Below are 57,671 nucleotides of genomic sequence, written 5' to 3'. Positions count from 1 at the left end.
ATTCCTGACAAATCTCTAACCCCGTTTTTCCCGGTAACATCCAGTCTAAAATCAGTAAATCATAACTGCCTATTGCCGCTAAATTACTGCCACTTATTCCATCATCAGTAGCATCAACACTGTAACCTTCACGGGTTAACAGACGACTTAAAGGGTCAGTTAGTTCGACTTCATCATCAACTAATAAAATTTTCATATGTTAGTAGTGAGTAATATAGATATATTCTCAATATAGTGAACTGCAAACACATCAAGAATACCAAAAAAAAGAATGTTAACTGTTGCCATACCAAAAGGGGAACTACTTAAACCTAGTCTCCGCATATTACAATCTGTAGGATTAGATTTTAGTGCTTTTTTAGAATCAGGCAACCGCCAATTGCAAATTCCTGATGCCAGTGGACAAGCAAAAGCGTTGTTAGTCCGAGCGCAAGATGTACCTGTTTATGTAGAATATGGTCAGGCACAATTGGGAATTGTCGGCTACGATGTCCTGAGAGAAAAACAGCCTCAAGTTGCCCAATTAGTGGATTTAAAATTTGGATATTGTCGGATGTCTGTGGCTGTAAAAGCTACCAGTTCCTACAAATCTCCTTTAGATTTACCTGCTCATGGTCGAGTTGCTTCTAAATATGTAAATTGTGCGCGAGAATATTTCCAAGGTTTGGATTTACCAATAGAAATTGTCCCCTTATACGGTTCTGTGGAATTAGGTCCAATTACCGGAATGTCGGAAGCAATTGTTGATATAGTTTCCACAGGAAAGACTTTAAAGGAAAATGGTTTAATTGAAATTGCGACTTTGTATGAAAGTACAGCCCGGTTAATTGTCCACCCTTTAAGTTATCGGTTGAATACAGGTAATTTAGATCAATTAATTGAACAAATGCGATTAGGACTTCTCACAGCAGTTTAATTTAGTTTCTCAGATCCCCGACTTATCCAAGAAGTCGGGGATCTTAAATTTAGGATTTTTTGACGTTATTGACAGCACTAAGTTGATCTAAAATTGCGAGAACCTCTTGTTCAAATGCAACTTGAGCGCGGTTAGTTTTTCCGCCAATATACAAAGTTTCGCCCTTTTGTAAAGCCCAAATTTGAGAATGGGAGAAATAACTCATAACTACACCTAACATCAACAAACCAAAACCTGTATAAACAATAGGAATACCAGGATCAAATTTGATTTGTAAACCCGTGCTACCCATGATATCAAGAATTTGTAAATTTACCCCATTTACAGGGATAGACATTCCTGCACGCACAGTATTAATTAATTTACCTTGGGCATCATAAATTAATACCATACCTTGCAAATCCTTGGCTAATAGGGAAACACCTTCACTTAAATCAGGTTTAGTCGGAATCCAAGTTCCCCAAATTCTCCCTCTACCTTTGGTGTCTAACTGTACCATTGGTAATTGAAAAATTGGACTTTTATTTAATCTCACCCGAATATTAGAAATTCCCCAATCTGTTTGATAGAAAACGACACCATGATAACGGAGAGGTTTGTTAACATAAATTTTCTCATGGTTAACTTCTTGACCATCATTATTCAACACAGACATATCTGAATAAAATTGGTCAATCCCCCCCGTTGGTGTGTAATCAATCCAAAAGCGATTGACACGCACAGACCAATCTTTTAACACATCTTTAGATGACCAAGCACCAGCATCAACAATATTTTTTACCTGGAATGTATCACCGCTAGTAATCATTTCTTGAGCCATGAATCCCGTCATTGCTCCCCAAATTCCTCCCAGCAAAATAGCAACAATACCGATGTGAACAATGATCGGACCAATGCGCCCAACTATACCTTTACGGGCATAGAGAATATCATCTTTTTTTTGATTTGTTCCTTGAAATATTCGATAACTTTTTTGCTGCAAAATTGACGGAATTGATGACAAACAAACACCCTCCAATTCAGCGCTCAAAGCTAACTTTGTAAAGTTACGAGGTTCTTCGTAATATTTCCACTTCTGAGCAGCTTTGAGGGCTGGTAATTGCCGAGTAAAGGTACAAGCTGTTAAACTAGTTCCAAATAAAACTAATAAACTCAAAAACCACCAAGTTCTATATACATGATCTAATCCAACTACTTGAATAACTTTCCAAGAAAGAAAACCAAATAAAGCAGGATGTTCTGGATAATTAGATTGGTAAAAATCAGGCAATTGTCCCTGTTCAATTACTGTACCACTAACACTAAATAAGGCAATAACCAGTAATAGGATAATTGCCAACCGTAAATCAGTTAATACAGGTAAAATTTGCCGACGGATAAACCTGCCAGGGATTAACCACCAACTTAATTCTGTGGATGTTGTCTGATCTGAAGTCATTGCTTAGAAACTACCAATAGGAATGCGAGAAAGTAAAGAAAAAACACCAAAGCCGACTAATAACCCACCACTAACAGGATTGATCCAACCAGACCAACGGCGCAATTCTAATAAGTTTTTAATTGCAGCAGTAAATGTACCTGCTAGAATTAATGGAGTCACATATCCGGCTGTGTAAGAAAGTAGTAAAACAGCACCTAAAACTAAATCTTGAGTATTAGCAACCCAACCTAATAAACTAGCTAAAACTGGTGTGCTACAAGGGGAAGCGACTAACCCAAATGTTAAACCAATCAAGTATGAACGGACTCCGGCAGGTAAATCTTGAGAAATCCAATTTGTTTCATTCAAAGAAGGAAATTGTATGGGTAATGCTTCTAATAAGTTTAGTCCCATAATAATAGCGATAATGCTGACAATAATTGGTAAACCAATTCCTATCTGTCCATAGACTTTACCAACTAAACCTGCAAGGATTCCCATACCTGCTAATGTAGTTGCTAATCCCAACGCGAACCAAGTTGATTGGGCTGCTGCTTGCAAACGACTTTTAGCCTCATAACCACCAATATAGCCAATGGTAATGGGCAGCATAGATAGCATACAAGGCGTGAGGCTGGTCAGCAAGCCAGCCAGAAAAATAATGCCAATGCTGACGAAACTCAAGTGGGTGAGTTGGTTCGCAACAAGGGTGTTGGCAAATTGTTCAAGTTCATAAATGCGTGTTTCCAGAGTTTCTAGCATGGGTATATTTACGTGATAAATGCTTACTCTGCTTGAATTTTAACGTATTTTAGGTGATGAAGTCATAAAAGCAAGTATCATACTGCAAATTATACTTCCGGATTTTTGTGAAAAATTAAGGAATTTATAGTAAAGATTACCCGAAATTGGATTAATTGTCCTGACAGTTGCCTTAATGGCACATTATCATCAAATACACATTTAAAATCAAAAAGACTCATTCAGAAGGAATCTACCACCATGACTCGCAAAGCCAACAAAGTCTTACAACAATCTGGAGTTATTCCCTATCGAATTATAGATGGAAAAGTTGAAGTTTTATTGATTACCACTCGTAGCCGTCAAGGTTGGGTAATTCCTAAAGGGGGACTTTGTAAAGGTATGAGTCCCCATGATTCAGCAGCTAAGGAGGCATGGGAAGAAGCAGGAGTTGTTGGTAGAGTCACAACTGAAGAGTTAGGTAATTATAAATATCGAAAACGCGGGAATACCTATCAAGTAAATTTATTTTTACTACCTGTAGAAATAATTTTAGAAGATTGGCCAGAAGCTACCGCCAGAGAAAGAAAATGGTTAGAGGTGAATCAAGCCGCCGAATTAGTCAAGGAAACTTCACTCAAAAAAATTATTCAAAATTCATGGATATAGACACCTATCCAGAATATCCAGATCCCCGACTTCTTTAAGAAGTCGGGGATCTTATTTTAAATCATCTCAAAAGCTAAATTATGACTTTTAAGAAAATTATGAGTAAAATGATCTACTACATTTGTATCACTCAATTCTAAATTATAAAAATCTACAAACTCATGATCAAAATATGGTCCTGCGTGCCAAGTTCCTACACTTAATTTAATAAAACAATTTCCCGGAATCCGAAAAGCCGCAAGTTTTGATAATAGAGGTTCATTTGTCTCATTATCAGGTGGACAAACTGCCATTAACCAATCTTTACCCTCCAAAGAACCTAAACATTGAGTACATTTGATATGACGAGTAATTTGGTGAAATTTCCGTCCTTTTTTTTGCAATCGCATAATATAAAAACGGGGAATACCATTTTGTAAATTTAACTGTGCATCTTCTTGATCAAAATTTTTCCCATCTTTACTTGCGTATATTACCTGTCCATAAGGTTGAAAATTTTCTGGTGTAATTAATTGAGATGGCAGTTCTTGTATTGTTGATAATGCACTCATAACTTTTTTACTTGATAGTTTAGCTACAATCTAACAACGCCTGTTTAAATTCTGCTGCTGTTTGAAAATAAATTTGCGGTTTTTCCTGCAAAGCTAAATCTATCACCTTTGCTAACTTTTGGGGAATACCATGATGACGCTGAAGAATAGGAACAGGGCTATTTTGTAAAACTGATAACCAAGGATCACCTGTAAAATTACGGGGGAAATATCCCGTTAGCATATTATATAAACAAGCTGCTGTTGCCCAGATATCAATTTCCGGTAATTCGTCTTTAAAATTTAGCACCTGTTGACGCGGCATAAATGCAGGTGTTCCCATCTTTGTGCCGGTTAAAGTTTGTCCACTTAACCCAGCTAAGTCAAATGCTTTGGATAAACCGTAATCGCCTATTTTTACAACTATTTTATCGTTAATTTTACTGATGAAAATATTATTGGGTTTTAAATTTTGATGAACTAAACCCTTATCTTTTGTCATTATTCCATCAACTGATTTAATATAGGGAATTTCGACTTCATGGGCATATATTAAACCATCAAGAACTTGTAAGGTTATATCTACGGCAATATCAACAGGTAAGCGCCATCCTGATCTTTGCATGAAGTCCCAAACATTACCTCCTGGAAAATATTCCATTGTGAAAAAGAAAGTATTTTCTACAAAGCCATAATCTAACAATTGCACAATATTAGGATGTTGTAAAATCTTGATGTTTTCTGTTTCTCTCAAAAACATTTCTATCCCATTTTTTTGATTCGCAACCGCAGGTAACATAATCTTAAGAGCGATGGATTTCTTGGTTTGAATATCCTTGGCTGCAAATACTTCTGCAAAGTCACCTTTACCTAATGATTTGGTTAAACTATAGCCAGAGATACTTTGCAGACTAGCATGACCACTTTGAGATAAATTTATGAGTTTTTCAGCAACGGTTAAAAAATTCCGTTGTTCGTTTTCTTCTGGGACAGGTAAATCTGGTATTTGGTTTAATTGATCTTCTACTTGTACGCTAATTTTAAAAAGAATATCACCCAACTTAATTTCATCACCGTCCTGTAAATTGTATTCGGGAAAACTTAATTTTACAGCTTCTTGGGCTGGTTGTTGCCTTTGTCTTTGTCCAATTTTTTTACCGTTTACAAAAGTACCATTTAAACTTCCTAAATCTCGCACACGAATATCTGGGGGGTTAATATCAAGTAAACAGTGATAGCGGGAAATAGTCATATCAACCTTGTCAGCTATTTGCAAGTTACAATCATCGTTTCTGCCAACAATACAAGTGCTGCGAGATTCAAAAACATATTGTTTTCTAGAAAGTTTACCCTGTGTGATGGTAAGTGTAATTTTAGATGGCATTTTTAATAATTAATAATTCAAACTTGAACTAGTAGTCTGTCAATCCAAAAATGACGGGTAAAGGCAAGCAGGGGGAGAAGAGGGGCAGGGGGAGTAGGGGAGGGAAAAACAGAAGTTTCTTCCTATCATTACCCGTCAAAATAAATTTGACGAACTACTAGTGCTTATGCGAAGTTAATTTATATAGCATAACAGATTCATGAATGCTTAGATTATTATTAAAACAAGTTATGAATTATACTCAGAAATTACTTCCATATATTTAGCTTAAACTTAAGGTATCCACTTTTCAAACATCCTCTGATAAAAAAGGGAGAAAATATATATATTTCTCTCCCTTTTTTTAATCAGCAGAACTTAGATTTTACCAATACTGTGTAGTCCTAAAATAATACCTGCTCCTAAAATATGCCCAAAAGAAGCAGTTGCTAATACCGCAGGTAAACCAAAACCACCGAAAAGTTGAGGTGCTGGTAATTCTGGTTTAGCGTTAGGATGCTCAATAGTGAATTTGCCAACAGCAATAGCGAAAATATTGGCAATAATCATAATTATGCCAATATTAGGACTCCATTCTAGAGATGTGGTGACTGTAGCCAGTAAGTTTGAAGTCAACATCTAATTTACTCCTGATATTTTCGGATGCTTGACAATATCATCCAAATATTGATTAATAAAAATCTATATAATTGCTTACTTTGTAGTAAATTTTAACATTTGTTTTCAATTCTTAATAAGGATAACTGCTGTACTGAATAACAATTTTTGATATTTGTCGCTGTTTTAATGGTGTATCTGTAATGGCTGGTAATTGCTAAAATAAGGGTAATTATTTCCTGGATTGATCATGTCCTCAACTCTTGATTCTTTACCGCCGGCACTGAATAAAATTGTCCACCGTTTTCAACGTGCTACAGAACCTAAACGACGATATGAGCAGTTGATATGGTATGCTCAAAAGCTACAAGAGTTCCCTGAAGATGGGAAAATTCCCGAAAATAAAGTTCCAGGTTGTGTTTCTCAGGTGTATGTTACGGCATCATTAGAAGATGATAAAGTCATCTTTCAAGGTGATTCTGATTCCCAGTTAACAAAGGGATTGTTAGCATTATTAATAGAAGGATTAAATGGATCAACACCTACGGAAATAGTTCAGCTTACTCCTGATTTTATTCAAGAAACTGGCTTAAATGTGAGTTTGACTCCTTCCCGCGCTAATGGTTTTTACAATATTTTCAAAACAATGCAAAAAAAAGCTTTGGAATGTAAATTAGAAAATTAGGAATTGGCGATTCAACAACTCAAATACTTTTTCAGGGTTTAAATTATTCTTTCTTTGTTCTAAACTTCCCTCGGCTATGGAGACTGGGCAACCACGGGGGCATTGGTGTCAACTTAACGTAAAACATCTATCCCGCAAAGAACTCAAGTCATCTCATTCCCAGTCTCTGACTGGGAATGAATTCTAGAAGGCGCTGCCTTCAATGATAAGCCGTTGTGCATTTAGTTTGTATAATTCTAGCGGGCAAGATGCCCGCACTACAAAGTTCAAGTAAATTATGGTTATCAAATTTAGCTGCGTAACAGCTTATTAGAGGCAGAGCCTCATTAACTGCATTCCTAGTCAGAGACTAGGAACGAGATGTGGTAGGGATTTGAGCTTAAGTTGACACCATTACGCGGGGGGTTGCCCCTACCTATGGAGACTGGGCAACCCCCCGCGGTTGCCCCTACAAATTCTGAATATTAATAATGATAGATTATGCTCCTTCTGAGCGATCGCTTTTTTGACTAGGAGAAGATTCATAAAGAGCATCCAACTGTTCCCGTGCATCCTCAATATTAATTGAACGCATGACTAGCAGTGGTTCTTTAATCATGTTACCTGCGCTGTCTAACAATTCAGGATGGGAAACATACTGCTTTCTACCCGCATAATAACCAAAGCCACCTTGTGATGATTGGTTAGCTGAATATGTCCTTTCTCTATCGAAACTGAACATGATCAGATTCCGAATTAAGTTACCGACAGCTATGAATGCCAAAACGGTGAAAGCTAGAATATAAAGTAGGTGTAGCATTGAATTTTCCTCCAGAACAGTAAAGGTTAAAAATGTTATTTCGTAAAACTTAAAACTCCGCAAATAAATGATTCGCGGTAAAAAAAGAAGAATGTAAAATTTCTTACTTGTGCGCCTATGTTATTTGATGCAATCCTTATATTCAGATTAAGGTAACATGAGACACATTATTTTTTTATGAAAACAATGTTAAGAATTGTCTAATATCTTTACAATTTCCAACTCATTTAGATTTTGCCAGGGATTTATTATTCCTTGGATTGACCTAAACGCATTCCCACACTCCAACATTCTGTAACTAATTGATGCCAAGGCATTACAGTTGCCATATCAATTCCCACTTGTTTTTCAGTTGCTGTAAACAACATCCTCACTGTGTTCAGTTCACATTCTGCATCTTTGACTCGTTTTAGTAAGTTTAGTTGCTCTTGTTCACTCATGAATTGAACTTTCTCATTTTCCAGGATTTGACCATATCGCTCAAACCAATATTGAAAATCCTCTAACAGCGGTTCTAAGACTGATTTCAGTAAATCAGCACTTGGTAAATTTGAGTCCCTCATATATGAGAAGCATATTTCCTAATTCTCTTTTTATATTAACGTTATTTACGATTCTTAACAATCAATTCATAACTTCTCACATCAAAAATCTTGTAAATCTGTAACTTCGTATCTGAAGCACAATTATATAAATTTGGCAATAAATTTGTAAAGCTCCTTGGGAGTAAGCCTGGATACCTCTAAAGGAATAAATCATTCAGGAGTCAGAAAGAAGAAAGAATTAAAACTGCTATAGCGGTATGCAGTGGAAATAAGATCCAACATTTACCTAAAAAACCGTAAACCAAAAGACTTTCAACTATGTTCCCTGCTATATATAGGGTTTGCTGAATAAGTTGTCTGTGAAGCGTAAGCGTACCCCAAGGAGCAAGGGAGTATGTGGAGTATGTCACCAGAAGTCTGTGATTGAGCTAAATTAGGAGAAACCATAGCCAGTGGACTATTATTTATTTTGTAAAGATATTTTTTGTCAAGTTTATTTTTAACACTTCGCCAAAAGTTTAACAGCCAATGTCGCCAAATCAAGAAACCCAAGCAGTCGAAAAAATCTATTTACCCCGTACCAGCGAATCAGAAACTTTAAAAAAGATTCGCCATACAGCTTCCCATATCATGGCAATGGCAGTACAAAAGCTGTTTCCCAAGGCGCAAGTCACAATTGGTCCTTGGATTGAAAACGGGTTCTATTATGATTTTGATAGTCCAGAACCCTTTAGCGATAAGGATTTGAAAACCATTCAAAAAGAAATGGTGAAGATTATTAATCGCAAATTGCCATTAATTCGGGAAGAAGTCAGCCGCGAAGAGGCACAACACCGCATTGAAGCTATTAAAGAGCCTTATAAGCTAGAAATTCTGGCTGATATTAAACAAGAACCCATCACGATTTACCATTTAGGAGATCAATGGTGGGATTTGTGTGCTGGTCCCCATTTGGAAAATACCAGCGAAATAAATCCCAAAGCTATAGAATTAGAAAGCGTTGCTGGTGCTTATTGGCGGGGAGATGAAAACAAAGCCCAGTTACAGCGCATTTATGCTACGGCTTGGGAAACTCCCGAACAATTAGCTGAGTACAAACGCCGCAAGGAAGAAGCTTTACGCCGTGATCATCGTAAACTGGGTAAAGAATTGGGATTATTTATCTTTTCCGATTTAGTCGGACCTGGTTTACCTTTGTGGACTCCGAAAGGAACTTTGTTAAGAACGATTTTAGAGGACTTTCTCAAAAAAGAGCAGTTAAAACGGGGCTATTTATCTGTGGTGACTCCCCACATTGCTAGGGTTGATTTATTTAAGACATCGGGACATTGGCAGAAATATAAGGAAGATATGTTTCCTTTGATGGCTGAAGATGAGGAAGCAAGAGCCATAGAACAGGGTTTTGTCATGAAACCGATGAATTGTCCTTTTCATATCCAAATATACAAGAGTGAATTACGCTCTTATCGGGAATTACCGATGCGGTTGGCGGAATTTGGCACGGTTTACCGTTATGAACAGTCGGGAGAATTGGGGGGTTTAACCAGGGTGCGCGGTTTTACGGTTGATGATTCTCATTTGTTTGTAACTCCTGAACAGTTAGACAGCGAATTTCTGAATGTTGTAGATTTGATTTTGAGCGTTTTCAAAAGTCTGCAATTGAAGAATTTTAAAGCCAGATTGAGTTTCCGTGACCCAGCCAGTGATAAATATATTGGTGGGGATGAAGTTTGGGATAAAGCGGAAGGGGCGATTCGTCGCGCTGTGCAACAATTGGGAATGGAGCATTTTGAAGGCATTGGGGAAGCGGCTTTCTATGGACCCAAGCTAGATTTTATCTTCAGTGATGCTTTGGAACGAGAATGGCAATTGGGAACGGTGCAGGTAGATTATAATTTACCTGAACGGTTTGATTTAGAATATGTGGCTGAAGATGGTTCGCGCAAACGTCCGGTAATGATTCACCGCGCACCATTTGGTTCTTTAGAACGATTAATTGGGATTTTGATTGAAGAGTACGCGGGTGATTTTCCCTTGTGGTTAGCACCTGTGCAAATCAGGTTATTACCTGTAGGTGATCTTCAGTTAGATTTTACCAAAGAAGTGGCAGCAAAGATGGTTGCGTTAGGGATTCGGGCGGAAGTGGATTTGAGTGGCGATCGCCTGGGTAAGTTGATTCGTAACGCCGAAAAGGATAAAATACCTGTCATGGCGGTGGTTGGTGCGAAGGAAGTAGAAGCCAACAGCTTGAGTATCCGCACCCGTGCTTCTGGGGAATTGGGAGTCATAACTGTAGATGAAGTTGTGAATAAGATCACAGAAGCAATTACTAACTTTAGTAACTTCTAAAAAAGTAGGTTGGGTAGAAAGAAGGGAAAGTTTAAAACTCTCTGCGACTCTGCGCCTCTGCGTGCAAAAAAATCACTTTTCTACCCAACAAAATCCCAAAACTTCTCACTCAAAAGCGCATCAACATTCAGACTAAACTCCCACACATCAGGAAATTGAAAACTAGAATAATCTTCCCTCACTTCCATTAGCGCCTCTTCCCAAGCTTGATCTAATACTGCTGTAAAATATCGCTTCAGACTAGGGGATTGTTTGAGAAGAATTCTTAACTGACGACGTTGTTCTCGAATTGTCACTTCCCATCCACGATTATCATATTCACTATTAACATAAATCCGTTTTAATAAATGCACCCATAGCACAATTAGGCGGCTTTCAACCTCAGCCCTGTCCCTACTCGCCAAGATTTCCATCTCATCAATTAAATGTTCCACATCCAAACCGTGAAAATCTCGCGCCTTGAGTTTTAGGATTGTCTCCTCTAACCAGAGGTACTGATCTCGATTATCAAGACCTGTTTTAGCCAATTGAATTTCAGTCATAAGAATACCCGGTAAGTGGGAAACGAGCGCGTCTTTAGACCTGAGAGGGAAACGACACGAGCGGTTTTAACCGCTGTGGATATTAAAATTGAAACCAGATTTTTGATTGGAATCTGGAAACCAACTCCCATTTCTGGGGTAATGTTAGCCGATGCCTACGGCACGCTGCGCGAACGACCTGTTATAAGAGCTTGTTAGGCTTGCAACACTGTTCCAGTGACCTTAGAACTGTTTAATCACAAGCGACAGAGCAGGGAACTGGCAACGCATTCCAGGGTGTCGTGACTCAAATAACGGCTACCATGAGAGTAGACTCAGGGTGGTCTGGTCAGTACGGCTTGCTTGATTATTCTTGCAAGCCCAGTCCCTTTAGGGCTGGGTTACTGACTGATTTAACAGTACGTCTAATACCTTATTTTAAATCATCGGGGAGACAAAGGAAAACGTTTCAATCTACTCAATCCTAAGCATAAGATTTATTTAGGTATATATTCTCTTATGCTAAACTGAGGTAAAAACTTATAAAGAAATTGTTAAAAAGTTTAGTACAATAACATCATTAACCAATAAGTATTTTTTCCTATTGACATGATAGCGGCTCAATTTCCTTGGCTTACCGCAATTGTCCTATTTCCCCTCCTGGCATCTTTTCTCATCCCTGTATTGCCAGATAAAGATGGCAAACTCGTCAGATGGTATGCACTGGGCGTAGGTATTGCCGACTTTATTTTAATGTGTTGTGCCTTTTGGCAACATTACGATGCCAGTAATGCGAATTTTCAACTGGTAGAAAATTATGTCTGGATGCCCCAATTGGGCTTAAACTGGGCTGTTTCTGTGGATGGTATTTCCGCCCCGTTGGTACTTTTAGCGGGCTTTGTTACCACACTGGCGATGTTCTCAGCTTGGCAAGTTGACCGCAGACCAAAGCTTTTCTATTTTCTCATGCTTGTGTTGTATTCTGCACAGGTTGGGGTATTTGTCGCCCAAGACTTGCTGTTATTTTTCATTATGTGGGAAGTCGAACTAATCCCCGTATATTTACTAGTTTGTATTTGGGGTGGACAACGACGACGCTACGCAGCTACAAAATTTTTACTTTATACCGCAGCAGCTTCTATATTTATCTTGGTAGCAGCCCTAGCAATGGGGCTATATGGCGGCGGAAATGTCACTTTTGATATTGCAGAACTCGCACAGAAAGAATATCCCCTCACCCTGCAACTCCTACTATATGCGGGTTTGTTAATTGCCTTTGGTGTAAAATTGGCGATTTTCCCCTTGCATACTTGGCTACCGGATGCTCACGGTGAAGCATCTTCTCCAGTATCCATGATTTTGGCGGGTGTGCTGTTGAAAATGGGCGGATATGGACTAATTCGCCTGAATCTTGACTTACTTGCCGATGCTCACGTTTACTTTGCGCCCGTTCTGGCTATTCTCGGTGTTGTCAACATTATCTATGGTGCTTTAAATTCCTTCGCCCAAACGAATATGAAACGGCGTTTGGCTTATTCGTCAATTTCCCATATGGGTTTTGTATTAATAGGAATTGCTTCTTTCACCGATTTGGGTATCAACGGTGCAATGTTGCAGATGATATCACATGGTTTAATTGCTTCCGTGTTATTCTTCTTGGCTGGTGTAACTTACGATCGCTCCCACACGATGATGATGGCAGAAATGGGCGGTATTGGTCAAGCCATGCCAAAAGTGTTTGCCCTGTTTACAATGGGGGCTATGGCATCTTTGGCTTTACCGGGAATGAGTGGCTTTGTTGGTGAACTTTCGGTTTTCGTGGGAATAGCAACTAGTGATGTTTACACCTCTACATTCTGCACCGTCACAGTTTTCCTAGCGGCTGTGGGAGTTATCCTCACACCTATTTATCTACTTTCTATGCTGCGTGAAGTATTTTATGGTTCTAGTGCAGCCCTGATTTGCGATATTAACAATGCTGATTTAGAAAATCAGGAAGATGAAGGAACGGCTTGTTTTGGTACAGATTGCCTTTTACCAACGGAAACTGTATATAGTGATGCCAGACCCCGTGAAGTGTTTATTGCTGCCTGTTTTCTGGTGTTGATTATTGGTATTGGTTTCTACCCCAAGGTGGCTATGCAAATGTATGATGCAAAAACTGTAGCTGTCAATGCTCATGTTCGCCAATCTTATACGATTATTTCCCAAACCAATCCTCATATTTATGCGAGTGGATTCTTAAATCCGCAGATTCCAGCGACTGAGTTAACACCTGTTTTGGGAACTTTAAAATAGGTAATTGACGACTAACACAAAGTAAGTAGTGAGACAGAATTAATTACACAATGTCATTGCCAATGGAACGAAGTGAAATGAAGCAATCGCCAGGGTTGCGATTGCTTCCCTTCGCTCGCAATGACTGTAAATGTTTTTGTCCAATTACTTATGGAGAATATATCCTCTAGTAGTCTGTCAAATTTATTTTGACGGGTAATGATCGGAAAAAACTTCTGTTCTTCCCTCCCCCACCTCCCCCACCTCCCCTACCTCCCCCACCTCCCCACCTCCCCTACCTCCCCCACCTCCCCCACCTCCCCTACCTCCCCCACCTCCCCACCTCCCCCACCTCCCCCACCTCCCCCACCTCCCCCACCCCCTGTTCCATTCACAATGACATTGTGTAATTAATTCTGTCTCACTACTTAGTTATCAAGTAACTGACTTTATCTCTAGGACAAAGAGAGTTAAGATACCAAGGTTTACCAATTTTTTCTATAGAATTGTTGCCCTAATTAAACTCATGAATGCTGCTACCTTAATTCGCTTAACATCTTTATCACTCATAGTATCTTTGGGACTGCTATCACCTACCTATGCTGAAGGGAAAAAGGTATCCAATCCTATTAGTCAAGCCAAACCAAACCCAATTGATACAGATAAACCTAATACTCTTACTCCCACAGGAACAAGCAATAATCTTTTAAGTATAGAGGGGGGCGATCGCTTGATGAAAGAATCAACCGAAGCGGTTTCTAGTCAAAACTACGCCCTAGCAGCCAAAAAACTCCAAGAAGCCCGCCAAGTTTATAATCAATTATCAAGCTTTTACCAAGACCTCAACTCTAGTTTTGCCGGTATTGACATTCGCGCCGCCGATACCTACCGCAAAAATGCTTTAACAACTGCCCAAAAGCGAGATGAAGCCACCTATCAATTAGCCCTAGTACATCGAGCGCAAAATCAGCCAGAATTAGCCATACCTTTACTAGTACAAATCATCAAAAGTCAAAACCCCACCAGAGAACTAGGCACAAAAGCATACCAACAATTATTTGAACTAGGTTTTGTAGATGTCCCCTTTCCGCGTCAAGGTAAAAAATAATCGGCAAATGCTAACAGGCAACAGCCAACCGCTACATATCTGTTAATAATAGAGAAGTAAGTTTTTCAGGAATTGCGATGATGAGTCCGCAACAGGTAGAGACAATGATCAAGGCACAAATGCCAGATGCCCAAGTGCAAGTACAAGACTTGACAGGTGGTGGTGATCACTATCAGGTAACAGTAGTTTCATCGCAGTTTGCAGATAAGGGACTTGTGCAACAACACCAACTAGTTTATGGCGCATTGCAACAAGCCATGTCCAGCGAAGCTATTCATGCTTTAGCACTTAAAACCTACACTCCCGAAACTTGGCAAGCAACAAACTAATTTTAGATTTGGGATTTTGGATTCAGAAAACAAAATCTAAGATCGGATCAACTCTTGAATTTCAGTAACATAAGGAAATAACTAATCATGACCCCAGAACTTAAAGAAAGAATTGATACTTTGGTAGAAGAAAACAAAATTATGGTTTTCATGAAGGGCAATAAATTAATGCCCCAATGTGGTTTCTCTAATAACGTTGTCCAAATTCTCAATACATTAGGAGTTCCCTTTGAAACCCTTGACATACTTGCAGATCCAGAAATTCGTCAAGGCATCAAAGAGTATTCCAACTGGCCAACAATTCCCCAAGTATACGTTGCTGGTAAATTCATTGGCGGTTCTGATATTTTGATTGAAATGTACAACAAAGGTGAATTACAGGAAGTGGTAGAAGTAGCGATCGCTTCTTAATATCAACACAAGATAAAGATCCCCGACTTCTTAGAGAAGTCGGGGATCTGATTCCTTATTACAAAAACTATGAATAATAAAACGAAGATAGAAGATTGTGGTTATACATTCATAGGTTCAGCAGTTGATAATTTAGTTCGCCATTTTGAAGGTCAATCATCCCTACAATTATATCCTGACTTTCGAGAACGACGAGAACGTGCCAATGAATTATTATTTGATTTAGTTGGTAAACAACCAGGTTTATTTTATATTCGTCGTCAAGGAACAGGAAAAGAATCAGGAGAAGAGATTTGGGAACTAACTATAGCCACAGACCAAGATAACTTTCAACTCCCAAAAAAACTGAAACAGCTAGGAAAGACCCTAGCATTTAAAGCTGCTATTCGTCAAGATGGACATGGCGGATTTAAAATTTTATCAGCTTACTTACTACATGAATTGCGAGGAAATATTGATGGCTATGCCTTACCCTATTGGTTGCGACTAAGCCCAAATCATCAACATCGGTTGGATATTCCTAAACCATTATTGGCAAAAATAAAAAATATGCCAATTTGTGGAAATCATGTCCCCACCGAAGATCAACTTAAAGCCTGGAAAGCCTTTTTAAAAGTAGAAGAACGTATTGCTAAATCACGCCAATTTTGTGTATCTTTTCTGATTGCTAACAATAGCTCAAATTCTCGACAAATCGCTTTAGAGATTAAAGTTAATTCAGCTACGCTTAACGGTTCTGAAGAGAATATTTTAGGTGTGGAGAATTTCTGGGAACGGGTCAAAAAAGCCAAAAATCAGGAAGTCAACTTTCTCGATTCCGTACCGACAGATAAAAATCGTCGCCACAGTCGTCAATTAGGAACTATTGAAAAAATTGATCAAAAACATAATCTTATTCATATTCGCCTAGAACGAGAACTAATCGAATATATAGCCAAAGGTAATTATCAACTTCCCAATAAAGGCTACTTATTTTTTGATGCTGCTGGAGACATCAAACAAATCGAACGTAAAGAAAAAGCTCTAGAACAATTAAGACAAGGACGCACTCAAAATCCCTATTTAGGTAACTTTTTATTCGACGCTTCCCAAGCCAGACCAATTATCAAAAGGATTAAACTTAACTCAAAAGACTTATTATTATCCTCCGCAAATGCTGGACAAAAAGCCGCAGTTGAAAAAGTCCTGTCCGCAGAGGACTTAGTGCTAATTCAAGGACCACCAGGTACAGGGAAAACTACCGTAATTGCGGAAATTTGCTATCAGGTAGCTTTGCGTGGAGGACGGACATTAATTACCTCTCAAGCCAATTTAGCCGTTGATAACGCCCTCAGTCGCTTAGTACATAATCCCGTTATTCGCGCTATTAGGAAGGGACGAGCCGAAAAAGTTGGCGAAGAAGGACAGCCATTTTTAGAAGATCAAGTAATTGGTACATGGCTACAAAATACCGCCACTGACTGTGAAAATAATCTCAGTCAACGTCACGAAAATATCAGAATTATCAATCAATTATTACTATTATTACCACGATTCACAGACTATTTTCTGGCAGAAGCAGAAATAAATCAGCAACAGCATGAACTCAAAACCGAAAAACAAAATTTAGAAGCAGCTTATCAAAATCAACAGCTTGAATATCAGCAAACTTTAGTCAAGAAAAAAGAAATTGAATATTTAATTACTGGTTTAGAAAATATTCTCAAAAATTCCACAAATATAGACTGGGAATCTTCAGAAATTAACAATTTTTTACCACAAATTAAACCTTATACAGAAAATAACCAACAAGTAGAAGATTTTCGAGAAAATGTGCGTCAATCTATCAAATTTATTGAAGAACTTGGTTTTGTCCGTCCAGGTTTTGGCGCATTTGGGTTAGCAGTTTGGTTACAGGAAAATATCACAACTCATCTTTCTAGATTTAAACCAGGATTAAAAAATGCTAATGATGTAGGTTTAGCTATTTCCGAAGTAGCAAAATTAGTTTATATTTTCCAACAGCATTCTTTATCCTTGGAGAAATTAGAAACAGATTATCAAAAATTTAATAACCAAAACGATTTACAGCCAACAATCCAAATTTGGGAAAATCGCAAACGGGAAATTGATTATATTATTGAAGCTGTTGTTGAATGGAAATCTACAGCTAACAACAACTTGTATCAAGTCTTAAAAGAATGTCAACAATCTAATTTAGTTTTAACAGAAAATATGGTAGATTTACCATTAGGTCTATTGATGTTTGCTAAGACATTAAAATTAACTATTGTTCCTAAAAACTATCAAATCAGTTTACCAGATTGGGGAGTATTAACAAAAGCCATAGCTTATGAAATAGAAGGTAATTTTATAGATAGAAAAGGTAAAAAACATGATTTTAGTTATTTTTTGCAGCAAAGTTTTAGTCAAATTCCGATAGTATTATCAAAACCCGATCAAATTCAATGGCAAACAACCTATCAAAAACTCCAAAATTATCAACTCCTCAATCCTAAACAGCGAAAATTGCTAGTTGAAAATACTCAAGTCTTTTTAATTAGATTGGAAAAAACATACAGTAATTCCTTTGAATGGAACAATGTTGAAGCTACTCTTACCCGCATTACCCAAGAATTACTAGATATTATCTTAGTTCATGCCCGTCAATGTGTTTTAAGAGTTAAAACTGAAGCTGAACAACAATTACAAATTTTAAACCAGCAATTTCAAGAACTTCCGCAAAATGCAATTTCTTCAGAACAAATATCTGAAGCTAAATCTCAGGTAAGAAAAAGCAAAGAAGCTGCTAATTTAAACCTGGCAGAAGTTATTCATAACTTACAATTACTTCATAAACAGCAAAATATCCCTGCGCCATTAAGGATTATAGCAGAAAAATATCTGACTAGACAAGCAAATATTTGGGAACAACCGCAGGAGTTTTCCCAGCAAGTCAAATTTTGGGAAAATCGCGTCAATGAAATGGAAACTCTGATTTCCTCATTAGCACCTTTTACTATTTTAGCAACAATTAAAGACTCTTTAAATCAGGAGTTCATAAATTTGCAAGCAGAAGCTGATATTTATCAACAAGAAATTGCAGAATTACACATAAAAATAGCTGATTTAGAACAGAAATCACAATTACAGTTATCAGATAGTTTAATTAGCGAACGGAATTGGTGGCAGTCAATTTGGCAAACAATCCCAGATAAACTCAAACCAGAATTATCTAATGATAATTTATTTGACTCAGACTCTTTATGCAGTATTCAAAATAAATTTAAGTCATGGAAACGACAGCTAAAAAGTGAAGAAAATTATCTGCAAAAATATCAAAACTTTGTGCAAGATTGGGTTGCAAAACTTCGTAAACCTTCAGAACAAGATAGTAAAGATTTAAGGGGAATCTATTTAGATAATGCTAACGTTGTTGGTATTACTTGCGTTCAAGCGGCAAATTATAATTTCTCAGAAGAATTTCAATCTTTTGATGTTGTGATTATTGATGAAGTTAGTAAATGCACTCCTCCAGAATTGCTAATTCCGGCTTTGAAAGGTAAAAAATTAGTCATGGTAGGAGATCATCGGCAATTACCACCTATGCTTGATACTAGCACTGTGGAAGAAGTGGCGAAAACAATGGGTAATACCAGAGAAGAATTGCAATTTTTAGAAGAGTCATTATTTAAAAGTCAGTTTGAAACCGCCGATAAAAGCATTAAAAAAATGCTGAATACTCAATATCGAATGCACCCGATGATTATGGGCGCAATTAATCAATTTTATCATGGTAAATTGGAATGTGGGATTTTAGAACCTGATACAAAACGCGCTCATAATTTAGCAGGGGAAATTATTCAACCTGACAATCATTTATGTTGGGTAAAAATGCCCAGAGAAAATGAATTTCAAGAAGAACGAAGTGGAACTTCATTTTTGAATACTAAAGAAATTGATGTGATTGAAAGTATCTGTCATCAATTTGAGCAGGTTTGGGTGAATAAAGTTGCAAATGGAGAACCAAGAAAAGAAATAGCTGTAATTACATTTTATGGCGCTCAATTACGAAAAATTGATGAACGGTTGCAATCTGAACTTTTCCCTTCTTTACAAATCAGAACAGGTACAGTTGATAGATTTCAAGGTATGGAAAGACCAGTAGTAATTGTCAGTATGGTGCGGAATAATCCTCAAGGAGATGTGGGATTTGCAAATAAACCAGAACGGGTAAACGTAGCTTTTTCTCGCGCTCAGGAATTATTGGTAATTGTCGGTTGTCACGATTTATTTACCGCTAAACCCGGTACAGTGGGTAATATGTATTCTGAAGTTGCCAACACTGTTAATTATCATGGAGGTTTTATTGATGTTTCCTGCTTCTGTAGTTAAACAGATTGATGAAAATCTAAAATATATAGTTGAGAAAATTGAAACTGAAAATTCTGGTTTGTTAGTTTTAGCTGCGCGTAAATTTGGCTATACAGTAACTCAAAATTTCTTAGAATTAACTATTAAAGAATCTCGCAAATTTAACGTCTTAGAAGAGTTTATTATTCGTGCTGGTATGGAGTTTAATCCCCCACCTACCGCTAATGATTTAGCCTCTATCTTAGGACTAGATTCTGTATTTGTTAAAAGCACTATTGCTAATCTGCAATCTTTACAAACTCTAGCAGATACATCTCAAATTACTGTCACAGCAGAGGGGAGTTTATTCTATGCACAGGGTTCTGTACCTAAACCTCCATACTCTATGCAAATTTATGCAATTACTGATAATTTAGCCGGGAAAATTACATTTCAATATGAGTCATTAGAAGATATTGTAATTAAGCAACCAGACTTAGCAGAATTTGTGAATATAGAAGCGAAAATTACCGCAATTTCCAGGCTAAAACTTGCAGAGATGCAGGACATTATTCAATCTTGCCATTTACCTCTTCATGTCCCCACAGAAGGTAAATTTGTGACTGATTTTAAGGTGAAAGGTAGTACACAAACTATTGGGAGAAATATATCGCTATTTGTGGTTTTTGATGAAAATCTAAATAAATTAAACATCGAAATCAGAAGTGGTCAGGAAATTTTAGAAGCTGCTACCAAGAAGATTGAAGAATTATACAATGACAAAAAGATATCCCTAGAAGAATTGTGTCAATTATCTGAGGAAACCATCCATTTAAAATCCAATCCAGATTAGTGACTTCTTAAATAAGTAGGTTGGCGTTGAAAATTGTCGTTGGGGTAAGGGAACAGGATTTGGGCGATTTTACGTTTCTTTACACAGTTTGGTTTTATTGTGTTCACCTACTTATCTAGATCAGAAATGAGTTTTTTCATTGATACTCGCTTTTGTTCAATCCACCATAAATAAATTGCAAATACTGTAGAAATAACTAAGAGAATAGTAATGAAGCGAAAAGTAACTTGTGTACCTAAAATTAATGATGCAACAGGTGCATTAGTGATATTAATATTTGTGTTTAGTTGAGTATTGTTAAGAGTCACAAATGAAAATATAGCTCCCACTAATGGCACACTTATAGTTTGTCCTAATATTCGTGACAAGGATAATAAACCCGAAGCAATCCCTAAACTATCTTGTGGTGCTGCTCCCATAATGGCGCTATTGTTGGGAGATTGAAACATTCCTATACCCAACCCATAGGGAATAATTGCAATTATATAATTGATTATCGTTAATTCTGCGTTAAATGTGCTGATTAAAAAGCAGCCAATAGCCATTAATAATAATCCTGTTATGCTAATAATCCGTGAGCCAAATTTATCAGAAAGCGTCCCAGCCATAGGTGCGGTTAAAACAATAATAATCGGTGGAATTGCTAATAGAAAACCAGCTTTACTAGTAGGATATTGTTTGACTAGTTTGAAAAAGAAAGGGAGGATAAAGATTGATCCGGCAATCACGAAGTTACCTATAAACCGCAATCCTAAACCTAAGCTTAAGTCTAAAGATTTAAAAATTTTCCAATCTAAAATAGGGGTGACAGTCCGCATTTCTATGAAGATGAAAAAAGCTAAACTAATCATAGATAAAAATAGTAAAGCTAGAATGATATTTAAGTCATGATTCTGTTCTTCTAATAAGGTTATTGCCAATATAAAGCAAGTTAATATAAATGTGATAACTATAGTTCCTATGATATCAAACTGTTGTTTTTCTCCATTAACAACAGAAGGAGGGACAAAATAAGCCATAATTAAAATCCCTATAATCCCAATTGGCACATTAATAAAGAAAATTAAAGGCCAATCTCCGATACTAACTAATAAACCTCCTATTGTTGGTCCTAACATCATTCCTAAACCAAATACTCCAGCGCGAATACCTAAACCCAACCCTCGTTCTTCCACTGGGAAAGCTTCTACAATCATCGCTGTTCCTAGTCCTGAGATAAATGCAGCCCCTACTCCTTGAATGGCACGAAAAGCTATTAAAAAGCCTATATTTGGGGCAAGTCCACATAGCAAAGAACTAATTGTAAACACTATCATACCGATAATGTACAATTTCTTTTTACTCCATATATCGCCTAATTTAGAAGCACTCAAAACAAAAATAGATATTGCTAATAGGTAACTCAATACTACCCATTGACTATTTGCAAAGGTTGTATGTAGTGATTCTAGCATTATTGGTAGAGCTAGATTAACTATATAAACATCTAAGGAAAAGATAAATACACCAATACTAACGCTCAGTATAGTCCACCATTTTGTAGATGGGTTGATTTCAGTTCTGAGACAATTAAATTCAGGTTCTTGAGTTTTTAACATTATTATATATCAGGAGTCAAAAAGAAGAGAAAAGAAGCAGCAGGAATAATTAAGACAAAATAAGCAAGGGTGAACTTAATTCCTAAACTCAAACAGACAAATTACAAATATCGTTCCCAAATGGATGTGTTGCTACACTAAATTTTTCTATAATTTTCGGTAGTTCTGCTTCGATATCAATGGGAGTTCCTCTTTTGGCAATTACTTTAATCTCTTGGAGAATTTTATCTACAAGGTCTTTATTTTCAGCTAGTTCTCCTTGACCAATTTGCTTCAAAGCCAGTTGTACAGCAGTATATCCTGATTGCATCCCTAATGCCAAGCTGCTTTTTTTGCCAAGAATATGCGGATTTAAACTTTGATAAAGTTCCTCATTTTTGGCTACAGCTTTAACATGAACTCCAGCATAGTGGGTAAAGGCATTTTTTCCGGTGATAGCTTGATGGGGAGGAATGGGAATATGAGAATGCTGACTCACGAATTTATATAACTCTTCTAGACAGTTGAGTTGCCATTTTTTTTCTTTTTCACCCATATCTATTAAATTGATTAATAGTTCAGCTAAATCAACAATTCCTGCTCTTTCTCCTAATCCCATTGTGGCTACATCAATAATGTCTGCGCCTCCTCTATAGGCATCTAAGGCATTGGCTAAAGCTAAACCTTTATCATTATGACAATGCACCTCTATCTGTGGATATAAACCACGATTTCCTAATTCTTCTTTTAGGGTTTTGACATAAAAATACATACTACGCTGGGGATGGAAAGGTGTGGAGTAGCCAGTTGTATCTGCTATACTAATGATATTCACTCCTGCTTTGACTGCGGCAGTGGCTGCGGCAATGACATTTTCTATAGGCGATCGCACTGTATCTTCTGCTGTATATCTAATTAATAAGTCATGCTTCTGTTCTTTGGCAAAAGTAACTACTTCAATAATCTTTTCAATTGCTACATCTAAATCAATATTATAATCTTGTTCTAATCGCTTTTTAGAAACACTAAAAAATATCCCTAAAAAATCAATACCACAATCTAAAGCTTTTTGCACATGATCTATTTTACAAAGGGAATGAGCGCCTATTTTCGCCTTAAGTCCTGCTTGAGAAATGCGCGTGATAGCTAAAGCTATTTCTCGATCTACTGCGGGATTACCCACTTCAATAATATCAACTCCTATCTGATCTAAAAACTGGGCAATTATCATTTTTTTGTCTGGAGAAAAATAAACTCCAGGAGTTTGTTCTCCTTCTCTTAAAGTAGAGTCAAGAATTTGCAACATATTTACCCTAAGTTTCAACCTATTCAATGTCAATTTTACTCAAGAATATTCGTAAAGTGTAGTCTATTAATGCTCATATAAGTAGTGGGACAGAATTGATTACACAATGTCATGGCATGAGCGTTGCGTGGCGTTAGCCATATGGAACGAAGTGAAATGAAACAATCGCCAGGGTTGTGATTGCTTCCCTTCCCTCCCAATGACTGTAAGTAGGTGAACACAATAAAACCAAACTGTGTAAAGAAATGTAAAATCGCCCAAACCCTCTTCACTCTTGCCTCTTGCATGAGTGCCTTTTGCCTTGCCATAACGACAATTTTCAACGCCAACCTACTTAATGTATGGTTAATAATCTTCTAAATTGACAAATAAACAAAAAAATTCCCCTTAGTGATGTACAACTAAGGGGGCTTGATTTCATATTAATTGCAGTATTTCCCAAATTTAATCCCCTATACCCCATCGACCAAGGCAAAAATCGTGCTATGATCATCGGCGGTAGTAGGCTAGTTAGCAAAATCGGATAGTACCTTTAATAGTAGCCATGTTGTTTTTCGGGTTCTGGTTGAACCATTGCGAAGTTAGATACATCATGCAAATAACGGCTGGCTTCTTCTTCTAAGCGATGAATCCAATATGGTTCGATAATGTTACTATGTCGAAGTGCGGCTAGGTATCCATCCAAATACATCCGCATATCATTCATACGATAACCGCGATTCCATAATTCGACGAAGGCGTCGGTAAGTCTTTGGTAACAGCGGATGGTTTGTGTGTCTTGGAGCATAACTGCTGTATTAATCTCTTTGCGATGAGAATTGTAGATGATGATTCACGCTTAATGAAGTATCACTTCCCTCTTCTGTATTAACTTATAAGTTAATATTTTCACCTTGGGTGAGACCCCCCAGCAGCTAAAAACTTAATTAGATCCTACGCCAAAAAATTGGAAATATGCTGATTTTGTAAGGTATTTTTACGATTTTTTGTCAGGATTTTGATCTGATAGCTTGAGTTTAGCTATCTATTTGTAACCACAAGGGTAATTTATTTTTATCCAATTTTTTAGACGTTGTTCACTGGGAATACAAATCTAGCCATTAGTGGATAAATCTGTAAAATCAAGTTTTAGAATTTACTAGTAGTTTCCGAGCTAAATAACAACCTGTCTCTACCTTTGGTTATAATCGGGTGTGATTTTTGTGCTACTCCCTTTGGTAAATGATTGTCCTATTGAGTTTACCATATCTCTTAAGGAGTAGGACAGATTGCTAAAAATAAACTTTAATGATATGGGGTAGGAGTCAGGAATTACTCGATTTGGGATTTTGGATTGATTCCGCCCTCAAGTGTAGAGCTTGAAAATTTGGGATTAACGTTAGCGAAGCCTCCGCAGCGCAGCGAGGATTTTTCCGTCCTCAGGGACGGGGATTTGTACCAAATTTTTTTCATCTAAAATCCAAAATTCCCGGTCAGAAGTCAGAGGTCAGCACTTCGACTTCGCTCAGTGACCAGTAGTTCGTCAAATTTATTTTGACGGGCAATGATCGGAAAAAACTTCTGTTCTTCCCTCCCCCACCTCCCCTACCTCCCCTACCTCCCCTACCTCCCCCACCTCCCCCACCTCCCCCACCTCCCCACCTCCCCCACCTCCCCCACCTCCCCCACCTCCCCTGCCCCTGCCCCCTGCCCCCTGCCCCTGCCCCCTGCCCCCTGCCCCTGCCCCCTGCCCCTGCCCCCTGCCCCCTGCCCCCGTCATTTTCGGCTTGACAGACTACTAGTGGTCTATCGCTACAATTAATAGAAAAGTAATTTTATTTACCTATTACCGTTGTCAAATGGATATAATGTAAACGTAATAAAAATTTAATAAAGCTACTAGCTTGGCTGTAAATAACGTAAAAAATAAATTTTCTGCAAGGTTTTTGAGGAAAATGTGAAGAATATGTCTATTGAAGTAACAAAAACTACAAAACCTTAACCATGAGATTGTTAATTTGAGATTCATCAACGCTAAGGGGTCTTACCACTGTGGGTTCGGTTTGTATAGAAATTGTTGAGGGGAATCCCCATCTGAGGTCGTTGTTGGGTTGGCACTTGCAACAACTAGAATACCGAGTTCATCAAGCTGCCAGTATTTATCAAGCAAAAGAAGTGTTTATCAGCCATCAACCCACTCTAGTCATTCTAGATGCGGATTTATCGGATGGTGATGGGGTCGAGTTTTGCCGCTGGTTACATCGTCAACAACAGCCTTTAATTCTTATGCTATCTGCTCGTACAAATGAAGCCGATATTGTGACGGGATTAAAAGCGGGGGCGGATGATTATTTAAGCAAACCTTTTGGAATGCAGGAATTTTTGGCTAGGGTTGAGGCAATTATCCGCCGTAACCGGACACCTACTGCACCAGCCTATTTAGATTATGGCAGTTTGCAAATTGATTTAGTTCAGCGTCGGGTGCGGTTTCAAGGGGAGTTTATTGATTTAACGCCCCAGGAGTTCAGCTTATTATACGTTTTAGCACAAGCTGGAGGAGTGCCTTTAAGTAGATCGGAATTATTACGTCGTGCTTGGCCTGATGCTATTGATAATCCACGCACCATTGATACTCATGTTTTATCGTTGCGGAAAAAGGTGGAACTTGATCCACGTCAACCCAGTTTAATTCAAACTATCCGCAATGTGGGATACAGATTTAACATGGAAATCTTGAATGTTAATGTTCCACAAACACAAACAAAATTACCAAGAGAAAGATTTACTAATCAAATTCCTGTACTAACTAAGTAATTGGACAAAAATATTTACAGTCATTGCGAAGGAAGGGAAGCAATCACAGCCCTTGGAATTGCTTCATTTCACTTTGTTCCATATGGCTAACGCCAGGCAACGCTTACGCAATGACATTGTGTAATTAATTCTGTCTCACTACTTACTCAAAGTTCATGAGTTACAGCAATTCTCGTTCTTATGAAATACAACGGAGGGCGCAGACCCTGCGCCCCTACGAGTTCTGCGATAAAAAACTGTACCTCATAACATCAGAATGTGCTTTAAGTCCATTCTGCTAGTGCTTGAGTTTCGGCTTGAATTAAGCTGGTTGCTAAGTTACTCCAATCTATCTCAGCAGCAGGTTGATTGACTACTAATTGACCTTGTTGAAGATGTAAGAGGTGGGTACAAAATGCTTGAGCTAAATCTATTTGGCGATTTACCATCAGAATTGCCGAGGAATGGGGTTGATTTAGGTGAGTTAGTATATTGATTAAGTGAGTGGATGTGGGAGTATCTAAGGCTGATGTAGGCTCATCTAGAAGTAAAATCTGGGGTTCGGTAACTAGGGCGCGAGCGATCGCAATTAACTGTCTTTGTCCAGCAGCAAGTTGCACCTCAGTTCGTCCTAACCATTGTTCAGGAATTTGCAGTTGTTCTTGCCAATAACTGACTTGTTCCTGAATCTTTTGCTTTGGTAGACCGCGCAGAACTAAAGGATAAGCCAAGGCTTCGCCAACTGTCATCCCCAATAACTTAGATTCTTGTTGGACAAGCATTACCTGTTGACGGAGTTGGATAACGGGTATTTGCCGATATTCCTGATTTTGAAGATAAATTTTGCCGCTCGTGGGTTCATTTAAACGGTTGATGAGGCGTAATAAAGAAGTTTTCCCAGCGCCGGATGTACCGACAATGGCTAGGCGATCGCCCGGTGATATCCTGAAGGAAATATCCTGTAAAATTGGGTATTGGTGTTGATGCTGTAACCGCCGATAAAAATTAACAGATTCTAGCCTCAGCATAGGGAATAGGTAACAATTAACAATTATTTTGATACAGCAGATTGGGTAGTTAGAAGTTACAAAATCTGGTGCTGCTGATTAAGGGTATGAATTTTAGTCTCATACAAAGGCGCAATCACGCTTCGTGATCTCGAAGAGTAGACGCACTGAGGTTTGAGTTTTAAAGGTTCAATTTGGGAATTTCATACCTCAATTCAGCAACACCCAAAATCTAAAACCCTTGCCATAATAGATGGGAATGATATAACCCAATTAATTATCTGCTTATTTAAGACTGAAAAAACCCTATGTTAGCAGGAACAATTTTGCAGAATGGAAAATATACCATCCTCCAGGAAATAGGGCGGGGCGGATTTGGTGTTACCTTCAAAGCTATGCACCACTATTTAAATCAAGAAGTGGTGATGAAAACTATCAATGAAAGGTTGCGGCAACATCCCGATTTTCCCAAATTTCAGCGCCAATTTCAAGATGAAGCCAGGAGATTAGCCGCTTGTATTCATCCTCATATTGTCCGAGTCAGCGACTTTTTTGAAGAAAACAGTTTACCTTACATGGTAATGGAATACATTCGCGGAGACACTTTAGGTGCAGCATTTGTTTTACCAGGAATCCCCTTACCAGAAGCTACAGCCATTCATTATATCCGCCAAATAGGCGCAGCCTTGCAGGTAGTGCATGATAACGGGTTGCTACACAGAGACATTAAACCAGATAATATTATCTTGCGTCAAGGAACTCAGGAAGTAGTGCTAATTGATTTTGGCATTGCCAGAGAATTTAATAATGGGGCAAAACAGACACATACAGGCTTAGTCAGCGAGGGATATGCACCCATTGAACAGTATTTAACTCAAGCACGGCGCACCGCAGCCACAGATGTTTATGGGTTAGCAGCAACCCTCTATGCACTCTTGACAGCACAAGTTCCCATACCTGCATTATTGCGTGACCGAGAACAAATGCCTTCTCCTCGTGAATTACAACCTCATCTGAGTGCGGCTGTTAATCAAGCAGTTAGCCGAGGAATGGCTGTAGAACCACAATTTCGCCCCACCACAGTAGCAGAATGGCTGCAACTTTTACCAGGAAATAGGTTGGCTGTCACATCACCAAGTTTACCTACCCAAGCAATCCCCACCATTAATTTATCGCATTTAAAATCAGAATATTCACCTAAAAAAGCTACTTTTCATCCTCTGTCCACACCATCAAAAATCGCTAACATTGGCAAAAAAACAGGTATACCCAAGGGAGTTATTAGCATTAGTATTGCCTTGGTTGCAGCTACAGCAGGTTTTAGCATGACGCGGATATTATCAAAACCCAATTTACAATCATCACCTAAACCATCTTTTGCACAATCTACTTATCAACCTATTCTACCTAAACCTGTTGTGGAAATATCACCATCATCTGCAAATCAAAAACTTCAAAATTCCTCATTCAATCAATCTGTACCATTACCTCGTTTGCGGAGAAAACGTAAGAATATTCGCGTTTCTCCAGAACCAATTCCTACTAGCGATTCTCAAGAAACAACGGCTGAGAATCAGAACTCTCAACCCACACCAAATCCCGACAATACCACCAAGAAATCAACACCGGTTGTGACTTCCTCACCATCCTTAATGGATACCCTGCGCGATTCTAAAGAATCCCAAAAAGCTTCTCCACCTCCAGAAAATACAGCACCAGAACCTCGTCCCGTAGTGACTCCACCCCAGGAATCTCAACCAGAAAATTCTTCGGGTGTGGTAGTTCCCATTGTGGAAACCAAGCAAAACCCAGCACCGGAAATTCAGCAACGAAAGGAAGAAAAGCCGCAGTTATAACTTGAAGAAGGAGTCAGGAGTCAGGAGTCAGAATCAATCAGTCGGGGATTGGGACTCGCAAATGAATTGTTGCACCACAAAATCTACGATTTAGTGGTAGTCTTAAACCCGGTTATTTATTCGCCACTCTTACAGAACCCATTCAGCAGTTCTGACTCCTGAATTCTGTTCGATAAATTCAACGGAGAGGGGGGGATTTGAACCCCCGTTGAGTTTCCCCAAAACGCATTTCGAGTGCGTCACCATCAACCACTCGGACACCTCTCCAACATAAACTATGAAGTTTTGCTTCACTAGTAGCGTCTACTATTATAACACAACCTATGGAAAATTCCTGGATGGATCTGAATTTAATCTTCCATAACGTGCTGTCATCACAGTTTCGGGATGAGATTGATTATATAACCAAGCCCACATTTGATCACCAAAGGAGAAATGCCACCATTCTCTAGGATTGCGTTGAAATCCAGCTTTTAACATGATATCCCGTAAGAGTTGACGGTTAGCATCATATTCTTGATGACTATGAGTATAATATTCTGGATGGGAGCGATCGGACATTTCATCAATAGGTGAACCCATATCTAGAACTTCCCCAAGATCATTGACTAGAGTAATATCTACCGCAGCCCCCGTACTGTGGGGAGGAGGGGTTTTCATATCCAAACTGGGTACAGCCCAAATTTCATAAACCACCTTCCATACATCTTCCCGTTGCTGGGGTGATAATTCCTTTTCTGTCAAACCCCGTTCTCGCAACGCTTCCCCAAAGCTGTAATCTACCATAAACTGCTGCACAGCCACAGGACGATAAGCATCAAATATTTGAATATACCAATTAGGACATAGTAACTGTAAATTATTTTGCGCCTGAATCAAATTTTCGACAACACTTTGGCGCAAATAATAAGGTGAATGTCCGCCGTAGTTAGCACCTAACTTTTGATAAGGGTGAGGAGATTCCACCGCAAACAATTCTAGAGGAATCTTAACTAAAGGTTCACCACATTCAATAATGGGGATTTGGTAATAAGGTCGCATTTTAAGTAGGTTAGCAGTACTGTTAAAAAGCTGGATTTTTTTATTTATTTTAAATGACTATAAAGTATTATACAACTAGCGATAAGATCCCTGACTTCTTTTATTTATTGTGTCCACAAATTATAAATCAATGTCAGAAGTCGGGGATCTTGCTATAGCTAAATACTTACTTGGTTTCAACAAAGCATCCGTGTAATCCAGTAATCCCTTAAATCCGTGATCACTCTTCATGTTCACAACAAGATTTTGCTTTCGCATCTGGAACAGGATCATAACCTCCTGGATGAAAAGGGTGACAGCGTAAAATCCGCATGATAGCCATCCAACCACCCCGAAATACCCCAAACCGTTCAATAGCTTGAATCGCATACATAGAACAAGTAGGTTGAAAGCGACAAGTAGGGGGAAATAGGGGAGAAATAAATAAGCGATAACCCTGAATTAGCCAAATCAATAATATTTCCATATCCAAATCCCATAAAGTAGAATTAAAGTTAAAAATACCCCTATTCCCTCATTGTTTAACACATTCATCAGCTTAGAAACTCTTTCCCCATTGTCGCTGTCAATTGCCACCGCTGCGGCTTGGGTAGGATTAATTATCTGCATTGCTTGGGTAGTTAGCCGTTTTACTGATAGCGAACCAGAAATCATTCGTAAAATCGTGCATATTGGCACAGGTAATGTGATTTTAATTGCTTGGTGGTTAGATATTCCTGCTTATGTGGGAATTATAGCGGCAGTTTTTGCGAGTATCATCACCTTATTATCTTATCAATTCCCCATTCTTCCTGGTATTAATAGTGTTGGTCGTCAAAGTTTGGGAACATTTTTCTATGCTGTGAGTATTGGTGTTTTAGTAGGTGTTTTTTGGCATTTACACCAACCGCAATATGCTGTTTTAGGAATTATGACTATGGCTTGGGGAGATGGATTAGCTGCTTTAATTGGGAAACGGTTTGGCAAACATAAATATATAGTTTTCGGTTCTCAAAAAAGCTGGGAAGGTTCTTTAACAGTGACTTTAATCAGTTATTTGATTTGTGTAACCATTTTACTTGTTACCCAAGGTAGTATTTGGCAAACCTGGATAGTTTCTTTAATTGTTGCCTCAATCGCTACGATTTTAGAAGCTTTTTCTTTTCTGGGAATAGATAATTTAACAGTTCCTATCGGTAGTGCCACCTGTGCCTATTTATTGAATCAGTTACTAATTAATTCCTGATATAGCCAAAATGATATTTATAAAATTAGAGATAAGTAGGTTGGTGTTGAAAATTGTCGTTATGGCAAGGCAAAAGGCAAGAGGCAAGAGGCAAGAGTGAAGAGGGTTTGGGCGATTTTACATTTCTTTACACAGTTTGGTTCTATTGTGTTCACCTACTTATCTAAAAATATAGATATTTAATTTTTTGTTGATTGTCAAACTTAACGAATATATATATATTCAGAGTTCTCTGGAAAAACAAAAAATAAATACTATGCAGAATCATGCAGGTTTTATTGAACTAGAATTTATCTTTATTATTAATAATACTATTTTAATAATTAAAACCTATTTTGTCTCTACTTTTAGAGGTAAATTTGCAAACTTTACTTTCTACCCGTAGGTTTATGAATTATTAGGCAACAATGCTTATAGTTGAGTTGTTAGGTGATGAAACACCTAATTTTGTAAGTGAGGCTAATAATTGTGTTAAATCAAATGGACGCATCCGATTTGATTGTTGCTTTATCTGATCAGCAGCAAGAAATAGTGACTGGTGGGGCTGACTTTGAACTAGCTTCTAGTAACTATGCTAACAAGGGATCGCTTTTAATGGGATCAAGCGTCTCCGGTCCTCAAGGTAGCAGTGCTACTTCCGCAGGTAAGTCTAATACCATTCTAACTGCGGGACAAGATTTCTTAGGCTTAGGTGCAGAACCCCCCAGCACCGTCGGGGCTTTAGGTCCAGCGGTGCTACCAGGTGATGGAACAGCAACAACGACTGTACCCGCAGTTCCCATTCCTCCAGTTGCTAGTGGAGTTGGATCTCTAGGGATTCTTGCGTAGATATGGGCTAGTCAGCCTATAAATTACCTAATCTTGAACCAGGAGTGAACTAGTGCGGCGGAGTGGGATGGAAAATTGAAACATAAAAACTTAAAAAGCAACTTGCACCAGCTTTTTGTGAGTTTTTAATGGTTAGTTATTCCCACCACTCTGCACGGCTAGTACCGCAAGGCGGAAGTCAAAAGTCAAAAGTCAAAAGTCAAAATGAAGACAGTATAGGCTTTTGGAGGATTTAAGTAGGTGAACACAATAAAACCAAACTGTGTAAAGAAACGTAAAATCGTCTAAACCCTCTTCACTCTTGCCTCTTGCCTCTTGCCTTTTGCCTTGCCATAACGACAATTTTCAACACCCACCTACTTAGAATGGTTGGTTTATTTACGCCAACCTGTACTAGTCAACACTTTTTGCGAGAACAAAAGGGGGTAAGGGAAATGATAAAAGCTTGCTCAATGTAAGTGAGGACTTTGAGAAAGTTTGAGCTTTTCCCTACTTCTTCTTAATGCTTGATCTGCGTTAAAGATTTGAGAAAGCAATTTCCACAGCTATGGAAGAACTATCTCTACCCCCTTCACTAGATTATAACCTATCATCCAATTATTTTTCACGATGTGAACACAGAAATTTGCTTGTTTTTATTCCTAATAATTTATTACCTGAGATAGTTGATGTTTGATTGCATCATATTAGCAATTTCTATCTTAGATCAGACTATTTTAGCCCTCATAGAAGGTGTAATACCGTGAATTCCTTACAGAGTCAAGATAATAATTCTTGGTATAACTTCAATAATCCAACTACAGAAGATTTGCATATACTAGAAACTAATGAGTTTCTCCCCCATATTGGTAAATGGATTCATCTTGGTGGGGGAGTGATGATTGCGATGTTTGTAGTTGCTGTGAGTCTCACATCTGTTCTCTATTACAACATCACAGTTAAAGTTCCTGCAACTATCCGACCATTGGGAGAATTACGGTTAGTTGAATCTGCAATGACGGGAACTATTAAAAAAATTGTAGCTAAAGAAGATCAGGTAGTAAGCAAGGGAGAAATAATTGCTTATCTTGATGACTCCCAACTCCAATCTCAGAAAAAACAACTGCAAAATACTATTCAGCAAAGTCAATTACAACTTCTTCAAATTGATGCTCAAATTAATCAAATCAATACTCAAATAATTGCTCAGACTAACTTAAATGACCGTACCATTATGGCTGCACAGGCCGAATTAACTGGCACTGAACGCAACTATAAAGATCAGCAAATTAAAACCGGTGCGGAAATGACACAAGCTAAAGTAGCTATAAATTTAGCAAAGGAGCAACTAGCAAGATTACAAAAAGAAAAGGTATTAATAGCCACTGTGGAAGAAGCAGAAGCAGGTTTAAAGTTGGCTATATTACAGCGCGATCGCTTGCAGAATATAGCTCAATCGGGAGCAATAGCTCAGAATTTAGTCGAGGAAAAAGAACAGGCTGTTAAGTCTGCTCAAGCCAAATTAGAACAAGCCAAATCTAGTTCTAAAAATCTCCAAGAAGAAAAAGAACAAGCTGTTAAATTAGCACAAATAAACATACAAAAAGCAAAAATTGGCATTAATCCCAGTAATGCAAGTGTAACAGTAGCTTTGGAAAGAATTAGGCAAGAAAAAGCCAGGGGTGAGGGCAATTTAGCAGCTTTAAAAAAAGAACGGGAACTATTAATCCAGCAACGTCTAGAACTGCAAAAACAACAAATTCGCACTCGTCAAGAATTACTACAACTAGAAAATGAGTTGAATAAAAGTGTAATTCGCTCCCCAACAAATGGCACCCTAATGCAACTCAAACTCCGCAACTCTGGACAGGTTGTACAACTTAGTGAGGCTCTTGCTCAAATTGCTCCTGTGGATGCCCCTTTAATCATCAAAGCTCACGTTTGGGCTAAAGATATTGACAAAATAAAAACCGGTCAAGCAGTACAAATGCAGGTTTCATCTTGTCCCTATCCAGACTATGGAACTCTTAAAGGAACTGTAAAAACAATTGCACCAGATGTTCTAGCAACTACACAAAATAACTCTATTATCAGCACCCCCCAGGTAGCTACTTACGAAATCAATATTGAACCACAAAGTCTATTTTTAGGAAAAGGTAATCATTTATGTTATCTCAAATCTGGCATGGAAGGACGTGCTGATATTATTTCTCGTCAAGAAACTGTACTACAATTCATCCTCAGAAAAAGCAAATTAATCACCAATTCATAAATTAAATTGTAGACAGAATTAAGCAATAATTCAAGCCAATACAAGCGTTAATCAACCTAAGTTCTTCTGGATAATTATGTTTAATATCTTCAAACCTCATGAGAATTATCAATGTGTTTTACAGTTAAGTGAAGAAGACTGTGGAGCAGCTTGTTTAGTTTCTATTACCAAACACTATGGACGCTTTTTAAGTATGATTAAAAGTCGAGAAGCTGTTGGTACTGGACAATTAGGAACAACATTATTAGGGTTAAAAAGAGGTTCAGAAAATCTTGGTTTTAATGCTAGAGCCGTCAAAGCTTCTCCAGAAATTGTAGACAGAATTACAGAAATTACATTACCTGCAATTATCCATTGGCAAGGCTATCATTGGGTTGTTTTATATGGTAAAAAGGGAAAAAAATACGTTATTGCTGATCCGGCTGTGGGAATTCGTTATCTGACAAAAGAAGAATTAATCAATGCTTGGGATGGGGTAATGCTCTTATTAGAGCCAGATCCAGACCGCTTTTTTGAACAACCCCAAGAAGAATCAAAAGGTGGAATAACGCGCTTTTTTCGCCGGCTTTTACCCTATCGTGGCTTACTAGCTCAGGTTTTAATGATTAATATTGTCCTGGGTTTACTAGCTTTAGGAACTCCGGTTTTGATTCAATTATTAACAGATGATGTTCTCGTGCGTGGAGATGTACAATTACTTACTGTTGTCGTTTCCGCTGTTGTTGTTATGAGTTTATTTGGCGGAGGATTGCAAGTATTTCAAGCCTTAATGATTTCTCATTTTGGACAAAGATTACAACTAGGTTTAGTTCTAGAATTTGGTCGTAAACTTCTCCAATTACCATTAAATTATTATGAATCCCGTCGAAGTGGAGAAATTACTAGCCGACTGCGAGATATCGGCGAAATTAATCAATTAGTATCACAGATTGTGATTGTTTTACCTAGCCAATTTTTTATCGCTGTAATTTCTTTTGGCTTAATGTTATTTTATAGTTGGCAATTAACAATAGCCGTTTTATTTGTTGCTGGTTGCATGACTTTATCTACCTTACCTTTCTTACCCATTCTCCAACAAAAAACCCGCAGTCTTTTAGTCTTAGGAGCAGAAAATCAAGGTGTTTTAGTAGAAACATTTAAAGGCGCACAGGTAATTAAAACTACAAATGCTGCTCCTCAATTTTGGGATGAATTTCAAAGTCGGTTTGGTCGTTTAGCTAATCTGGCTTTTAGCACGGTGCAAATAGCAATTATTAACGGGACTATTGCTAAAATTATCTCTACAATTGGTGGTGTTATCTTACTAGGCTTTGGAAGTATGTTAGTAATTCAAGGCAATTTAAGCATCGGTCAAATGTTAGCTTTTAATGCTTTACAAGTAAATGTTGTAGGTCTAATTAACTCATTAGTTGGCTTTGTTGATGAATATTTTCGTTCCCAAACAGCAGTTTCTCGATTGTTAGAAGTTATTGATGCCACACCAGAAGTAGTTGGAGGAAGTCAAAAACCAACTGCACAAATTTCTAGTGTGGCAGATATTAATTGTTCTCATCTCCAATTTCATCACGCAGGTAGAGTTGACTTATTAGATGATTTTTCTCTTCAGCTTCCTGGGGGAAAAGTCATTGCCTTAATTGGTAAATCTGGTTGTGGTAAAAGCACCTTAGCTAAATTATTAGCTGGGTTATATGTACCAGATTCTGGGAATATCCGCATCGGCTTTTTTAATATCCAAGATATTGCTTTAGATTGTTACCGACAACAAGTAGTTTATGTTCCCCAAGAACCTCATTTTTGGAGTCGGACAATTTTGGAGAACTTCCGTTTAGGTACACCTAATATTTCTTTTGAAGACATAGTTCAAGCTTGTGATATTGCTGATGCTGATGGTTTTATTAGTCAATTACCTAATAAATATCAAACCGTATTAGGGGAGTTTGGGGCGAATCTTTCTGGGGGACAAAGACAAAGATTAGCGATCGCTCGCGGAATTCTCACAAATCCACCTATACTAATTTTAGATGAAGCTACCGCCGGATTAGACCCTATGAGTGAAGCTAATGTTTTAGATCGGCTTTTGAAATATCGCAGAGGTAAAACCACAATTTTAATTACCCATCGTCCCAGCGTTATCCACCGGGCTGATTGGATTGTTCTCATAGAAAAAGGTCAAGTCCAAATTCAAGGAACTCCTGATACTTTCTTATCAAAACCCGGAGAGCATTTACAGTTTTTAACCGTATAAATAAATATTTTTAAAGTTCTTATTTCCCTATCACTCAACTTAAACTAGTTACTTATCTAAGGAGTAATAATATGCTGAAAAATACTCAATTAAATCACCATCAATTATTTAGATATCTTGATGATACAGAGCAAGAATCTCTTGTTGGTGGGCAAATTTTACCCATGTTAGGTTTATTCACTGATGGTAAATTATTCTTCCAAAAAACCGATCTGGAAACTGAGGGACAAAATGATTTAACTCTCGCTTCAGGTGATTCTACTTCACAAACTACTAAATATAAATTATCCCAAATAACCATAGCACTTTCTTTCACATTTGGATTGCTAAGTAGGTGGATGTGAAATAACCAAAATGTGTAACGATATGTAAATTCACCTCAATGGGTTATTGTCGTTGAGTTTTAGCCATTTCAAAAAACGAAATATATTTTGATTTTCCTCCGCCCACCTACTTAACAATTAGTTCTAGCGGTGATAAATTGAGTAACTTATTACCAGATTTTCTCCATAACTTCCTTTGACAAAATAGATTAAGAGAACTCCACAAAAAAGATGATTCAATTTTGTGGGATAGGCATCTTGCCTGTCCTTGTATTATTGGCAGGCAAGATGCCTATCCCACAAGAAAAGTTTCTCAATATAATTTTGGTTGCAAATCAAAATTATGTATTATCAGGTATGTTACTCTGTCGCCAACGCAGCCTAAGTAGTTTTTTGAGAACCAAACTAGATTGCTATATTTTGTCTAAATAGAACTATAACTCAAGAGTAATTTAAGCTATATAAACCTATGACTAAGGGGGCATTTTTTTCTAATTATTAATAGTTATAAAAGAAGTATAGGCAACATTCACTTATTCATAAATTGAGGCTAATAATCATGTTGAATAAAAAACATGAAATCTGATTTTATCGTGAAGTTGTCAGCAAATTAAAACCGGAAATAATTCAACTAAGTGAGGCTTATAATGTTAAATCAAGATAATAAATCTACGTTGCTTGTAGAACTATCAGCAGAAGAACAACAACTTTTATCTGGGGGATGTTACCAGTCACTCCCTCCCTGTTGTTGTAAACCTAAAAAATGTGGTAAAGACTATCCAAAATATGATCGACCTACACCTTATTTCAGAGAAGATAGCTATCCTGAGCGTAACGACTAGTGTGATAGTTCATACTCTTCCTAAATAGGCAAAATATCTAACTGGACTATTTTTGATAGTCTTAGGGTTTCAATTTTGTAATTATAGGGTGAGGAGAAATTTTCAGATAGATTGCTTGATATCAAACATTAGCAGTATCTTATGCCAAAATTCTGGCTTAATTTTCTCCTCCTTCCTTTTTTATCATCAGGCTTTAAATAAAATTGCATGAGTCTATCTCTAGTTATATAATAAGTTGATTTATTGGCATCAAATGATATAAGTTATCAAATAATATTTCTAACCATAGAATCATTAAATTGATCAGAAATATCTTTATAAAAGTAAACATGGTTGTACAAAACCTAGCAAAAAATTAATTGAGGTTAACAATTATTATGTCAAACCAAAATATTCCATCTCAAAATATCCCATTTGATTTAGTTGTAGAACTATCCGTAGAAGAACAGCAACTTCTATCTGGTGGTCATGGTGGCTGGCATGGTGGCTGGCATGGTGGCCGGCGTGGTGGTCGGCATGGTGGCTGGCGTGGTCATCGTCGCCACGGATGGTGGTAAGTTAGCCTAGGCTACAAAATCAGTCTTAATAGTTTAAAGTTAATTTCTCTGAATTTGCTTTTTTTCTGTACTAGTGCCGCTGGGCGTAAATCAATCAACCATTAAAAATTTCTGAAAAGCTTGTGTAATCAGCTTTTTTTTATTTTTAATAGTTGATTTTTAATTCCGCCCTACGGTACTAGTAGTTCACCAATCCAATCAAGTAAAATTGGATTTACCAACTCAGGAGCTTCATCTTGAGGACAATGTCCTACACCTTCTAAAGGAATAAACTTTTGAACTTGGGGGAAATTGGCTAACTCTCTACCTAAATTAATAGGTTCCCAAGGGTCAGCCGTTCCCCATAAAATAATGACTGGACAAGATATTATAGGTAATAAGTCTTCCGCTAAAGGACCACTAGAATAAGCAGTAAAAGCTAAAAATACAGCCGCAGCCCCAGGATCTTTTGCCGGTGTCATCAAAATATCTACTAACTCATCTGTCACCGTTTCGCCCTTAGCATAGGCTTGTAAAAGAATATTTTTAACTGTTGGTGGTTGAGCTAGACGATTAAAAAAGAAATTACCTACTGGTTTAATTGCTAGAAAGTTTTGTAAAATTGGTGTACCAAATCGCTTAATCCAAGGTAAGCTTGGACGTTTACGATCATGTAATAACCGCAAAGAACAGTTAAGCAAAGCAGTTCCCAACGCCATATCCGGGTTAATTACCGCCGCTTGCATAGCGACAATACAACCAATAGAATTACCTACCAAAAATGCAGGTTCACCCACCACTTCCCGACAAAAATCTGCTACTTGTTGTCCCCAAGTTTCTAAGGTATAGGTAATTTCTCCTGGCTTGGGTTTAGCTGAACCCCCAAAACCAATTAAATCAATTGCATAAACTCGGCAATTTGCGGCTAAAGCTGGAATATTTTTGCGCCAGTGTCCCCAGGATGCACCAAATCCATGTATCAGAATTACAGCGGGTCCTGTCTTCCCTTGAGTTTGGTAACAAATAGGAAAATCTTGCCAAGTCCAGATTTTTGTAGAGGTAAATGCCTTTGTATCAGCTTGCATGGTAAATATTATAATGATACAGTAGAATTCAGGAGTCAGGAGTAAAACTGGCTTTAATAATCATCAACCAAAACTCAACCAACCAAAAATTTCTTTAACTGTCAATTCCAAATTTATATTTGCCAAAATTGGTAACTTATCATCACCTTCATATATTTCTATTTTTTGTCCAGGAAATACAGCTAATACACTTTCTTCTTCGGGATTTAATAACCAACCTAATTCAGTTCCATGTCGAGAACAATGTAATAATTTAGTTAATATTTTTTTCTGTGGTTGTTCAGGAGAAAGAATTTCTATTACCCAATCAGGATGAATTTCAAAGCGGTTAGCAATTCTCCCTGATTCAGTTTTAGGAATTCTTTCCCACCGGAACACCGCAATATCAGGCACAATGGTACTACCACCAAAAGTACAGCGTAGTTCTGGGAAGGCATAAGCAATCTTGGGTGTTTCCGCTACTTGATTGATATTAGTACAAAATTTAATCTGTAAACGACTGTGTTCACCTTGTGGCATGGCTTTTTGCAGGATTTCCCCATTAATAAATTCTGATGCTGGTTTAGTTTCTGGTAACTTGAGAAAATCTTCTAGTGTAATTTGGCGTTCAGTGGCTATAGTCATAATTGGTAACTAGAAAGCATAGTTTTATTATATTGTCGGAAATTTGGGTCACGATTTTATTGATTTTGGTTATAGCGGTATGCACTTGAATGAGATACAGAATTTACCTAAAAAACCATACACCGAAGGACTTTTAACTCTGTTCCCTGTTCCCTGCTCCCTGCTATATTGCTTTGGGGATGATATAGAGTAAAGTCAAGATACGCACAAGATTTATCACGATATAAATACTTATTTTTATATTTTCTCAAAAATACCGCTTTCATACGTATATCATACAACTCATATTTCGCTAAAGTAAATCTAGGAAGATAAAATTTCCGTCGTTCAAAATATTCAAGCCCCAAACTTTAATCGGGTGCATATCATGAATAGTAAGCGGTCTACCAAAAAATCTCCAGCCAATGATGCCACTGCTCAACCATCTCCACAACAGCCAGGAAAAGAAAAAGAATTATTTCCCATTGTCGGGATTGGTGCTTCTGCGGGTGGCTTAGAGGCATTTACCCAACTATTGAGCCATTTAGCAATAGATACGGGTATGGGATTTGTGCTGATACAGCATTTAAGTCCCAACCAAAAAAGTATGTTACCCGATATTCTTTCCCGCACCACCCAAATGCCTGTAACTGAGGCGCAGGAAGGGATAAAAGTACAACCGAATCATGTTTATGTGATTCCGGCTAATGTCACCATGACCATAGCTCAAGGAGTGCTGCAACTCAGCCCCCGTGAGAAAACTCGCGGTTTGGCAATGACTATTGATAGTTTCCTGTTGTCTTTAGCAGATGATTTAGGCAGTAAAGCCATTGGCGTGGTACTGTCGGGGGGGAATGAAGATGGTACAAGGGGTTTAGAAAGTATCAAAGGTGCAGGAGGTATTACCTTTGCCCAAGCTGAAGAACCGGGAATGGTTAGTACCATGCCGAATACTGCTGTTGCTTCTGGTTATGTAGACTTTATCCTCACTCCCCAACAAATCGCTGATAAACTAGCGAACATAAGCTCTCATCCCTACATTACAGAATCAGAATCAGTTCCAGCCACTGAAGTCACCACCGAACCAGCAGATCCTTTATTAAATATTTTCCAAATTCTCCGGGCAGCTACTGGTGTTGATTTTACCTATTATAAACATACTACTTTGAAGCGGCGAATTCAGCGCCGGATGATGTTGTATAGATTAGATAAACTAGAAGATTATATTTGTTTTCTCCAAACTCACCCAGTTGAAGTTAACGCATTATATCAAGATGTATTAATTACTGTCACCAGTTTTTTCCGAGATCCAGAGGCATTTGAAGCTTTAAGAACTAAAGTATTTCCACTTATTACTAAGGAACGTCAAACTGATGATCCTATCCGTATATGGATAGCAGGATGTTCAACTGGTGAAGAAGCTTACTCTATAGCCATCTGCTTAATAGAATTCTTAATGCATCAGGGAATGAATATCCCTATCCAAATTTTTGCTACAGATGTGAATGAGATAGCTATAGAAAAAGCGAGAAGTGGTATTTACAAACCCAACCAAGTGGCAGATATTTCTCCCGAACGATTGCAGCGTTTCTTTGTGCCTATAGAGAATGGCTACCAAATTAGCAAGTTAATCCGAGAAATGTGTGTTTTTGCTAAACAAAACCTGATTAGTGATCCGCCTTTTTCTCGATTGGATCTCATTAGTTGCCGCAATGTCTTAATTTATTTGGCTTCTCCTGTCCAGAAGAAAATTGTGCCAATCTTCCATTACAGTCTTAAACCTACAGGCTTTTTGATGTTAGGTACATCAGAAAGTGTGGGAGATTTTGCTGATTTATTTGCTGTGGTGGATAAAAAGTACAAAATATATGCTCGAAAAGTTATATTTGTCCCATTAGCGATTGAAATCATCCCCAGTCACAAACCTGTGGAAAGTCCCAAACGGCAACTACCAGCACCTGATATTTCCTGGAATGATATAGAAATACAGAAACAAGCTGACAGGATTGTATTAAATCAATTTTCTCCTGTGGGTGTGGTTATTGATAAGAATTTAGAAATTTTGCAATTTCGAGGTCAGACAAGTCTGTATTTAGAACCAGCACCGGGCAAACCCAGTTTTAATTTGCTGAAAATGGCCAAGGAAGAATTCCGGTTAGATCTACGTACCTGTATTCATCAAGCTAAACGGCAGCGGGTAGCAGTTAAAAAAGAAGGGATAAAAATCATCAAAAATGAGTTAGTTAGACTGGTGAATATTGAGATAATTCCTTTTCAAATGCCTAGTCAAGAGGCAGAGGATTTGTTTTTAGTTTTGTTTATGGAATTATTGCCAGCAGTTACTTCTGTAGAAGCATTATTAAATAGCGATGTTGAATCTGTGCAGAAGCAAAACAACATTTATATCCAAGAAATTGCTGATTTGCGACAGGAATTAAAAAATAATAAAGAGTATTTGCAATCAATTATTGAAGAACAGCAAGCTTCTAATCAAGATTTGAAAGCAGCGAATGAGGAAATTCTTTCTAGTAATGAAGAGTTGCAAAGTACCAATGAGGAATTACAAACGGCAAAGGAAGAAATTCAGGCGACTAATGAAGAATTAAATACTATTAATGATGAGCTACAACGGCGGAATCTCGAATCTAATCAGGTCAGCAGTGATTTACAAAATCTCCTGAGTAGTATTAATATTTCTATTCTTATGTTAGGTGGTAATTTAGAGATTCGCCGCTTTACTCCAGTGGCGGGATTAATATTTAATTTGATTCCTTCCGATGTCGGCAGACCATTAAGTGATATTAAACATAGGTTAAGTATACCGGATTTAGAAGCACAAATTTTAGAAGTAATTAGCTCTCTGAATTTTAAAACTCAGGAAGTGCAAGACCAGGACGGTCATTGGTATGATTTACGCATTAGACCCTATCGGACAATAGATAATAAAATTGATGGTGCTGTGGTAGTTTTAGTGGATATTGATGAACTGAAACATAGTACGGATCAACTCACAGCAGCCCGTAATTATTCAGAGGCGATTGTAGATACTGTCCGCCAATCTTTAGTGGTTTTGGATGCAGATTTACGGGTGGTTACGGCTAATCAATTTTTCTACGACACATTTAGGGTGGTGCGAGAAGAAACAGAAGATCACCTGATTTATGAAATCGGTAATGGACAGTGGGATATTTCTCAATTGCGATCGCTCTTAGAAGATGTTATCACCTACCAAACCCAGTTTCAAGATGTGGAAGTTGAGCATATTTTTGAGCAAATTGGACACAAGGTTATGCGCCTCAATGCCCGACAAATGCCGCATATAGGCGATGACCTACTGATCTTGCTAGTGATCGAGGATATTACTAAACAGAAGCAGTTTGAAGCAGAACGGATTCAACTCCTAGAACAGGAACAATCAGCGCGGACAGCCGCAGAAACAGCTAACCGCGCCAAGGATGATTTTTTATCCATTCTCTCTCACGAGTTGCGAAACCCCCTCAATTCCCTACTAGGTTGGTCAACTTTGTTGCGTCATAAGAAGCTGGATGAAGCTAGGACTGAACAAGCATTAGCAGCAATTGAACGCGCCGCCCAAGCTCAAAACCTGTTAATTATGGATTTATTGGATGTTTCCCGAATTAGCAGTGGTAGTATGCGTCTCGATGTCCAGCCCATTAAGCTGATTCCTGTGATTTCAGCGGCTATAGAAGTAGTGAATTTATCCGCAGAATCGAAAAACATTCAAATTCAATCAAGACTAGATTCTAGTTCCTACACTATAGTCGGAGATCCAATCCGCTTGCAACAGGTAATTTGGAATTTACTTTCTAACTCGATTAAATTTACTCCCCCAGGTGGAAGAATTGATATCAGTTTAAATTACAGTGATTTTCAAGCTGAAATTCAAGTTAAGGACACAGGAAAAGGTATTAGTTCTGACTTTCTCCCTTATGTATTTGACCGTTTCCGCCAATCTGATGGCACTAAAACCAAGTCAAATCCAGGTTTGGGACTAGGGCTTGCCATCGTGCGTCATTTGGTAGAACTTCACGGTGGTACAATCTCAGCCACCAGTCCAGGTGAGGATCAAGGCTCAACTTTTACAGTTAGGCTACCTCTGCAAACTAACCTCAAACCGACCGATATAGCCATAGAACCCGTTGCTCCCCCCACCTCCCCCACCTCCCCTACCTCCCCCACCTCCCCCACCTCCCCCACCTCCCCCACCTCCCCTACCTCCCCCACCTCCCCCACCTCCCCCACCTCCCCCACCCCCCCATCTTTAGCCGGTGTGCGGGTGCTAATTGTAGATGATGAACCAGATATCCGCCAATTATTCCGAATAGTCTTGGAGGAATACGGTGCTGAAGTCACAGATACTGGATCTGTAAGGGAGACTTTATCAATATTCAGGAATAATCCTGGTGGCTACGACGTACTCGTATCTGATATTGGTCTACCAGAAGAAGATGGTTATATGCTAATTCGTCAGATTCGGGAGCTAAGTCCCGAAGCAGGTGGGCAGATTCCCGCTGTTGCCCTGACTGCTTATACCGGAGAAGCGGAGGAAACAGCCGCTTTGGCAGCAGGATTTCAAATCCATATTGCCAAACCAATAGAACCGGATCAATTAGTATCTGTGGTTGGTTCTTTAGCCGGAAGGTAGGGGCTGATTTGAACTTTTAAAAATACCTACTCCCTGCCCCCTGCCCCCGCTCTCTCCTCACAGATAACTTTTTCAGCCAGCCCTAAATAGACACAGATAGTCACTCTACTGCTATCTTAAATTGGAGGCAATTGCAACTTTTTTGATAAAGCGGAACTTCATGGGAACGAATTACCGACGGGTTTTACTTAAACTGAGCGGTGAAGCCTTAATGGGCAACTTAGGCTATGGCATTGACCCAGAAGTGGTCGAGGAAATAGCCAAGGAAATAGGAGAGGTGATAGCCACTGGTGTGCAGGTGGCTATCGTGGTTGGTGGTGGCAATATTTTTCGAGGCATTAAAGCAGCATCAGCAGGTATGGATCGGGCAACCGCTGACTATATCGGGATGATTGCCACGGTAATGAATGCCATGACCTTACAAGATTCTCTAGAACGGATGGGAATTCAGACAAGGGTGCAAACTGCGATCGCTATGCAAGAATTAGCAGAACCATATATTCGCCGTCGTGCCATTCGTCATCTTGAAAAAGGACGGGTGGTAATTTTTGGCGCAGGTTCAGGGAATCCCTTCTTTACTACAGATACTACTGCGGCATTAAGAGCGGCAGAAATTGAAGCAGAAGTGATTTTCAAAGCTACTAAAGTAGACGGCATTTACGATGCTGACCCCAAACTTTATCCTGATGCCAAGCGTTTTACCACCCTTACCTACGCCCACGTATTGGCTAAAGATTTGCGAGTTATGGATAGTACCGCAATTGCTCTATGTAAAGAAAATAATCTCCCCATTTTAGTATTTGACCTCACGGTGCGAGGTAACATCCACCGGGCAGTCATGGGAGAATCTATTGGCACTCTTGTGGGAGGTTCTTGTGAAATTAGCTGAAGCTGAAAGTACGATGCAAAAAACCGTTGAGTCTACTCAACGAGCTTTTAATACAATTCGTACTGGTCGCGCCAATTCGAGTTTATTAGATAAAGTCCAAGTGGAGTATTACGGTACACCAACATCCTTGAAATCTCTGGCAAACATTACCACGCCAGACTCTTCAACCATCCTGATTCAGCCCTACGATAAGGGCAGCTTAAATATCATTGAAAAAGCTATTTCTCTGTCGGACGTGGGCTTAACTCCCAGTAACGACGGTGTTGTGATTCGGTTGAATATTCCCCCACTAACCAGCGATCGCCGGAAAGAATTTGTTAAGCTTGCGTCCAAGTATGCTGAAGAAGGTCGTGTAGCAATTCGCAATATCCGCCGAGACGCTATTGATTCCATTCGCAAACAGGAAAAAAGTGCGGAAATCTCCGAAGATGAATCACGAGATCAGCAAGACAAACTCCAAAGACTGACCAACAAGCACACAGAAAAAATAGACCACTTGTTTGTAGAAAAGGAAAAAGAGATCACCACTGTGTAAGGTGACAGGTGACAGGTGATAGGTGACAGGTGACAGGTGACAGGTGACAGGTAAGAATTTTACCAATCACCAATCACCAATCACCAAACTCCATTTACTAAAAATTAATAAAAAAATCATCACCCCTTATATATACTGGACATCTCCAGAAATTAAATATGCGTATCCTAGAACCCTTGTAGAGACGTTCCATGGGTAGGGATTCTCGGCTCTACATTCTTTTCTGGAGATGTCTACTGAAAAATCAACTAAGTTAAGATAAGTAATTGGACAAAAATATTTACAGTCATTGCGAGGGAAGGGAAGTAATCACAACCCTTGGAATTGCTTCATTTCACTTCGTTCCATATGGCTAACGCCACGCTGCGCTAACGCAATGACATTGTGTAATTAATTCTGTCTCACTACTTAGAACGCAAAAAATTAGCCATTATGTACGACTGCATTATTGTTGGCGCAGGTCCTGCCGGGGGAACAGCAGCATATCATCTAGCCAAAAAAGGACGCTCAGTCTTAGTCTTAGAAAAAGAATCCCTACCCAGATATAAGCCCTGTGGCGGTGGCGTGTCACCTAGCGTAGCTCAATGGTTCGACTTTGACTTTAGCCCTGCTATCTCTACCAAAGCTGACTCTTTGCGCTTTACCTGGGAATTGGGCGATCCTGTAGAAGCAAAAATTGACACCAGAGAACCCGTTTGGATGGTGCGGCGGGATATTTTTGATCATTTCCTGATCCAACAAGCTCAAAATCAAGGGGCTGAACTACGAGACAAAACAGAAGTTAGAGGAATAGAATTTAAAACCGATGCTTGGCAAGTTACCACAGCCACAGGCATAGTCACTGGTCGTTATCTCATCGCTGCTGATGGTGCAAAAGGTCTCATGGCTAAATGGCTAGGGTTTAAAGACCGTAAACGCCGATTAGCCGGGGCATTAGAAGCAGAAATTCCGGCAATTGTCGAGAAAAAAACCACAATTCACTTTGAGTTTGGCTTGGTCAAAAACGGCTATATCTGGAACTTCCCCAAAACTGACTGTCATTCTATCGGAGTCGGCACTTTTATGGGTGGCGAACCCCAAGACTTTAAGAAAATTTTAGATGAATATGCCAAATCTTTTAATTTAGATATCAAAACTAGTAAACAATACGGTCATCCTCTATGTATTTGGGATGGAAACCAAAAACTCCATACCCAAAATGCAGTTTTAGCTGGAGAAGCAGCCTGTCTAGTTGATCCCTTTACCGCCGAAGGTATTCGTCCCTCGATTTTTAGCGCCGTTCTTGCCGCAGGATTTATTCACGATGCTTTAAATGGTGATATTAACGCCCTAGAAAACTATACCGATGCCATTAACGAACAATGGGGAAATGATATGGCTTGGGCGCAAAAACTAGCAGGGGCATTTTATCGCTTCCCCGGTATTGGTTATAGAGTTGGTGTTAAACGTCCCTCTGGCGCTCAAATCATGGGTAAAATCCTCTGTGGAGAATTACGTTATAGTGATGTCGCTGGTCGCGCCTTAAAGCGGTTAATTCCTGGTTTTGGTTGATATTGCAGAAGTCACCGAGGTAGGGGCGCAGGGCGTGCGCCCAGTCAGAAATGAATTACGCCAACCTACTTAATCAAAGCAAAAAAAAAGAAAATTTCTCCTCTACACTCCTACACCTGATCATTGATATCGGAATATTCCTCAACAATCACTAATTCCGTATGATCTTCTTGATCATTATTCCATTGATCTAAAACATCTTTAATTAATACTTCTTGTACCCAAATTTTGGCAACAACCGTCAGAGGAAGTGCTAAAAATAATCCTAAAAATCCAAAAAATGTCACAAAAAATAACTGAGAAATTAAAGTCACGGCTGGTAGTAAAGATACTTGATGTGCCATAACTACAGGCGTGATGAAATTACTCTCAGCCTGTTGAATAAAAAAGTAGAGAATAAACACAGCAACAGCTTTCCAGGGATTATCTAAAAGAGCGATCGCCATTGCTGGGATTACACTCATAGTCGGACCCAAATTAGGAATTAAATTCATAAATCCTGCTAACACTCCCAAAGCCAGAGCAGCTTTTACACCCAAAATTGATAACCCTAGCAAACTCATCAACCCAACTACAAACACGCCAATAGAAGCACCAGTTACCCATCCCTCTAAAGAAACTTCGCACTGTTCTATAATTCCCACCACCCGCCGCCGATAAAAGGAGGGAAATAAGCGAACAAATACTTTTTGATAAGCATCAGGATTAGCCAAAAACATTCCTGTTAAAACCAGGACTAATAAAATTTTGAGAACAACTTCTAATGATCCAGAAACAAAAGCAAAAGAATTACCTAATAAGCGATTAAATAGCGGTTGGGCTTGTCCAATTAAACTATTCAGATCCGGTATATAAGGTAATAATTGTCCAGGAATATGACTTCTTTGGACATAAATCCAACTATTAAAACGCCCAAATCCTTGGGGAACTCGATAAGTGAGTTCATGAAATTGCTGGATAAAAGGTGGTACAATTAACCAGAAAAAACAGACAACACCCGCAAAGAAAATCCCTACAGCTAATAAAACTGATAATCCTCGTTTTATTCCTAAACTTTGAAAGCGCCGGGCGAGACGATTTAAAGTCGTCGCTAAAACCACCGCCGCAAATATTAGTAATAGAACGTCACGAAGTTGCCACAATACATATAAAGATATAACTAAGGCAATTAAGCCTATCCATTGACCAAGATTCACAAGCAAGACTCCCAGCTTGGTAAAATGCCTTTTGATGACAATGCAGTTAAGTAGGTTGGCGTTGAAAATTGTCGTTATGGCAAGGCAAGAGGCACTCATGCAAGAGGCAAGAGGGTTGGGGCGATTTTACGTTTCTTTACACAGTTTGGTTTTATTGTGTTCACCTACTTAGGTTAGCTGATTTTAGCAACACGGACTATATTTTTTCTGTTAATTTTGCTTTTGTCTTGGTATTCGCCACAGTAGAGCGATCGCCATAATCATAGTTGGTGATAAAATCATAATTAACACATTTGCCACCGTTGCGGGAATCCATAAAAATGGAGCAGCATATTTAATTAATACTGAGAGCAAAGTCGAAAATAATAGCAGCTTCAGCAAGAATCCCAGTTGATTTTCCATAACAGTGCGGTAAACACATAATTTTACAGTGCATCTACTAATTTAAACCTTACTGTCCAGTTTCTACAATAGTCATTGAATATAAAGTAGGTTGGCGTTGAAAATTGTCATTATGGCAAGGCAAAAGGCAAGAGGCAAGAGGCAAGAGTGAAGAGGGTTTGGGCAATTTTACGTTTCTTTACATAGTTTGGTTTTATTGTGTTCACCTACTAAAACTTGCCATTTTTATTAAGTTGATATTTATCAGGCGTTAAAAATTAACTAACTAAGTAGGGTTTGCTGATAGCGCAGCGTGGCGTTAGTCATACTTCTAGCCCTCACAGATAACTTTTTCAGCAAACCCTACTTACTGACTCATGACCAAATTTCCTAGAGGTGAAATTATGCCCGTAGAAACTAATCATGAAAACGAGATGAAACCCCCGAAAATTAGACAATTTGGTGGTAGCCTTCTAATTTTATTGACTTTTTTGTTATTGCTAAACTTGATAATTCCCAGTTTAATGGGAACTCGATTACAGCAAGTTCCCTATAGTGATTTTATTGCTCAGGTTCAAGCAGGTAAAGTAGATAAAGCCATTGTTGGTAGCGATCGCATCGAATATTTTATCAAAACCCAAACCCCCGCAGGTAAAATCGTTGAACAGGTATTTCGCACCACACCAGTCGCCATTGACTTAGATTTACCGAAAATTCTCCGGGATAATCATGTCGAATTTACCGCCCCACCACCCAACGAAACCGCCTGGATTGGGACTTTATTAAGTTGGGTTGCGCCCCCCTTAATTTTCTTCAGTATTTGGGCATTTTTAATGAGTCGTCAAGGTGGCGGACCTGCTGCACTCACAGTCGGGAAAAGCAAAGCCCGCATTTATTCTGAAGGCGGCACAGGTGTAAAATTCCTGGATGTAGCGGGTGTAGATGAAGCCAAAGCCGAACTTGAAGAAATCGTTGATTTTCTCAAAAATGCCAGCAAATACACTACTTTAGGGGCAAAAATTCCCAAAGGTGTCTTATTAGTTGGACCACCGGGTACAGGTAAAACATTACTAGCAAAAGCGATCGCTGGCGAAGCCAGTGTTCCCTTCTTCAGCATCTCCGGTTCTGAATTTATCGAATTATTCGTTGGTGTTGGTGCAGCGCGAGTCCGTGATTTATTTGAACAAGCCAAAGAACAAGCCCCTTGCATCGTCTTCATTGACGAACTGGACGCACTGGGTAAATCTCGCGGTGGACCGAGTGGTTTCGTCGGTGGTAACGATGAACGAGAACAAACCCTCAACCAACTACTCACGGAAATGGATGGTTTTGATGCCAACACTGGTGTAATTATCATCGCCGCCACCAACCGTCCCGAAGTTCTTGATCCCGCTTTACGTCGTCCTGGTCGTTTTGACCGTCAAGTTGTCGTAGATAGACCTGATAAAATCGGTCGGGAAGCCATTCTCAAGGTTCACGCCAGAAACGTCAAATTAGCCACAGATGTTGATTTAGGAATTATAGCCACCCGTACTCCAGGCTTTGCCGGTGCAGATTTAGCCAACCTAGTTAATGAAGCCGCATTATTAGCCGCGAGAAACAATCGTCCAGCCGTAATCATGGCAGATTTCAACGAAGCCATTGAACGTTTAGTAGCGGGTTTAGAAAAACGTTCTCGTGTCTTAAATGAACTTGAGAAAAAAACCGTCGCTTATCACGAAGTAGGACACGCTATCATTGGTGCATTAATGCCCGGCGCTGGTAAAGTTGAGAAAATTTCCGTTGTTCCCCGTGGTGTTGGTGCATTGGGTTATACAATCCAAATGCCAGAAGAAGACCGCTTCTTAATGATAGAAGATGAAATTCGCGGACGGATTGCCATTTTATTAGGAGGACGTGCCGCTGAGGAAATCGTGTTTGGGAAAGTATCTACCGGTGCTGCGGACGATATTCAAAAAGCCACAGACTTAGCAGAACGGACTGTGACTATTTATGGTATGAGTGATAAACTCGGTCCAGTCGCTTTCGAGAAAGTTCAACAGCAGTTTATGGAAGGTTATGGAAATCCTCGCCGGCCAATCAGTCCCCAAGTAGCAGAAGAAATTGATCACGAAGTTAAGCGGATAGTGGATCATGCTCACCATATCGCCTTAACTATTCTCCAATTTAACCGCAACTTACTGGAAGAAATTGCCCAGGAATTGCTGCAAAAAGAAATTCTTGAAGGTGGGTATCTCCGCGAACGTATTACCAAAACCCAAGCCCCAGAAGAACTTACAGAATGGCTACGTACTGGTAAGTTGGACAATGACAAGCCATTAATGCAAACTCTGTTAATGTAAGTAGGTTAGCGTTGAAAATTATCCTTATAAGTAATTGGACAAAAATATTTACAGTCATTGCGAGCGAAGGGAAGCAATCACAACCCTTGGAATTGCTTCATTTCACTTCGTTCCATATGGCTAACGCCACGCTGCCCTAACGCAATGACATTGTGTAATTAATTCTGTCTCACTACTTAGCAAGGCAATAGGCAAGAGTAAAGAGTAAAGAAGTTTTCAGCGATTTTACCTTTCTTTACACAGTTTGGTTTTATTGTGTTCACCTACTTAGCAAAAATTATTCCCTCAACAATTTTAGCCATGAATTTGCTCAGAAATGATCTAGTTTGAGCGATCGCAAAAATTCCCTATTGACAAATTGACAAAAAAGTGATGTCTAACCTGTCAATGTTATTAATTTTAGTGATATTTAGGACTTATGCACGAGTCACGGAATAACGAACCACAGAGAACACAGAGAACACAGAGAAATGAGGGTTTGAGGAATATTTTGCGTAAGTCCTGATATTAAATCAACATGAATTACCTTAACTTCGATATATCGTAGGGGTAAAGCAAGAGCTTCATTGGTGTCAACTTAATGTAAAACCCATAACCTGACTGGGAGTCACGGAATAACGAACCACAGAGAACACAGAGAACACAGAGAAATGAGGATTTGAGGAATATTTTGCGTAAGTCCTGATATTAAATCAACATGAATTATCTTAACTTCGATATATCGTAGGGGTAAAGCAAGAGCTTCATTGGTGTCAACTTAATGTAAAACCCATAACCCGACTGGGAATGATAGCGTAGCGTGGCGTAGCCTGGCGTAGCGTGGCGTAAGCTGTATTCCCAGTCCCATAGCAGAAGTTGTCTTTTGATGACTGAATAAGTAGGTTGGCGTTGAAAATTGTCGTTATGGCAAGTCAAAAGGCAAGAGTGAAGAGGGTTTGGGCGATTTTACGTTTCTTTACACCCCACCTTCCGCACCCCCTGGTGTCACAATCGGTAATTTCGGATTTTTGAATACCTTGGAGGACAATTTTTATACAAAATTTGGGAAATTTCAGATAGCGATCGCCAATCCAAAATCCCCAAACGACCAGTTTTCGTTGTGTGACAGTTGAGGGTGCGGAATGTGGGTTACACAGTTTGGTTTTATTGTGTTCACCTACTTAGCAAAAATTATTCTCTCAACAATTTTAGCCATGAATTTGCTCAGAAATGATCTAGTTTGAGCGATCGCAAAAATTCCCTATTGACAAATTGACAAAAAAGTGATGTCTAACCTGTCAATGTTATTAATTTTAGTGATATTTAGGACTTATGCACGAGTCACGGAATAACGAACCACAGAGAACACAGAGAACACGGAGAAATGAGGGTTTGAGGAATATTTTGCGTAAGTCCTGATATTAAATCAACATGAATTACCTTAACTTCGATATATCGTAGGGGTAAAGCAAGAGCTTCATTGGTGTCAACTTAATATAAAACCCATAACCTGACTGGGAGTCACGGAATAACGAACCACAGAGAACACAGAGAACACAGAGAAATGAGGATTTGAGGAATATTTTGCGTAAGTCCTGATATTAAATCAACATGAATTATCTTAACTTCGATATATCGTAGGGGTAAAGCAAGAGCTTCATTGGTGTCAACTTAATGTAAAACCCATAACCCGACTGGGAATGATAGCGTAGCGTGGCGTAAGCTGTATTCCCAGTCCCATAGCAGAAGTTGTCTTTTGATGACTGAATAAGTAGGTTGGCGTTGAAAATTGTCGTTATGGCAAGTCAAAAGGCAAGAGTGAAGAGGGTTTGGGCGATTTTACCTTTCTTTACACAGTTTGGTTTTATTGTGTTCACCTACTTAGCAAAAATTATTCCCTCAACAATTTTAGCCATGAATTTGCTCAGAAATGATCTAGTTTGAGCGATCGCAAAAATTCCCTATTGACAAATTGACAAAAAAGTGATGTCTAACCTGTCAATGTTATTAATTTTAGTGATATTTAGGACTTATGCACGAGTCACGGAATAACGAACCACAGAGAACACAGAGAACACGGAGAAATGAGGGTTTGAGGAATATTTTGCTTAAGTCCTGATATTAAATCAACATGAATTACCTTAACCTCGATATATCGTAGGGGTAAAGCAAGTTGACAAAAAACTTTTTCAAGAAACTCTATATATTTCCTGATTGTATAATTAAGAACGGAATAAGTAAGTGGAGATGAGATAACCAAAATGCGTGAAGACTTGCCTATTGCCTATTGCCTTGCCATAACGACAATTTTCAACGCTAACCTAATTAGATGAATGGTAAGACACCTTTGATTAATTTTCTTAGATAGTTTAGGATATGGCAGAAATTATAGCGACGTAGATTCAGCTACTATGATTGCAAAGTTATCAGCTTCTTTTTAGCCATACTTCGCAAAGACTTATACTTAACCATCATCCTTATGCGTCATGGTACTAATTTTTAAAGAAAATTCTCGCCAGAATAGACATACTTATCAAGCCTTGAATAAGCTAATTTTGACAGGGAAATCTGTGAGAGTTATGGCTTGTCTCCTACCCTTATTTATCTGGTGGGGGTGCAAAGCAGTACAAAACCAATTTGTACAACCACAAGCAATATTAGTTTTAGGCGGTTCTACTCCCTTACTAGAAAGAGAAAAGTTTACAGCCAAATTAGCTCGTCAGTATCCCAATATACCTATTTGGATTTCTGGAGGCAGTCCACCTCAGCATACTAAAAAAATATTTGCCAAGGCAGGAGTTAATACCCAACGTTTAAATTTAGACTATGAAGCTGTAGACACAGTTACTAATTTTACTACTACAGTGGATGAATTGCGATCGCGGGGGATCAAAAGTGTTTATTTAATTACATCTGACTTTCATATGCGTCGTGCTTGCGTCGTTGGTGAAATTATCTTGGGTAGTCGGGGCATGAATTTTAAACCCGTATCAGTTCCTTCAGAAAATTCACCAGAACCGATTCAAAAATCTATTCGGGATGGTGCTAGGGCAATTATTTGGGTAGCCACAGGTTATACAGGTGCTAATTATGCTAATAAAAGCAAACCCTAGCACCGCAGGGCAGAAGTCAAAAGTCAAAAGTCAAAAGTCAAAAGTCAAAAATAATATGGCGTAAGCTTTTTAGTGATTGAGAATGGTTGGCTTATTTACACCGTTCTGTATCTAGCACATCGGAACGGAATTAAAAATTAGAAATTTTGAATTGTCCCCAATTCCCAATATCACCACAATTTGATACCCTAGCTTAAACAGTTTTGAGAAAAGTTAAAGCGTGGAAATTCAACTTGGGCGGGGAAAAGTGGCGCGTCGAGCCTATGGAATTGACGAAATTGCTTTAGTCCCTGGTAACAGAACTCTCGATCCGAGTTTAGCTGATACTAAGTGGCAAATCGGCAATATTGAGCGAGAAATCCCCATTATTGCCAGTGCAATGGATGGTGTGGTTGATGTACAAATGGCTGTTCGCTTGTCCCAGTTGGGGGCATTTGGCGTAATTAATTTAGAAGGTGTCCAAACTCGCTATGCCGACCCCGAACCGATTTTAGATCGGATTGCCTCCGTCGGCAAAGATGAATTTGTCAGCCTGATGCAAGAACTATATGCTGAACCAATAAAGCCGGAATTAATTGAAAAACGTATTCAGGAAATTAAACAACAAGGCGGTATTGCGGCAGTTAGCGCAACTCCAGCAGGTGCAAGCAAATATGGCGAAGTCGTAACTAAAGCTGGAGCAGATCTATTTTTTATCCAAGCTACAGTAGTTTCTACTGATCATATATCTCCAGAATCTATTACTCCCCTTGATTTAGCCGAGTTTTGCAGTTCTATGGCTATCCCTGTGGCTTTGGGAAATTGCGTTACATATCAAGTCACCTTAGAATTGATGAAAGCTGGTGCAGCAGCGGTATTGGTAGGTATTGGACCCGGTGCTGCTTGTACTTCTCGTGGAGTGTTGGGCGTGGGCGTACCTCAAGCTACTGCGATCGCCGATTGTACAGCCGCTAGAGACGATTATTATCGGGAAACCGGTAAATATATCCCCATCATCGCTGACGGTGGTTTAATCACCGGAGGAGACATCTGTAAATGTATTGCCTGCGGTGCTGACGCTGTTATGATTGGTTCTCCATTTGCCAGAGCCACCGAAGCCCCTGGGCGTGGTTATCACTGGGGTATGGCAACTCCTAGCCCAGTCTTACCTCGTGGGACTCGCATTCGCGTGGGTACAACTGGAACTCTAGAACAAATACTCAGAGGACCGGCTGGTTTGGATGATGGTACTCATAATCTTTTAGGAGCTTTAAAGACGAGTATGGGAACTTTAGGGGCTAAAAACATTAAGGAAATGCAGCAGGTTGAAGTTGTCATTGCTCCTTCTTTGTTAACAGAAGGTAAGGTTTACCAAAAAGCCCAACAGTTAGGTATGGGTAAATAACTCACTCAGGTCATTGGTCATTGGTCAGTGGTCATTGGTCATTGGTTAGTGGTTAGTGGTTAGTGGTTAGTGGTTAGTGGTTTTCTGCTAACAATAGACATCTCCGAAAATTAAATGTGCGTCGTTTGAACCCCTTGTAGAGACGTTCCATGGAACGTCTCTACAAGCTTTACCGGAGAAGTCTAATGGGCAACGGACAACTAACTACTGACAATTGACAACAACTTTGAGAATGACTGAAAAAATCACATATCTAGCCTACAATAGAGATGGCGGAGACAAAAGTTTCCGTTCACTCCTCACACCACACTCCGCCCGGACTAATGTTCGGGCGGTTCCTTATGGTAGGGATTAGTTTTCTAGTTTCCTGGCAAATGTATATCCTTTATCCTTAATAGGATGTTTTTGCTATGGTAGAATTTTCACCAACCTCGGAAATATCTTATGTAAAGGTTTTTAGGTATGTCAGCAGCAGAACAAGTTACAGATTCTACGTTTAAGCAAGAAGTCCTCGACAGCGAAGTTCCCGTATTAGTTGACTTTTGGGCTCCTTGGTGTGGTCCATGCCGCATGGTAGCCCCTGTTGTGGACGAAATCGCCACTCAGTATGGAGATCAATTAAAAGTTGTGAAAGTTAATACTGATGAAAATCCTCAGATTGCTAGTCAGTATGGTATTCGCAGTATTCCTACATTAATGATTTTCAAAGATGGACAAAAAGTAGATATGGTGGTCGGTGCTGTACCTAAAACCACTTTAGCTAACACTTTGGAAAAGTATCTTTAAGCTGAATAGACAATAAACTTAGCTTAAACAGTAGAAGCCTCTCACCTACCCGATAGGGAGGTGATGAGATGAATACAATACGCGTAAGTGAAGAATTGACCAACGAGCAAAATTGAGCATAGCGAAATCAGCAATGTTGGTCGGTGTTAGCGCAGCGGCACAAAGTGCGGAACGAACACTTTTTTCGTTTTTCTCCAAATATCTGATATAACACTCAGTGATAGGTGTAACCCAAATTAAATGCACCAGAAGCAGCCTATTACAAAAGTTAAAAATTATCTCCAAATGTTTGAAAAGTCATGATTGCTGTATCAAATGTTTTACCCCTCCCTATCCCTCCCCTTTATAGGGGGAGGGAACTGGATTTTTATTGTTGGTTGATTTGCGCTTTACTGTATTAGCAACTTTCGTTAAAATATAATGCCATTATTGCGGCAGTAAGTATGACTTCTGAAGCGTCCTTTTTTTCATTAGATTCTCTCCAAGCAGATATTGCTGAACTCATAGACCGTTTACCGACACTAAAACATAGGCAATTTATTCAGCAATCACTCACTACAATTTTGCGTCTTGCTGATAGTGATATTGAACGTCTCGATTGGAAAATATTATCTGCCGCTTTAGCAGATATGGAATGTGGTTTCCAATTATTTTATAACTACCGCCATGTTCGGAAAATTACTATTTTTGGTTCTGCCCGTCTAGCACCAGATACACTAGCATATCAAATGGCAGTTGCATTTAGTCGCGCTGTTTCTGCACTAGGATTTATGATTATGACAGGTGGTGGTGGTGGGATTATGCAAGCTGGTCAAGAAGGTGCTGGTAGGGAAAATTCTTTTGGTTTAAATATTCAGTTACCTTTTGAGCAACAAGCTAACCCAAT

47 protein-coding genes and 1 tRNA gene (2 of these 48 running past the window's edge) are annotated in these 57,671 nt (G+C 38.8%); 28 read left to right on the top strand and 20 right to left on the bottom strand.

Features of this window, described 5'->3' with window-relative positions; genetic code table 11:
• Positions 1-196, bottom strand: partial view of a two-component system response regulator RppA gene (gene rppA, locus NG743_RS13985; protein ID WP_257120274.1) — the 5' portion only. The gene continues 551 nt to the left of window position 1, outside the view; only the first 196 of its 747 coding nucleotides appear in the window; the start codon lies at positions 194-196; its stop codon lies beyond the left edge, outside the window.
• A 75-nt stretch (positions 197-271) separates the two neighbouring features.
• On the opposite strand from rppA, the gene hisG reads away from it, so the two are divergent.
• Entirely contained in the window at positions 272-916 is a 645-nt protein-coding gene (hisG, locus tag NG743_RS13980; RefSeq protein WP_027403360.1) for an ATP phosphoribosyltransferase, read from the top strand.
• A gap of 49 nt (positions 917-965) precedes the next feature.
• Here hisG and NG743_RS13975 read toward each other — a convergent pair whose 3' ends face one another.
• Together NG743_RS13975 and NG743_RS13970 are read right to left on the bottom strand one after the other, a co-directional pair.
• Positions 966-2,354: a cytochrome c biogenesis protein gene (locus NG743_RS13975; protein WP_027403359.1), complete on the bottom strand. Its 1,389-nt coding sequence runs from the start codon at positions 2,352-2,354 to the stop codon at positions 966-968.
• Positions 2,355-2,357: 3 nt separating this feature from the next.
• On the bottom strand, positions 2,358-3,098 hold the full coding sequence (locus NG743_RS13970) for a cytochrome c biogenesis protein CcdA (protein ID WP_027403358.1): 741 nt from the start codon (positions 3,096-3,098) through the stop codon (positions 2,358-2,360).
• Positions 3,099-3,338: 240 nt separating this feature from the next.
• On the opposite strand from NG743_RS13970, the gene NG743_RS13965 reads away from it, so the two are divergent.
• A complete protein-coding gene (locus NG743_RS13965; RefSeq protein WP_027403357.1) occupies positions 3,339-3,746 on the top strand; it encodes an NUDIX hydrolase in 408 nt (135 codons plus the stop codon).
• 56 nt (positions 3,747-3,802) lie between these two features.
• On the opposite strand, the gene NG743_RS13960 is transcribed toward NG743_RS13965, so the two are convergent.
• The 3 genes from NG743_RS13960 to psaK form a co-directional block, all read right to left on the bottom strand.
• Positions 3,803-4,297, bottom strand: coding sequence for an ureidoglycolate lyase (locus NG743_RS13960; protein WP_257120273.1), 495 nt, complete (start codon positions 4,295-4,297; stop codon positions 3,803-3,805).
• 19 nt (positions 4,298-4,316) lie between these two features.
• The gene (locus NG743_RS13955) at positions 4,317-5,660 is read right to left on the bottom strand and encodes a protein kinase domain-containing protein (protein ID WP_190381970.1); all 1,344 of its coding nucleotides are present in this window, start codon (positions 5,658-5,660) and stop codon (positions 4,317-4,319) included.
• Between the two features lie 357 nt (positions 5,661-6,017).
• Positions 6,018-6,278 (bottom strand): photosystem I reaction center subunit PsaK, encoded by a 261-nt coding sequence (gene psaK / locus NG743_RS13950; RefSeq protein ID WP_027403354.1) that lies wholly within the window; start codon positions 6,276-6,278, stop codon positions 6,018-6,020.
• A gap of 229 nt (positions 6,279-6,507) precedes the next feature.
• Between psaK and NG743_RS13945 the strand changes: the two genes are divergently transcribed.
• Positions 6,508-6,942, top strand: a complete 435-nt coding sequence (locus tag NG743_RS13945) for a SufE family protein (protein ID WP_027403353.1) — start codon at positions 6,508-6,510, stop codon at positions 6,940-6,942.
• Positions 6,943-7,420: 478 nt separating this feature from the next.
• Here NG743_RS13945 and NG743_RS13940 read toward each other — a convergent pair whose 3' ends face one another.
• Complete coding sequence (locus NG743_RS13940) at positions 7,421-7,741, bottom strand: DUF2973 domain-containing protein (RefSeq protein ID WP_027403352.1); 321 nt, start codon at positions 7,739-7,741, stop codon at positions 7,421-7,423.
• Between the two features lie 248 nt (positions 7,742-7,989).
• A complete protein-coding gene (locus tag NG743_RS13935) occupies positions 7,990-8,304 on the bottom strand; it encodes a DUF2605 domain-containing protein (RefSeq protein ID WP_027403351.1) in 315 nt (104 codons plus the stop codon).
• 510 nt (positions 8,305-8,814) lie between these two features.
• Between NG743_RS13935 and thrS the strand changes: the two genes are divergently transcribed.
• Positions 8,815-10,635 (top strand): threonine--tRNA ligase, encoded by a 1,821-nt coding sequence (thrS, locus tag NG743_RS13930; RefSeq protein ID WP_027403350.1) that lies wholly within the window; start codon positions 8,815-8,817, stop codon positions 10,633-10,635.
• Between the two features lie 80 nt (positions 10,636-10,715).
• On the opposite strand, the gene NG743_RS13925 is transcribed toward thrS, so the two are convergent.
• Positions 10,716-11,177 (bottom strand): DUF29 domain-containing protein, encoded by a 462-nt coding sequence (locus NG743_RS13925; protein WP_257120272.1) that lies wholly within the window; start codon positions 11,175-11,177, stop codon positions 10,716-10,718.
• A gap of 588 nt (positions 11,178-11,765) precedes the next feature.
• Between NG743_RS13925 and NG743_RS13920 the strand changes: the two genes are divergently transcribed.
• The 6 genes from NG743_RS13920 to NG743_RS13895 all read left to right on the top strand — a co-directional run bounded on the left by NG743_RS13920 (position 11,766) and on the right by NG743_RS13895 (position 20,466).
• Entirely contained in the window at positions 11,766-13,454 is a 1,689-nt protein-coding gene (locus NG743_RS13920) for an NAD(P)H-quinone oxidoreductase subunit 4 (protein WP_027403347.1), read from the top strand.
• A 505-nt stretch (positions 13,455-13,959) separates the two neighbouring features.
• Positions 13,960-14,541 carry a hypothetical protein gene (locus NG743_RS13915; protein WP_035082568.1) on the top strand — a complete coding sequence of 194 codons (582 nt, stop codon included), beginning with the start codon at positions 13,960-13,962 and terminating at the stop codon, positions 14,539-14,541.
• 77 nt (positions 14,542-14,618) lie between these two features.
• Positions 14,619-14,870: a BolA family protein gene (locus NG743_RS13910; RefSeq protein ID WP_027403345.1), complete on the top strand. Its 252-nt coding sequence runs from the start codon at positions 14,619-14,621 to the stop codon at positions 14,868-14,870.
• 87 nt (positions 14,871-14,957) lie between these two features.
• Complete coding sequence (grxD, locus tag NG743_RS13905) at positions 14,958-15,281, top strand: Grx4 family monothiol glutaredoxin (RefSeq protein ID WP_027403344.1); 324 nt, start codon at positions 14,958-14,960, stop codon at positions 15,279-15,281.
• Positions 15,282-15,350: 69 nt separating this feature from the next.
• Positions 15,351-19,655, top strand: coding sequence for an AAA domain-containing protein (locus NG743_RS13900; protein ID WP_257120271.1), 4,305 nt, complete (start codon positions 15,351-15,353; stop codon positions 19,653-19,655).
• Complete coding sequence (locus NG743_RS13895) at positions 19,633-20,466, top strand: hypothetical protein (RefSeq protein WP_228043841.1); 834 nt, start codon at positions 19,633-19,635, stop codon at positions 20,464-20,466. Before NG743_RS13900 ends, NG743_RS13895 begins: the two co-directional genes overlap by 23 nt.
• Positions 20,467-20,573: 107 nt before the next feature.
• Here NG743_RS13895 and NG743_RS13890 read toward each other — a convergent pair whose 3' ends face one another.
• From NG743_RS13890 to NG743_RS13880, 3 genes are all read right to left on the bottom strand, one after another.
• Positions 20,574-22,064, bottom strand: a complete 1,491-nt coding sequence (locus NG743_RS13890; RefSeq protein WP_051424374.1) for an MFS transporter — start codon at positions 22,062-22,064, stop codon at positions 20,574-20,576.
• A gap of 88 nt (positions 22,065-22,152) precedes the next feature.
• Positions 22,153-23,349: a LeuA family protein gene (locus NG743_RS13885; protein WP_193962953.1), complete on the bottom strand. Its 1,197-nt coding sequence runs from the start codon at positions 23,347-23,349 to the stop codon at positions 22,153-22,155.
• A 532-nt stretch (positions 23,350-23,881) separates the two neighbouring features.
• A complete protein-coding gene (locus NG743_RS13880; RefSeq protein WP_027403340.1) occupies positions 23,882-24,136 on the bottom strand; it encodes a DUF6761 family protein in 255 nt (84 codons plus the stop codon).
• A 1,244-nt stretch (positions 24,137-25,380) separates the two neighbouring features.
• On the opposite strand from NG743_RS13880, the gene NG743_RS13875 reads away from it, so the two are divergent.
• Positions 25,381-26,142 carry a response regulator transcription factor gene (locus tag NG743_RS13875; RefSeq protein ID WP_027403339.1) on the top strand — a complete coding sequence of 254 codons (762 nt, stop codon included), beginning with the start codon at positions 25,381-25,383 and terminating at the stop codon, positions 26,140-26,142.
• 263 nt (positions 26,143-26,405) lie between these two features.
• Here NG743_RS13875 and NG743_RS13870 read toward each other — a convergent pair whose 3' ends face one another.
• A complete protein-coding gene (locus tag NG743_RS13870) occupies positions 26,406-27,149 on the bottom strand; it encodes an ABC transporter ATP-binding protein (RefSeq protein ID WP_257120270.1) in 744 nt (247 codons plus the stop codon).
• A gap of 287 nt (positions 27,150-27,436) precedes the next feature.
• On the opposite strand from NG743_RS13870, the gene NG743_RS13865 reads away from it, so the two are divergent.
• Positions 27,437-28,984, top strand: coding sequence for a protein kinase domain-containing protein (locus NG743_RS13865; protein ID WP_257120269.1), 1,548 nt, complete (start codon positions 27,437-27,439; stop codon positions 28,982-28,984).
• A 182-nt stretch (positions 28,985-29,166) separates the two neighbouring features.
• On the opposite strand, the gene NG743_RS13860 is transcribed toward NG743_RS13865, so the two are convergent.
• From NG743_RS13860 to yidD, 3 genes are all read right to left on the bottom strand, one after another.
• Positions 29,167-29,251, bottom strand: a tRNA-Ser gene (locus tag NG743_RS13860).
• Between the two features lie 54 nt (positions 29,252-29,305).
• The gene (locus tag NG743_RS13855; protein WP_027403336.1) at positions 29,306-30,025 is read right to left on the bottom strand and encodes a M15 family metallopeptidase; all 720 of its coding nucleotides are present in this window, start codon (positions 30,023-30,025) and stop codon (positions 29,306-29,308) included.
• Positions 30,026-30,245: 220 nt separating this feature from the next.
• A complete protein-coding gene (gene yidD / locus NG743_RS13850) occupies positions 30,246-30,491 on the bottom strand; it encodes a membrane protein insertion efficiency factor YidD (protein ID WP_027403335.1) in 246 nt (81 codons plus the stop codon).
• A 51-nt stretch (positions 30,492-30,542) separates the two neighbouring features.
• On the opposite strand from yidD, the gene NG743_RS13845 reads away from it, so the two are divergent.
• The 7 genes from NG743_RS13845 to NG743_RS13815 all read left to right on the top strand — a co-directional run bounded on the left by NG743_RS13845 (position 30,543) and on the right by NG743_RS13815 (position 38,296).
• Positions 30,543-31,250: a diacylglycerol/polyprenol kinase family protein gene (locus NG743_RS13845; protein ID WP_051424373.1), complete on the top strand. Its 708-nt coding sequence runs from the start codon at positions 30,543-30,545 to the stop codon at positions 31,248-31,250.
• 480 nt (positions 31,251-31,730) lie between these two features.
• Positions 31,731-32,078, top strand: a complete 348-nt coding sequence (locus NG743_RS13840) for a CTB family bacteriocin (RefSeq protein ID WP_228043991.1) — start codon at positions 31,731-31,733, stop codon at positions 32,076-32,078.
• 742 nt (positions 32,079-32,820) lie between these two features.
• On the top strand, positions 32,821-34,329 hold the full coding sequence (locus NG743_RS13835) for a beta-barrel domain-containing protein (protein ID WP_027403332.1): 1,509 nt from the start codon (positions 32,821-32,823) through the stop codon (positions 34,327-34,329).
• Positions 34,330-34,405: 76 nt separating this feature from the next.
• Complete coding sequence (locus NG743_RS13830; protein ID WP_027403331.1) at positions 34,406-36,574, top strand: peptidase domain-containing ABC transporter; 2,169 nt, start codon at positions 34,406-34,408, stop codon at positions 36,572-36,574.
• Positions 36,575-36,645: 71 nt separating this feature from the next.
• Positions 36,646-36,918, top strand: coding sequence for a hypothetical protein (locus NG743_RS13825; RefSeq protein WP_027403330.1), 273 nt, complete (start codon positions 36,646-36,648; stop codon positions 36,916-36,918).
• Between the two features lie 626 nt (positions 36,919-37,544).
• Positions 37,545-37,739, top strand: a complete 195-nt coding sequence (locus tag NG743_RS13820) for a hypothetical protein (protein ID WP_027403329.1) — start codon at positions 37,545-37,547, stop codon at positions 37,737-37,739.
• Between the two features lie 377 nt (positions 37,740-38,116).
• Positions 38,117-38,296, top strand: a complete 180-nt coding sequence (locus NG743_RS13815) for a hypothetical protein (RefSeq protein WP_027403328.1) — start codon at positions 38,117-38,119, stop codon at positions 38,294-38,296.
• Between the two features lie 170 nt (positions 38,297-38,466).
• Here NG743_RS13815 and NG743_RS13810 read toward each other — a convergent pair whose 3' ends face one another.
• Together NG743_RS13810 and NG743_RS13805 are read right to left on the bottom strand one after the other, a co-directional pair.
• Complete coding sequence (locus NG743_RS13810) at positions 38,467-39,360, bottom strand: alpha/beta fold hydrolase (RefSeq protein ID WP_027403327.1); 894 nt, start codon at positions 39,358-39,360, stop codon at positions 38,467-38,469.
• A gap of 63 nt (positions 39,361-39,423) precedes the next feature.
• On the bottom strand, positions 39,424-39,984 hold the full coding sequence (locus NG743_RS13805) for a Uma2 family endonuclease (protein WP_027403326.1): 561 nt from the start codon (positions 39,982-39,984) through the stop codon (positions 39,424-39,426).
• Positions 39,985-40,351: 367 nt separating this feature from the next.
• On the opposite strand from NG743_RS13805, the gene NG743_RS13800 reads away from it, so the two are divergent.
• From NG743_RS13800 to NG743_RS13785, 4 genes are all read left to right on the top strand, one after another.
• A complete protein-coding gene (locus NG743_RS13800; protein ID WP_257120268.1) occupies positions 40,352-44,629 on the top strand; it encodes a CheR family methyltransferase in 4,278 nt (1,425 codons plus the stop codon).
• 160 nt (positions 44,630-44,789) lie between these two features.
• On the top strand, positions 44,790-45,518 hold the full coding sequence (pyrH, locus tag NG743_RS13795) for a UMP kinase (protein WP_027403325.1): 729 nt from the start codon (positions 44,790-44,792) through the stop codon (positions 45,516-45,518).
• A complete protein-coding gene (frr, locus tag NG743_RS13790) occupies positions 45,505-46,053 on the top strand; it encodes a ribosome recycling factor (protein WP_257120267.1) in 549 nt (182 codons plus the stop codon). Before pyrH ends, frr begins: the two co-directional genes overlap by 14 nt.
• Before the next feature lie 432 nt (positions 46,054-46,485).
• Positions 46,486-47,604: a geranylgeranyl reductase family protein gene (locus NG743_RS13785; protein WP_257120266.1), complete on the top strand. Its 1,119-nt coding sequence runs from the start codon at positions 46,486-46,488 to the stop codon at positions 47,602-47,604.
• A 110-nt stretch (positions 47,605-47,714) separates the two neighbouring features.
• Here NG743_RS13785 and NG743_RS13780 read toward each other — a convergent pair whose 3' ends face one another.
• Both NG743_RS13780 and NG743_RS13775 read right to left on the bottom strand, forming a co-directional pair.
• On the bottom strand, positions 47,715-48,800 hold the full coding sequence (locus NG743_RS13780; protein ID WP_027403322.1) for an AI-2E family transporter: 1,086 nt from the start codon (positions 48,798-48,800) through the stop codon (positions 47,715-47,717).
• A gap of 210 nt (positions 48,801-49,010) precedes the next feature.
• On the bottom strand, positions 49,011-49,202 hold the full coding sequence (locus NG743_RS13775) for a hypothetical protein (RefSeq protein WP_035082563.1): 192 nt from the start codon (positions 49,200-49,202) through the stop codon (positions 49,011-49,013).
• Between the two features lie 383 nt (positions 49,203-49,585).
• Here NG743_RS13775 and ftsH point away from each other — a divergent pair, with 383 nt between their 5' ends.
• The 5 genes from ftsH to NG743_RS13750 all read left to right on the top strand — a co-directional run.
• The gene (gene ftsH, locus NG743_RS13770; RefSeq protein ID WP_306459854.1) at positions 49,586-51,523 is read left to right on the top strand and encodes an ATP-dependent zinc metalloprotease FtsH; all 1,938 of its coding nucleotides are present in this window, start codon (positions 49,586-49,588) and stop codon (positions 51,521-51,523) included.
• Between the two features lie 2,558 nt (positions 51,524-54,081).
• Entirely contained in the window at positions 54,082-54,615 is a 534-nt protein-coding gene (locus tag NG743_RS13765) for a YdcF family protein (RefSeq protein ID WP_257122154.1), read from the top strand.
• 220 nt (positions 54,616-54,835) lie between these two features.
• Complete coding sequence (locus NG743_RS13760; RefSeq protein WP_193962601.1) at positions 54,836-55,999, top strand: GuaB3 family IMP dehydrogenase-related protein; 1,164 nt, start codon at positions 54,836-54,838, stop codon at positions 55,997-55,999.
• Positions 56,000-56,461: 462 nt separating this feature from the next.
• The gene (trxA, locus tag NG743_RS13755; RefSeq protein WP_027403318.1) at positions 56,462-56,785 is read left to right on the top strand and encodes a thioredoxin; all 324 of its coding nucleotides are present in this window, start codon (positions 56,462-56,464) and stop codon (positions 56,783-56,785) included.
• A gap of 443 nt (positions 56,786-57,228) precedes the next feature.
• On the top strand, positions 57,229-57,671 hold the beginning of the coding sequence (locus tag NG743_RS13750; protein WP_257120265.1) for an LOG family protein. The gene runs 628 nt beyond the window's last position; only the first 443 of its 1,071 coding nucleotides appear in the window; its start codon is at positions 57,229-57,231; its stop codon lies off the right edge, out of view.

The sequence above is a fragment of the Dolichospermum heterosporum TAC447 genome, from assembly GCF_024584745.1.
Lineage (GTDB): Bacteria > Cyanobacteriota > Cyanobacteriia > Cyanobacteriales > Nostocaceae > Dolichospermum > Dolichospermum heterosporum.
The sequence above is the reverse complement of the archived record's forward strand: the minus strand, read 5'-3'. Positions and strand labels throughout refer to the sequence as shown.

Bases quoted from the DNA above. Each gene is read 5' to 3' on its own strand.
- hisG (WP_027403360.1), top strand. From the start codon at position 272: ATGTTAACTGTTGCCATACCAAAAGGGGAACTACTTAAACCTAGTCTC.
- NG743_RS13975 (WP_027403359.1), bottom strand. From the start codon at position 2,354: ATGACTTCAGATCAGACAACATCCACAGAATTAAGTTGGTGGTTAATC.
- NG743_RS13970 (WP_027403358.1), bottom strand. From the start codon at position 3,098: ATGCTAGAAACTCTGGAAACACGCATTTATGAACTTGAACAATTTGCC.
- NG743_RS13965 (WP_027403357.1), top strand. From the start codon at position 3,339: ATGACTCGCAAAGCCAACAAAGTCTTACAACAATCTGGAGTTATTCCC.
- NG743_RS13960 (WP_257120273.1), bottom strand. From the start codon at position 4,297: ATGAGTGCATTATCAACAATACAAGAACTGCCATCTCAATTAATTACA.
- NG743_RS13955 (WP_190381970.1), bottom strand. From the start codon at position 5,660: ATGCCATCTAAAATTACACTTACCATCACACAGGGTAAACTTTCTAGA.
- psaK (WP_027403354.1), bottom strand. From the start codon at position 6,278: ATGTTGACTTCAAACTTACTGGCTACAGTCACCACATCTCTAGAATGG.
- NG743_RS13945 (WP_027403353.1), top strand. From the start codon at position 6,508: ATGTCCTCAACTCTTGATTCTTTACCGCCGGCACTGAATAAAATTGTC.
- NG743_RS13940 (WP_027403352.1), bottom strand. From the start codon at position 7,741: ATGCTACACCTACTTTATATTCTAGCTTTCACCGTTTTGGCATTCATA.
- NG743_RS13935 (WP_027403351.1), bottom strand. From the start codon at position 8,304: ATGAGGGACTCAAATTTACCAAGTGCTGATTTACTGAAATCAGTCTTA.
- thrS (WP_027403350.1), top strand. From the start codon at position 8,815: ATGTCGCCAAATCAAGAAACCCAAGCAGTCGAAAAAATCTATTTACCC.
- NG743_RS13925 (WP_257120272.1), bottom strand. From the start codon at position 11,177: ATGACTGAAATTCAATTGGCTAAAACAGGTCTTGATAATCGAGATCAG.
- NG743_RS13920 (WP_027403347.1), top strand. From the start codon at position 11,766: ATGATAGCGGCTCAATTTCCTTGGCTTACCGCAATTGTCCTATTTCCC.
- NG743_RS13915 (WP_035082568.1), top strand. From the start codon at position 13,960: ATGAATGCTGCTACCTTAATTCGCTTAACATCTTTATCACTCATAGTA.
- NG743_RS13910 (WP_027403345.1), top strand. From the start codon at position 14,619: ATGATGAGTCCGCAACAGGTAGAGACAATGATCAAGGCACAAATGCCA.
- grxD (WP_027403344.1), top strand. From the start codon at position 14,958: ATGACCCCAGAACTTAAAGAAAGAATTGATACTTTGGTAGAAGAAAAC.
- NG743_RS13900 (WP_257120271.1), top strand. From the start codon at position 15,351: ATGAATAATAAAACGAAGATAGAAGATTGTGGTTATACATTCATAGGT.
- NG743_RS13895 (WP_228043841.1), top strand. From the start codon at position 19,633: ATGTTTCCTGCTTCTGTAGTTAAACAGATTGATGAAAATCTAAAATAT.
- NG743_RS13890 (WP_051424374.1), bottom strand. From the start codon at position 22,064: ATGTTAAAAACTCAAGAACCTGAATTTAATTGTCTCAGAACTGAAATC.
- NG743_RS13885 (WP_193962953.1), bottom strand. From the start codon at position 23,349: ATGTTGCAAATTCTTGACTCTACTTTAAGAGAAGGAGAACAAACTCCT.
- NG743_RS13880 (WP_027403340.1), bottom strand. From the start codon at position 24,136: ATGCTCCAAGACACACAAACCATCCGCTGTTACCAAAGACTTACCGAC.
- NG743_RS13870 (WP_257120270.1), bottom strand. From the start codon at position 27,149: ATGCTGAGGCTAGAATCTGTTAATTTTTATCGGCGGTTACAGCATCAA.
- NG743_RS13865 (WP_257120269.1), top strand. From the start codon at position 27,437: ATGTTAGCAGGAACAATTTTGCAGAATGGAAAATATACCATCCTCCAG.
- NG743_RS13855 (WP_027403336.1), bottom strand. From the start codon at position 30,025: ATGCGACCTTATTACCAAATCCCCATTATTGAATGTGGTGAACCTTTA.
- yidD (WP_027403335.1), bottom strand. From the start codon at position 30,491: ATGGAAATATTATTGATTTGGCTAATTCAGGGTTATCGCTTATTTATT.
- NG743_RS13840 (WP_228043991.1), top strand. From the start codon at position 31,731: ATGGACGCATCCGATTTGATTGTTGCTTTATCTGATCAGCAGCAAGAA.
- NG743_RS13830 (WP_027403331.1), top strand. From the start codon at position 34,406: ATGTTTAATATCTTCAAACCTCATGAGAATTATCAATGTGTTTTACAG.
- NG743_RS13825 (WP_027403330.1), top strand. From the start codon at position 36,646: ATGCTGAAAAATACTCAATTAAATCACCATCAATTATTTAGATATCTT.
- NG743_RS13820 (WP_027403329.1), top strand. From the start codon at position 37,545: ATGTTAAATCAAGATAATAAATCTACGTTGCTTGTAGAACTATCAGCA.
- NG743_RS13815 (WP_027403328.1), top strand. From the start codon at position 38,117: ATGTCAAACCAAAATATTCCATCTCAAAATATCCCATTTGATTTAGTT.
- NG743_RS13810 (WP_027403327.1), bottom strand. From the start codon at position 39,360: ATGCAAGCTGATACAAAGGCATTTACCTCTACAAAAATCTGGACTTGG.
- NG743_RS13805 (WP_027403326.1), bottom strand. From the start codon at position 39,984: ATGACTATAGCCACTGAACGCCAAATTACACTAGAAGATTTTCTCAAG.
- NG743_RS13800 (WP_257120268.1), top strand. From the start codon at position 40,352: ATGAATAGTAAGCGGTCTACCAAAAAATCTCCAGCCAATGATGCCACT.
- pyrH (WP_027403325.1), top strand. From the start codon at position 44,790: ATGGGAACGAATTACCGACGGGTTTTACTTAAACTGAGCGGTGAAGCC.
- NG743_RS13785 (WP_257120266.1), top strand. From the start codon at position 46,486: ATGTACGACTGCATTATTGTTGGCGCAGGTCCTGCCGGGGGAACAGCA.
- NG743_RS13775 (WP_035082563.1), bottom strand. From the start codon at position 49,202: ATGGAAAATCAACTGGGATTCTTGCTGAAGCTGCTATTATTTTCGACT.
- ftsH (WP_306459854.1), top strand. From the start codon at position 49,586: ATGCCCGTAGAAACTAATCATGAAAACGAGATGAAACCCCCGAAAATT.
- NG743_RS13765 (WP_257122154.1), top strand. From the start codon at position 54,082: ATGGCTTGTCTCCTACCCTTATTTATCTGGTGGGGGTGCAAAGCAGTA.
- trxA (WP_027403318.1), top strand. From the start codon at position 56,462: ATGTCAGCAGCAGAACAAGTTACAGATTCTACGTTTAAGCAAGAAGTC.